The sequence below is a fragment of the Sulfitobacter indolifex genome (assembly GCF_022788655.1).
GTDB classification, from domain to species: domain Bacteria; phylum Pseudomonadota; class Alphaproteobacteria; order Rhodobacterales; family Rhodobacteraceae; genus Sulfitobacter; species Sulfitobacter indolifex.
Genome location: NZ_CP084951.1, coordinates 113685 through 168873, shown reverse-complemented (window position 1 = coordinate 168873; position 55189 = coordinate 113685). Strand labels below are relative to the sequence as shown.

Sequence of the window (55189 nt, the reverse complement as noted above, 5' to 3'; positions counted from 1 at the left end):
GGAATATGGCAAAGCCTAAGTGAATTGACCGGGCCAGCGTGTCGTTGAAAAGCCCAATGGGCGAGGCGATATAAAGCTGAAACAGCGACCATGCCAGCGCCACGAGCAGCAGCAAGGTGCCCATCAGCCCGCTGACAGTGCGGCCACCCGTGTCAGAAGAAGCGACAAGCTCGTCCAGTTCCGACTGGCTTAATCCGCCTCGGTCACCGGTCGCAGCGGTCTCAACGGCTGCGGCCTTTTGCTGGTCCTTCTCAGACATATCGTCCCCCTGTCGGCCCCATCTTAGGATGGGTGCGCATCTTGTTATTTTTCGGGTCTCTGACGGCAGCGTACCGCCGCCAGAGCTATCATGTCACGCGAAGATTACTCGATCCAGCCTTGCTCTTTGTAATACTTCTCTGCACCGGGGTGCAGCGGAGCAGACAGACCGCCCGAGATCATCTCTTCTTGGGTAAGGTTTTCGAACGCCGGGTGCAGGCGCTTGAAACGGTCGAAGTTGTCGAACACGGCCTTAACGACCTGATAGACAACATCGTCATCCACATCGGCGGAAGTTACGAACGTCGCTTTCACGCCGAAAGTTTTGATGTCGCTGTCGGTGCCCTTGTACATGCCGCCCGGCACGGTGGCCTCGGCGTAGTAAGGGTTGTTGTCGATCAGACCTTGGATCGCGTCACCGTCAACGGGGATCAGCTTGGCGTCGATGGTCGACACGGCTTCTTGGATGGAGCCGTTCGGGTGGCCCACGGTGTAGATGATCGCATCCACTTTGTTGTCGCCCAGAGCGGCAGCTTGCTCAGCAGGCTTCAGCTCGGAGGCCAGTGCGAAATCGTCCAGCGTCCAGCCCTTGGCGTCCATCACGACTTCCATGGTGGCGCGCTGACCGGAACCGGGGTTACCGATGTTGACGCGCTTGCCTTTAAGGTCGTCGAACGACTCGATGCCGCTGTCGGCACGGGCGATCACGTTGAACGGCTCACCATGCACGGAGAAGACCGCGCGCAGGTTGTCGAACTTGTCGCCTTCGAACTGCGACGAGCCATTGTAGGCGTGGAACTGCCAGTCAGACTGGGCAACGCCCATGTCCATGTCGCCCGCTTTGATCGCGTTGATGTTGGCGATCGACCCACCGGTCGAAGGCGCCGTGCACTTCAGGTTGTGATCCGCTGTGCCGCGGTTCACCAGACGGCAGATCGACTGACCGACGACGAAGTAAACGCCCGTCTGGCCACCGGTGCCGATGGTGATGAACTTTTCCTGAGCCATGGCCGCAGAGCCGGCCACCATGGCACCGGTCATCGCGAGCATTTTGAACATTTTCATAAGATGTCTCCCATTGTTATATTGGTGGCCCACCCTTTAGGCGGACACCATTGCATGCACAAGTAGAGCGCCGCAGCCTTCAGGCAACTGACCGGGCTTGGAAATTCCGCTTTACAATCAAGGCGTGACGTCAGTTATGCCCTTATTGCGGGAATCCCCCCGGTTAGAGTAGGTCGTATTGCGTTTTTGATCAATCCGGGGCCGCGGCGAGGCTGCAAAGAGCGCAAGATTGGCTAGGATATCTGTGTGCTGAGATCGGGCAGAACTGGCGCAGCAGCGATGAGCGACCGGGTATAAGCGTGCTGCGGCGCGTCAAAAACCTGCGCGGTTTCACCCGCCTCTACGATCTTGCCAGACTGCATCACCAGCACCCGGTCCGTCACGCTGCGCACGACCGACAGATCGTGAGAGATGAAAAGATAGCTTAGGTCATAATGGCTGCACAGTTCTGCCAGCAGATCGAGGATCTGCGCGCGCACCGACACATCTAATGCGCTTACGGCTTCATCGAAAAGGATCAACTCAGGTCGGATGATCAGCGCGCGGGCGATGGCGATACGCTGGCGCTGACCACCAGAGAACTCGTGGATATATTTGCGCGCATCCGCCGGGCGCAGGCCCACAGCGGTCAGCGCCTCGTCAATCGCACGGGTCCGCTCTGCCCCCTGTGGCGGGGTGTCGAGCAGATGAAAAGGCTCTGTCACCAGACGATCTACCCGGTGGCGCGGATTGAAACTACCGAAGGGATCTTGGAACACCACCTGCATTTTGCGGCGTACGGCGAGGTTCGGTTTCGTACCGGTAAAGACGGGCTGGCCATCAACGGTAATGCTGCCCTCCTGAACCGGCTCCAGACCCAAAATCGCCCGTGTCAGGGTCGATTTCCCGCAACCGGATTCGCCTACCAGCCCCAAACGTTCCCCCCGGTGCAGGGTAAAGTTGAGGTCGTCCACCGCGCGGAACGTGCCCGGCGCACCGAACAGGGTTTTGCGCGGCAGATGGTAATCGCGGCACACGCCTTTGACCTCCAGCAGCGGCACGGGCGCAGGCGGTTCAGGCAGATCGACCTTATGGCGGGAGGCTTCGAAAAGCATTTTGGTATAGGGGTGGCGCATGTCGCGCAGCAGGCTCTGGGTCTCTCCCTGCTCGACGATCTGACCCTTGCGCATGACGATGATGCGGTCGGCCATATCGGCCACGACAGCAAGGTCATGGGTGATCATCAACAGACCCATGCCATCTTCGCGCGCCAGACGGGTCAGCAGGGCGAGGATCTGTGCCTGCGTGGTGACATCCAATGCCGTGGTCGGCTCATCCGCGATCAGCAGACGGGGGCGCAGGGCGATGGCGATGGCGATCACCACGCGCTGGCGTTGCCCACCGCTCAGCTCATGCGGGTAGCGCGACAGGGGGAAGCGGTCTTGCGGCAGGCCCACGCGGGTCAAGGTATCGGCGGCGCGTGCCTCAGCCTCAGCGCGCGACACGCGCGGCTCATGCACGCGGATGGTTTCGGCCACTTGGCGGCCAATGGTCTGCACCGGGTTCAGCGCGGTCATCGGCTCTTGGAACACCATGCCGATGTCATTGCCGCGCACCCCGCACAGCGCCGCTTCGCTCATTTGGGTCAGATCATCATCGCCCAGCATCAGATGACCGGTGGTCTTGGCGCCCTTGGGCAACAGTTGCATCGCCGCCAGCGCGGTCATCGACTTGCCCGAACCGCTTTCCCCGGTCACGGCCACGATTTCACCCGGCGCGACCGAGAAGGTCACCCCATCGAGGATGCGCAGCCCGTGGATCGACAGCGAAAGGTTAGAGACATTCAAAAGCGTCATGTACGTGCCACCCTCAGACGCGGATCCAGCATGTCCCGCAGTCCGTCGCCCATCAGGTTCAGCCCCAGCACCGTCAGGATGATCGCAAAGCCGGGCATCAGGGCCATATGCGGCGCGATGCTGACCATGGTTTGTGCATCCGCCAGCATTCGCCCCCAAGACGGCACCGGAGGCTGTGCGCCAAGGCCGACATAACTCAGCCCCGCTTCGGCAAGGATGCCGAGAGAGAATTGGATGGTCCCCTGCACGATCAGCAGATTGGCGACGTTGGGCAGGATATGCTCTGCCGAGATACGGGCGGCGGATTTGCCGGCGACCCGCGCGGCAAGGATAAACTCTCTCTGCCAAAGCGACAGCGCCGCGCCACGGGTGATGCGGGCGAAAACCGGGATGTTGAAGATGCCGATGGCGATGATTGCGTTGATCGCCCCGGCACCAAAGACCGCTGTGATCAGAATGGCGATGACGATGGCCGGGAAGGCAAAGACCAGATCATTGCCGCGCATGATGACCTCATCCACAAGGCTGCCGCGCCGCGCGGCAGCCCAGAGCCCCAACGGGACGCCTGCGCCCATGCCGATGCCCACCGCCACCAGCGCCACCGCGATAGAGGTACGCGCGCCGACCATGATCATGCTCAGAATATCGCGCCCGAAATGATCGGTGCCCATGGGATGCGCCAATGAGGGGCTGTGCAGTTTGTTCGCGATGTCGAGCCCGGCATAGTCATAGGGCGTCCAGACAAAGGAAATCACCGCAGCCAATAGAAAGACCGAAGTCAGCGCAGCACCAAGGATCAAGTTGCGGTTCATGTGCGCGCCCTCAGCCGGGGGTCGACGGCGGCATAGGCCAGATCAACGAGGAAATTCACCAAGATCACCGAGAAGACCAAAAGCATCACCACCGACTCGACCACGATCAGATCCCGCGCGGAGATTGACTGGAACACCAGCCGTCCAAGGCCGGGTAGGTAGAAAACCTGCTCAATGATGATCGACCCGGCCAGCAGGAAGGAGAACTGCAAGCCGATGATCGTCAGTACCGGGATCAACGCATTGCGCAGCCCGTGCCGCCAAAGGGCCTGCCGCGCGGTCAGCCCTTTGGCCCGCGCGGTGCGCATGAAATCTTCGCCCATTACATCCAACAGGGCTGAGCGCATGACCCGCGCGAGGATCGCCGCCTGCGGCAAGGCCAGCGCAATGGCAGGAAGGGTCAGCGCGTGCAGCCCGGCAAAAAGCCCCTTGTCCCAGCCGACGAAGCCGCCCGCCGAGAACCAGCGCAGGTTGATCGAAAAAATCAACACAAGGATCATGGCGAACCAGAAGTTTGGCACCGCCACGCCCAATTGCGTCGCGCCCATTACCCCGATGTCGCCTGCCCGCCCTCGGCGTGACGCGGCATAGATGCCCGCGGGAAAAGCCACGACGACGGAAAGCGTCAGCGCATAAAGCGCCAAAGGCACCGAGACCCACAGCCGGTCGCCGATCATTTCGGTCACTGGGGTGCGATAGGTGTAAGAGGTGCCGAAATCCCCCTGCAGCATCCCGCCGACCCATTCGAGGTAACGCTCGGGCCGCGATTGATCGAGGCCGAGTTCGCTGCGCAGGGCGGCCAATGTCTCAGGCTGGGCATTCAGACCCAGCATAAAGGAGGCCGGATCGCCGGGGGCGACCTCAATAACCACAAAAATCACCAGCGACGCGACGGCGAGGCTGATGAGCAGGGAGAGAAATCTTTTCAACGCATAGCGCACCATAGCGCGGAGGTTAGGCGGCGCGGTCGGGAGGGTCCAGAGCCCGCGCGCAGTTTCGCAATGGCCACGATGAAAAACGCTGAAATTCGAGGGGCTGTACTGATAGAGCCGCGCGTTAAGGGAAAAAACGCATGCCGGACAGCCGGATTGAGACCCAGCACGCTAGGTTATCGCGGTTTCTTGCTATGCGCTGGAACCATATCCGCTATGCGGGGTTGTCTTCGGGAGAACAGAGAAAAACTGGAGATTAAAATGAAAACGACTTTGAAAACACTTGCGATCGCCGGCCTTCTGGGCACCGTTTCTGCACCCGCTTTCGCCGCTGCTCACATGGACATGGCCACCATGACATGCGCGCAATATCAAGAACTCAGCAATGAAGATAAAATGGAAGTCGCTTCCATGGCAATCGCTGAGCTTGAGGACGGCGGCCACGGTGGCTCCATGATCACCGAAACCAAGAGTGACGGTACCGAGCCAAGCGACATCACTGCCGCTGAAGCGACAGACGCTGAAGAGACAGAAGACTCCCTGATCGACGACACAAAAGCTGTCGAAGATTCTGAGTCCGCAGACGAAATGGCTGACACCGAAATGCAGCAGGCTATGGAAGACTTCGTTGTCGTCTGTAACCAGAACCCAGGTGCATTGGTAAGCGAAGCCGCAGCTGGCTTGCGCGGCAAAGACTGATAGGTCTTCGTTTTGAATAGAAAGGGCGCGCTTCACAGCGCGCCCTTTTTCGTCGTGCTTAGGTATCCCCTACATTAGTCGGCCCAGCTTACACCGCTGAGATCGGTGGCTTGGGTTGGTGCGTTCACCCACAGCCCCTGTACTTCCGCCTTGGCAATCGTCGGGAAAGCCAGCTGGAACAGGAACCCATTTACATAGTCTTCCGCGATGATTTGCTGCGCCTTGGCTAGCATCTCGCTACGCGCTGCGGGGTCTGCGGTTTTGTTGAACTCCGCGATCAAAGATTGGAACTCTGCATTGTCATATTGGAAGTAGTAATCCGGGTTGGCGTAGATGTTGATGTCCATCGGCTCGGTGTGGCTTACGATCGACAGACCGAAATCCTTGCCTTTGAAAACAGTCTCCAACCATTGCGCCCATTCGACATTGGTAATCTGCGCCTTGATGCCGACTTCGGCCAGTTGCGCGGCGATGATCTCGCCTCCTCGACGGGCATAGGAAGGGGGCGGCAGGTGCAGGGTCGTCTCAAACCCATCCGGAAAACCAGCTTCGGCGAGCAGCGCTTTGGACTTCTCCGGGTCGTATGCGCTCATCTCGGTCAGATCGGTGTAGTCGGGATTGTGCGGGGCGAAATGTGTGCCAATGGGGGTGCCATATCCAAACATCGCCCCGTCTATAATCGCCTGACGGTCAATCGCATGGGCCACAGCCTCGCGGACTTTGACGTTATCGAACGGCGCCCGTTGGTTGTTGATCGACAGGATCGTTTCGCCCTCTGTCGAACCGACAAGCACCTGAAAGCGCGGGTCTGCCTCAAACTGAGGAATGTTTTCGGGTGCGGGGAAGCCGGCGAAAACATCAACATCTTCGGCCATGACCGAGGCAAAAGCTGCTGTCGGGTCTGAGATGAATTTGAACGTCGCGCTGGCCAACGCAGGCGCGTCGCCCCAATAGTCGTCATAGCGCGACAGGGTGATTTTGTCGCCTTGGCGCCATTCGTCGAACTTGAACGCGCCGGTGCCGACGGGGGTTTGTTTGATTGCCTCGATGGATTCGGGTGCCACGATCACCGCGTCGCCCCATGCCAAGTTGAACAGCAGGTTGCCGTTGGGCTCGCTCAGCTTGACCTCAACGGTCTGTGGGTCGACGACAGTGACCTCAGAAATGGCGGCGTAGAGCGCCTTTTGCGCGTTGGCGCTGTCCTCGGCGTTGATCCGATCAAGGGTGAATTTGACGTCTTCGGCGTCCATCGTGGTGCCGTCGTGGAATGTCACACCCTCACGCAGTTTGAAGGTATAGGTCAGCCCGTCTTCGGAAATCTCCCAAGATTCGGCCAACCCCGGTACGACAGAACCATCACCCATGAACCGGGTCAGCCCTTCGAAAACATTGGTATAAAGCACCGAGTCGATGGCCCCGGCGGCGGCAGAGGTTGGATCAAGGTGTGGCGGCTCTAGCTGTAAGGCGACGGTGATGTCGTCTTTGGCAAGCGCCCCTGTGGCGGCAACAGCCAAAGCCGCAGCGGCCACCCCAGTCATTAAGCGGTTCAAACGGTTCATGAAGTTCTCCCATATTCGCGTATTTTTCTCAGAGGCTAGCTAAAACCCGCGCGGCGCGCCAGCATTCGTTGCCAAGCGCGCGCGGGAAGGGTATCGCGGGTGCTTTGCACAGGTGGCGCGCGTCAGATCATCTGTGAAAAAGGCATTAGGAGAACGCCATGGCTACGTTGGGGATCGATTTTGGAACGTCCAATACTGCCGCGGGCATTGCAGTGGATGGGGTTCCGCAACTGATCGCGCTGGAGGCCGAAGCGCAGACGCTGCCGACGGCGGTATTTTTTGATTTCGAAGCGAAGGAAATGCGCATCGGGGCTGCCGCCTCAGACGCGCTGCTGGCCGGGGCCGAAGGGCGCTATATGCGCGGGCTGAAAAGCCTGCTTGGCACACGTCTTATGCGGGAACGGCGGGTGCTTTTGGGCGAACGGCTGGATTTTATCGACATCGTCGCGCGATTTCTGGCGACGGTAAAATCACGAGCCGAGGCGGCGACGGGTTCGCGCTTTGATGCGGTGCTTTCAGGTCGTCCGGTGCGCTTTCACTCGGCCGACGGTGCGCGGGATGCCCAAGCCCTGACAGACCTGCGCGAAGCCTATGGCCGGGCCGGGTTTGACCATGTGGACTTCATGAACGAGCCAGAAGCCGCAGCGCTTGCCAATCGTGCGGCCCTGCAACCGGGGGATCTGGGTCTGGTGGTCGATATCGGCGGCGGCACCTCGGATTTCACTCTGTTCCGCCAGCGCGGCAATGATGAGATCGACATTCTGGCCAGCCACGGTATCCGCCTTGGCGGAACCGATTTCGACCGCTGGCTGTCAATCGGACGGGTGATGCCTCAGTTGGGCATGGGCAGCGAAATTCGTCATGCTTTTGGCGGCGACACCCACCTTGCGCCCAATGCAATTTTTAACGATCTGGCAACTTGGGCAAAGATCCCGTTTTTGTATGGGCCTGACACCCGCAAGGCCGCAGCAGATTTGTATAAATTCGCCGAACATCCCAAACGTCTGGCCCGGTTGATCAAAGTGCTCGACGAAGAGCTGGGTCATGACCTCGCCTTTGCCGTCGAGGCGGGTAAGATCCGTGCCAATGGCGCAGGTGCAGAGGGGGACGCGGAACCGGTGATCGACGTGTCGATGCTGAAACCCCGCGCCACGCTTCCGCTGCCGCGTGATTGGATGCGCAAACGGCTTTCCAAACAGGCCGAAAAAATCGGTGCGGCGGCAGAGGCGACATTGTACGAAGCAGGTATTGAAGCCGCGGCGGTGGATCGGTTGATCTTCGTTGGCGGGTCGAGCCTGATGGAAGTGGTCGAAGCAGCCCTGCGCGCGCGTTTCCCGCGGGCGGAACTGCACCGGGGGGCGGCGTTGACGGCGATTGTCGAGGGGTTGGCGCTGAGCAGTGCGGGGGACAAACGCGGGTGATCCGCCCGGTTGAGGGTTCGGGATCGGTATTTAAGAAAGGATAAAGATGGAAGGGGCGCCACGGGCCTGACGGCGCCCGATCTCGGTTAGGCTTTGGGAAGTAGGAGCGATTCCAGGGCGGCGGCCATGACTTTGGCGGAATCCACCATGTCGTCGATGCCGATGTATTCGTCAGGTTTATGCGCCAGTTCCAGTAGGCCGGGGCCATAGGCGATACAGTTTTTCAGCTTGCCGATCCGGTCAATGTGCTTTTGGTCATAAGTGCCGGGCGAGGCGACATATTCCGGCGCTTTGCCCATCACATCTTGGATCGCTTGGGACACCGTTTGCACCACTGGCGCTTCGCGGTCGGTCATTGACGGCAGCACCGCGTTTAGCTCGGTCAGCTCATAATCGAAATCCAAGCGGCTGGCGCGCAGCCCTTCGAGTAAGTCGGTCACTTCGCTGCGCACTTGATCCAATGGCTCTTCGGCCAGGAACCGTCGGTCGATCACGATGCGGCAGGAATCCGGTACGCAGTGGGCGGGCAGCCCGTCAAAGTCATCGGCCTGTTCGGCCTGGCCGCCGTGGATCGAGTTGATGTTCATGGTGGAGGACCGGGCCCCTTCGGGGACCACAGGCATGTCCGTACGGCGGGCGGCCATTGCCGGGAAAAGTTTGTTCTCGAACTCGTTTAGGACCGCGCCCATGTGACGCACGGCACAATCCCCAAGGAACGGCATGGAGCCGTGAGCGATTTCGCCCTTGGTTTCGATCTCTGCCCACCAGCCGCCGCGGTGGCCTAGGCAGATGCGGTCTTTGTGCAGGGGTTCGGGGATGATGACGTGCTGGACCTTTTCGGGGTTAAAAAAACCTTGTTCAGCTAGATAAGCGACACCGCCATAGCCGCCGGATTCCTCATCGGCGGTGCCGGAAATTTCAATCGCGCCTTCGAAGTCCGGGTGCGTTTCGATAAAGGCTTCGGCGGCGATGATCGATGCGGCCAGACCACCCTTCATGTCACAGGTGCCACGGCCATAGATTTTACCGTCGGAAATTTCTGCGCCGAAGGGGTCGAAGGTCCAGCCTGCGCCGACTTCAACGACATCGGTATGGCTGTTAAAGTGCACGCAATCACCGCCCCGCACACCTTCGCGGCGCGCAATGATGTTCCAGCGAGGGTATTTTTCGCTGTCGCCCGGCGTACCAAAGGCGCGGATCATCTGTGTCTCGAACCCATGTGCCGACAGGCGGCGATCAAGGTATTCGCAAATGGCGCGGTAATCCTGCCCCGGCGGGTTCAACGTCGGGATGCGGATCAGGTCTTGGGTCAGGGCGATCAGGTCGTCGCGCTTGGCCTCAATGGCGGAGGAAGTCTTGCTATTCATGGTTGCATGTTTGAACGCCCGCACGGGATTGGCAAGTGGCAAGTGACGCTTCGTCAAGAAACGATCGGCAAGCGTATACTGGCGGCAAACCGGGCGCATAGAATAGATAAGGTCGGCTTTTTGCTGTGCGCGGGGCCGCGGAGGTCTATGTTCATCATGTCCATGATTTCTAGGAAACACGCTGATGGCCCCACTGATCCAGAACAAGCCCCCTCATTCCGCCGTACAGGAGGAGGCTGAAGAACGTTCGGTCAGTGAGGCGGCGGCGCTTTCACCTAAGCTGATCTATGAGGTGATCCGGCGCGAAGGGCGTGATGAATTGAACCGCACCAACCGGTCGCTGATCTGGTCGGGAATATCTGCTGGGATGCTGATCAGCCTCTCGGTTTTGGGGGAGGCGATCTTTCGGACGTATTTGCCCGATGCAAACTGGCGGTTTCTGGTGGAGAACCTTGGCTATTCGCTGGGGTTCATCGCAGTGATCATGGGACGGATGCAATTATTTACTGAAAATACGATTACCACTGTCTTGCCGCTGATGCAGGAACGCAGCTGGCATATCTTTGGCAGTCTTTTGCGGCTTTGGGGGGTGGTTTTGGGGGCCAATGTGATCGGCGCTTTTGCGGCGGCGGCACTGTTTGTCTATACGCCCGCCATCCCTGCCGAGATTTTGCCCGCCATCATCAGTCTGTCGGACCATGCCACCGGCATGGCCCCAGCAGAAGGGTTTTGGCGCGGGATTCCTGCGGGCGTGATTGTCGCGCTGATTGTTTGGATGCTGCCCGAGGCAGATGAAGCGGCGTTTTTTCTGATTTTAACATTCACATGGCTTATCGCGGCGGGGGACTTCACACATATCGTCGCAGGCTCCGTTGAGATGGCGACACTGATCTTGCATGGCGGTTTGGGCATCAATCAGGCGATCTTTGGCTTCTTCCTGCCGGTGCTTGTTGGCAACATCATCGGCGGCACGTTGGTCTTTACCCTTGTCGCTTGGGGTCAGGTCCGCGACGATGTGGAGGATACATAACGCAAGTGGGTCCCGGCCAACGCCGGGGTCGGACTAAAAGGAATTGCTTTGGTACTGCGCAGACCTCCGACCCGACCGGCGATCTATTGGGATGCCTTTAAGGCCAGCTTGAAGCAAGCGGCGAGCGATAATCTTGCGCTGATCTCGGCCGGGGTGGCGTTTTTCGCGATGTTGTCACTTTTCCCGGCGTTAGCGGCGCTGATCGCGCTTTTGGGGCTGATCTCAGACCCGGTGGTTGTGATAGCCCAGTTGGAAGACGTACGCGGGCTGCTGCCTGACGATGTCTATGACATCATTAATACTCAGGTAACGGGTTTGGTTACCGCGCGGGCGGATACGCTCGGCTGGGCGGGTATCGTTTCCCTGCTGGTGGCGCTTTGGTCAGCGCGCGCAGGGGTCGGCGCGATGGTGATTGGGCTGAACTCTGTCTACAATGAGCGCAACCGCAATGCGGCCAAACACTACCTTCATGCGCTCCTGTTAACGGTCAGCCTTGTGGCTGTCGGGATCGTGGCGCTGCTGGCGGTGGTGGTCGCACCCATCATCCTTGCTTTTATCCCCCTTGGCCCCTTTGGCAACGCTGTGGCTGATCTGCTGCGTTGGACTGTGGCGACTGTGGTGCTCTTCGCCGGTGTTGGGGTGCTTTACCGCTTTGGGCCGAACCGGCGTGCGGCGCGGCTCCCTTGGCTCAGCAGCGGGGCGATTTTGGCCGTACTGTCTTGGGCAGTAATTTCAATTGGGTTTTCTTATTATGTCGCCAATTTTGGCAACTACAATCAGGTTTATGGTTCAATCGGGGCCGTCATTGCGATGCTGGTTTGGCTTTGGATCAGCAGCTTTTTGATCCTGTTCGGAGCCGCGCTTAACGCGCAGGTTGAACGTCGTACAAAGCCAGACAGTACCATCGGACCGGCCAAACCGCGGGGGCGGCGCGGGGCAGAGGCGGCGGACACTTTTATTGAAGTCGAGAATGAATGAAAGTTACAACAAGGGTCGCTTCTGACGGCCCTCTAGGGAGGTCATACCGACCTTCGCCAAGGCGGCAAGGTTGTTAATCTGCAATACCCTGTCGGACCACGATAGCAACTGCCGTTCCTTCAGTGCGCCGAGCGTTTTGTTGGTATGAACCACTGAAAGCCCAAGGGCATCGGCCAGATCGCGTTGCGAGTAAGGCAACGGCATCTGATTGTGAGTCACCATGCCCAGCGATTGCCCGCGTTCAAAAATCTTGACCATCGCCCAAGCGATGGCCTGTATCGCGGTGCGCTGACCGATGGTGGCAAGGACTTCGCCCATGAAGTGCTCTTCGATGGCGGCAAGCCATGTGATGTCAAAGGCGCGTTCGGGGTGGGATTTGAAGAAATTCCAAAACTCGCTGCGGTTGAAGACGCACAGTCGCATATGGGTGCGGGCCTCAACCGAATGGCCCATTTCACCCATAATGCCCGCCTGCAAACCAATGAAATCACCGGGAAAAACAAAACTAATGACCTGACGATTGCCGTTTTCCAACGTCTTGTCGCGGATGCCCATACCCGTAAGGGCGGTATAAAGCTGGGGTGCGTTCGATCCCTCCAGTAGGATCGGCGTGCCGGGCTCAACGGTCAGTTCGCCGGACTTGAACTTCTCCATGAAGCTCAGCTCTTCTTTCGACATCGGGATGAACGCATCTTTGCGTTGTAGGGGGCAATAGCGGCATTGGGTCGTCATTAGATAAAATTGCCCTCTTATGTCTTAGTTTAATGCGCGCTCAAAACGCCACCCCTACACCGAAGCCTTTGTTCACCGGGGGAAAGACCATGTCGATCGTGATCTACGAACCGGACCTGTTGGTCTGTTCAGATATAAATGAAACGCTTTCTGCTGCCTTTCCGCAATCGGAAATTAGTATTTTGGAAGCATTCGATCTCAGCAAGTTGGTGGGAAACATCAACAACACGCGGCTTGCAGTGCTGTCGTTGCGGCAAGATCAGTTGCATCAGTATTTACCTGAATTGCGTAACCTACAGGTGTGGTTTCCGGTCATTTGTATCTTGAACGATGCGCCCCGGCTGGCGAAGCCTGAACCGGGGCTGCGGTACATCACGCGCCCATTTTCAAGCAACACGCTGCTGCGTGCGGTTAACGCCGCGCTTTCTGACCAGCAGTTATGCCAGCAAGAAATGCCATAACCAGATTTTTTAGCCCGTCATGTTCGGTTGAAACTGGCGCTTCTTGCTGCTGCGGTTGACGCGAGGCGTTGCCGTCTGCGCCGGCGAGTGCAAGCAACAGAAAACCAACGCCAAAATAGGCCGCGCCAAGGATCAGCGCGGCGGTCAGGGTTGTGGTCACGGTGACGAGGTAGAGCCATGCCGCGAGCGTCAGGAACAAAAGCCCGATCAACAAAAAGATCGCAGCGCCCGCGCTTAGCATGGCGGTACGCGCTGCGCGGCGAACGGTCCCGCGCAGATGTTGCATCACCGAAGAAAGCATCTTAGCGGCGTGCCGTCACGATACCGACGAGAAAACCAATACCCGCCGCAATGCCCAATGCTGTGCCCGGCTGAGCCTGCAAAAATTCTTCGGCCTGCTTTTGGGCTTCCATCGCCTTGGCGCGGCCCGTTTCGGCAAAATCATTGGCTGCGGCGCGGGCGTTGTCACGCATCTCATCCGACTTGGCTTTGCCGTAGTCGCCCAAGGTTTCGGTCAGCGAAGCGATGTCTTTTTTGAGCAGGTCAATCTGCGACGACAGATCGTCGATTGTCAGCTCTTTTGCCGCAGCAGTTGTGGTCTTGGCCATGTGGGCCTCCTGAATGTTCATGTGATGTTAGGCAGCGCTGCCGTTAAATGCAAAGAGTTCCCTGCGCATATGTTGGCGCAAGGAACTCTTTCATTCAGACCCAGCTTAAGCGTTGAGCGTTTCTGTGGAGGAAAAGAACATCGCCTGTGACACCGCCGATACAACCTGATCCACCGAGTAGGGCTTTGAGATCAAGAAGGCCGGCTCTGGCTTGTCGCCTGTCAGCAAACGCTCGGGGAAGGCGGTGATAAAGATCACGGGGCGCATCCCAAGTTCGTTCAACAGGTCATTCACCGCATCAATGCCGGATGAATTGTCGGCCAGCTGGATGTCCGCAAGAATAAGGTCAGGTACGTCCGCCTTGCCAAGCTTCACAGCCTCATCACGTGTGCGCGCGATGCCGGTGACGCGGTGGCCCATTTCTGCAACGATTGATTCAATATCCATCGCGATGATCGCTTCGTCTTCGATAATCATCACCGAACCCGAGGTGCTGTCGGCCATCTCGCGGTGGGCAATCTGGATCAACTCGTCAGCTTCGTCTTCATCTACACCGATGATTTTCGCGATCTCGCCGTATGAAAACCCCTCGATCGTGTGCAGCAAAAGCGCTTCACGGCTGTTGTTGGTCAGGCTTGAGAGGTGGCGCTGCGCCTTGGCGCGAGGGCCGCTTTCGCCCTCTTCCACGGGTGCGCCTGCGCTGGCCCAAATTCCGTACAAAACTCTGAAAAGACCCGTCTTTGTGTCCACCCCATCGAGCACCGAGCGATCAACCAAGATGGCTTCCAGCGCCGCCGCGGCGAACGTGTCACCACTGGTCTGGCTGCCCGTCATCGCCCGCGCGAACCGGCGAAGGTAGGGGATGTTGGCACCCAGTTCATCGCTGATGCTGGTCTTTTGTGTCGCATCGTTCATCTAGTCGAATCCTTTTTTACTTTTCTTGGAACCAAACACCCTGACATTGTGTTTGGTTCCAGTATGCGTACATAATTATTCAAATGAGACGACGATGCCAGAGGTGATGCTAGTGAATTCAGGAAACAAGGACGAGCGCGAGCGCGTTATCGACGACAACCTCAAGCGTGTCTTCGATGAGACGCTCGACGAAGGCATCCCTGACCGTTTCAAGGATCTGCTGCAAAAGCTAAAGCAACAGGATTCAGAAAAAGGAACGTCATAATGACCCGTCCCGATCCGCGCGACGAGCTGGTAGAGCATCTGCCGGCCATGCGGGCTTTTGCCATCAGCCTCACCCGCAACGGTGCCACGGCAGACGACATGGTTCAGGACACTCTGGTCAAAGCCTGGACGAACATTGAGAAGTTCCAAGTTGGTACGAACATGCGTGCTTGGTTGTTCACGATCCTGCGTAACACCTATTATTCCTCTCGTCGCAAAGCCAAACGCGAAGTATCTGATGTTGATGGCGTGCTAACCGAAGGTTTGGCTGAAAAGCCCGCCCATGATGGCCACATGCAGATGACCGATTTTCGTAAGGCGCTTGCCCTGTTGAAAGATGAACAACGCGAAGCTTTGTTGCTGGTGGGGGCTTCTGGCTTCTCCTACGAGGAAGCGGCGGATATGTGCGGTGTAGCCGTTGGTACCATAAAAAGTCGTACAAACAGGGCCCGCGCGCGCCTTGCAGAACTGCTTGGCCATCATGACAATGAATCTCTTGAGATGACCGACGACGCGACCATGTCCGTTCTATCTTCCTCTAAAGTTTCTTCCTTCTAAATATGACTTCTGGCTTCTTCAGCGGTGATCTGATGCGTGGGCTGACGATCCGTATTCTGCTGTTTCTGTCACTCGCGCTTTTGCCCATTGGGTTAATTGCGGTTGTGCAGACGCGGCAGATTGCGGATCAAAGCCGTCAGAGCGCGGAATTGTCGTTGATCGCCGTGACTGAACAAGCCTCTGCCGCCGAACGTCGGGTGATCCAAGAAGCCTTTGGTGCTGCAGAGGCATTGACCTCTATCGTTCGCCTTCGCCGCGATGATCCCCAAGAGTGCACGGCGTTCCTTAAAGAATACAAACAGGCCTCTGACATCTATTCGCTCGTCGGTTTCATCGGGCTTGATGGGCGTATGACCTGCTCTTCCACAGGGCAGGACCATGATTTTTCCGAAGACAAAAACTTTCAATCGCTGCTAAAGGCGCCAGTCCGTCGCGCCATGCCGGTGCTGCAGGGGTCGGTCAGCAATCAGGTGGTCACGCTCATCAATGCGCCGGTCTATGAAAAACGCGAGTTGATTGGCTTTATGGCGCTGAGCATTCCAGAAGACGCCATTAACGCAATCCGCGAACCCAAAGGCAAACACAGCAGTGTTGCGATGATGACGATCAATAAAATGGGTCACATCCTCACCACGGAAAACGGGCTAGAGGTGGCGAAAAATGAATATCCCAGCGATGTTGCCCTCTCTTTGTTGACCACCAAGGAACCGAATGTCTTCCTGTCGCACAATCTCAATGACGAAGAGCGCGCCTATGCGATTGTTCCGATCGTGCCTGATACGGTCTTCGCGTTAAGCGTTTGGCCTATCGACACACCGTTTCTCGATACCGGAGTTTCAACGCGGCTAAGTGCACTTTTGCCTATCGTCATGTGGCTGGCCAGCCTCATCGTGGCATTCTGGGCGCTGAACCGACTGGCAATTAATCATATTCGCAAACTTGGGCGCCAGATGCGCAGATTTGCGTTGAACCGCACCCTGCCCCGCGGAACGCTTGGTCCTTCGGTGCCTACCGAACTGGTTGAAATGGAGTCAGCCTTTGTCGGTATGGCGGAATCGATTCTGCGGGATGAGGCGACGTTGGAAGACAGCCTTCGGCAGAAGAACATCCTGCTAAAAGAGGTTCATCACCGCGTCAAAAACAACCTGCAGCTTATCTCATCGATCATGAACATGCAGATCCGTCAGGCCAAAAGCGAAGACGCACGGTTTGTCCTGCGCCGCCTGCAAGACCGGATCCTCAGCCTCGCCACTGTCCACAAGAACCTTTATCAAAACGATGATCTGGTGCGGGTTAACGCGAGCGAATTGCTGCGCGAAATCGTGGCGCAATTGCTTTCCGTGGGGCTCGCCTCCGGCTCTGGTGTAAAGGTTGATCAGTCTTTTGAGACCATTGAGATTGACGCCGACGATGCCGCCCCTTTGACGCTTCTGGTTTCCGAAGCACTTACCAATGCGCTTAAATACGTCTCCACAGTTGAACACGGCAAAGGCTTCATTTCGCTTAAACTCATCCATACCGGGCCGGAACAAGCGATGCTTGAGGTGCGCAACACGATCGGCAACCCTGAAGAAGTTAAATCAGGCACGGGGCTGGGATCGCGGCTGATCCTTGCCTTCACCCGGCAACTTAATGGACAGGTTGAAGTTGAAACCACGGACGGTGTTTACCAAATTCGCGTAAATTTCCCGGTCCCGACAGACAGCAAGATGGTCTACGACTACTGATCCCTTGAAGGGCTGTGCGGAATCTTGCCGGAATCGTGGCAAGCAGGCCACAGACTCGTCATGCGCGAAAATTAGTCGGAACCCTTTGCGCTGCGCGCGGTTGAGCAACTGAAACGCAGTGCGAAAAGGGAATACGGAGATGACCACGGAGCTATTTCTCGGCGGTCTGACCATCCTGACCTTAGCCGCGGTCATCATACTTGCCCTTACCACGGGCAGGCGGGAACTTAACTCGGATGATGAGCGCACCCGGCGCGACGACCAAGTACCGGAGGCACAAAGGTCAAACTATCGGTCAGACTATTGAAACTGACACCTATCGACCGCCCTGAGCAGAATGCTCGGGGCGGTCGATCTTTGTAAGGTGGGTTTTTTCAAAAACTCGGCGGGGTGCAGGCGCTAACGATCTCACACAGCTCGTCCCCGACATTACGAAATCTATGCGGCAGGCGACTGTCGAATAAATACCCATCCCCGGTTTGCAGCACACTTATCGCGCCATCAACTGTCACTTCGATACTGCCCCGCACGACCACCCCGGCTTCTTCACCGTCATGATGCAGAAACTCTGGCCCGGTATCCGCGCCGGGCTCATAGGTCTCATGCAGAACCTGAAGCGCGTGCTGCGCCGCATTGCCCAGCTGGCGCAAAGAAACGCCCCCCTGATGGCTGGGCGAAATCTCAGTCAACTCTTGCGCGCGGTAGAACACCTTGGCGCTGTCGTCCTCCTCTAAAATCGAGAAAAACTCTGCCATACTGATGGGAATCGCGTCCAACAGGCTCTTGAGCGACGCGACCGAGGGGCTGGTGCGGTTTTTCTCGATCAGCGATATCGTGCCATTGGTAAGCCCGGCCTTGGCGGCAAGCTCACGCTGGGACAACCCATGCTTTTTCCGGATCGCTCTAAGTTTATCGCCGACGTTCAATGACTTGTCCTTTATGGGCCCCATCGTGCTGTGCATGGCTTTGGCGATGGGTCAACTGATGGTCATGGGAATTATCTGATAGAGGCTGCGATGGCGATTGACAATTATATTAAACAGAATATGGATTTTTTAAACGACCCATCTCAATGCCCTTCTTACTTTCGCAATAAGGTATCTGCCTCATGTCCAGCACCGTCAAAAAATCGTCTCGGAAGTCCGCCAACAAGGCCAAGACAGCACCGCAAATGAAGGTTGTCGAAGCAAACCCAGCCACGCAGTCAAATGGTCAGACCAACGCTGATCTCGTCGCACGCCGCGATGCTGCCGTGCCGCGCGGGGTGGCCTCTGCCGCGCCGATCTATGCGAAATACGCCGAAAATGCCGAACTGTGGGACGTGGAAGGCAACCGCTACATCGACTTCGTCGGCGGCATTGGGGTGTTGAACACCGGGCACCGTCATCCAAAGGTCATCGAAGCCGCCAAGGCTCAAGAAGACAACTACACCCACACCAGCTTTCAGGTTGTGCCCTACGGCCCCTATGTTGAGCTGGCAGAGAAGCTGAACGCACTGGCCCCCGGTGACGCGCCGAAAAAGACGCTGCTTGTCACCACCGGTGCTGAGGCTGTTGAAAATGCCGTGAAAATTGCCCGCGCCGCGACTGGCCGTTCGGGCATCATCGCCTTCACCGGCGGCTACCATGGCCGTACCCTGCTGACGCTGGGCATGACCGGTAAAATCTCCCCCTACAAAAAAGACGTGGGCCCCTTCCCGGCGGATGTCTTCCGCGCGCCGTTCCCTTCGGTTCGTGATGGGATCACCGTGCAGGACGCGCTGACTGGGTTGAAGAACTTGTTCCTTACCGATGCGCAGCCCGAGCGTGTTGCAGCGATCATCATCGAGCCGGTGCTTGGCGAAGGTGGCTACACCCCCGTGCCGTTCGAAATGATGCAAGAACTGCGCGCGATCTGTGACCAGCACGGCATCCTGCTGATCGCTGACGAAGTGCAGGCGGGCTTTGGCCGCACCGGCACGTGGTTCTCTATCGAGCATTCCGGCGTGGTGCCTGACCTGATCACCGTGGCGAAATCCATGGCCGGCGGTTATCCTTTGGCTGGCGTGATTGGCCGCGCCGATCTGATGGATGCGATGATCCCCGGCGGTCTGGGCGGCACTTATGGCGGCAACCCGGTGGCCTGTGCCGCAGCGCTCGCCGCAATCGAGGCGATCGAAGAAGAAGGCCTGCTCGCCCGCTCCACCGCCATGGGCGAAACGCTCAAGACCCGCTTTGCCGAAATCGGCGCACGTGCCGCGCCCTACCGTTTCTGGGACATCCGCGGTCTTGGGGCCATGGTCGCCGTTGAGTTCGTGACCGACTTCGACAGCGCCAAACCAGACGCCGACTTCACCAAGCGTGTCATCGCCCACGCCCTGAAGCGCGGCCTGCTGCTTTTGAGCTGTGGCATGCACGGCAATGCCGTGCGCGTCATGGTGCCGCTGACCGCGTCGGATGCCATTGTGGACGAAGGTCTGACAATCTTTGAAGAAGCAGTCGCCGCCGCTGTGGCCGAAGAGCAAAAGTAAAATCAGCCTGTCTTGGCTGGTCAGATCGGGCGCGCGGGGCAACCTGCGCGCCTTTTTTTTGCGACGCATGCTGCGCCCCCCGCTCTCTGCCACCAGCGGGCCTTGGCATCGACGTGGGAAGCGCGCAAACTCCGCCTGAAACCAAAGCCGGAGTGACGATGCCCCTAACAAGACCTACGCTTATCAGCATCAGCCCACAGTTGTTTCACGTGAATAGTGCGTCACAGCGCCTGCCCCGTAGATGACCGCCCCGATGAAACCCGGCCCCCGCAACCTGATCACCGACGTGACGGGGATCAAGGTCGGCAATGCACAAGACGCGCGGCTGAAATCCGGCAGCACCGTTTTGATTGGCGACGCGCCCTTCACCGCATCCGTTCACGTCATGGGCGGCGCCCCCGGCACGCGCGAGACTGATCTGCTGGCCCCGGACAAGACCGTCGCGGCGGTGGACGCGCTGGTGCTCTCTGGCGGCTCTGCCTATGGCCTAGATGCTTGCTCGGGCGTGGTGGACGCGCTGCGCGCGCGGGGTCGTGGTTTCCGCGTGGGCGATGCGCTGATCCCGCTGGTGCCCGGCGCGATCTTGTTTGATCTGCTCAACGGCGGCGACAAGGATTGGGATCGGAACCCCTACGCCGATCTGGGCCGCAAGGCGCTAGACGCGGCGGCAGAGGATTTCGCCCTTGGCTCGGTCGGCGCAGGCACGGGCGCGCTTAGCGCGATGGTCAAAGGTGGCCTAGGCTCCGCCAGCTTGCAACTGCCTGATGGCAGCATGGTCGGCGCTTTGGTCGGGGCCAACCCGGTCGGCGCGGTCACCACCCCCGGAGACCGCCATTTCCACGCCGCCCCCTTTGAGATCGACGGAGAGTTTGGCGGGCTGGGACCAGATCCAGCAGCCGGTCTGGGCCTCACATTCGAAAGCCGCAAAATGGCCGCCATGTCGGCCCGTGCCAATACCACCATCGCCATCGTCGCCACCGATGCCACGCTGACCAAGGCCGAATGCCAGCGCGTGGCCGTGGCCGCGCATGACGGCATCGCCCGCGCCGTTGTGCCTGCGCATATGCCCAATGATGGCGATCTGGTCTTTTCGCTCTCGACCGCCGCGCGCCCTGCGGGCGATGTGGCGGTGATCGGCCATGCCGCCGCCCTATGCCTGTCGCGCGCCATTGCCCGCGCAATCTACACCGCCACCCCCGCCGAGGGTGACCTCTTGCCCTGCTGGAGCACCTTGAATGCCTGAACTCGCCCTGCCCGACATCACCCTGCATTATGAGATCGACGGGAGCGGCCCGCCGCTTTTGATGTTGGCTGGAATGCTGAGCGACAGCGCAAGCTGGGGCGCTTTGGCCCCGCTACTGACCGCAAATTTCACCCTCATCCGCCCCGACAACCGCAGCACCGGGCGGACGACGCCTTGGCATGCTGAGACTTCGGTCGGGCAGATGGCCCGCGATGCGTTGGCACTGATGGATCATCTAGGTCACGCGCAGTTTCACGTTGTGGGGCATTCGATGGGTGGACTTATGGCAATGGAACTTTTCGGTTTGGCACCCGACCGCATCCTAGCGCTCAGCATCCTCGCCTCGGCCCCGGTTCGCGCGCCGCGCACGATGGCGGTGTTCGACGCGCTGCTCGCCGTCCGCCGCGCGCCAGAGGGGGAGCAGCTTTGGCTGCGCGCGCTTTACCCTTGGATCTTCGCCCCCGGCTTCTTCACTGATCCCGATAATATTGAGGTCGCGCTCTCTGCCGCGTTGGCCTATCCCCATACGCAAAGCGCCGATGCTATGGCCCATCAAATGGAAGCGCTGCGCGGGTTTCGCCCCACGGTGCGCCCCGCTGATCTGAGTTGCCCTACCCAAGTACTCCACGGTGCCGAAGACCTGCTAATCCCCCGCGCCGCCGCCGAGGACGCCTTTGCGCAGGTTCCCAACGTGGTGCAGACCACCCTGCCCGACGCGGGCCATTCGATCCATTGGGACGCCGCCCCCGCCGTCGCCCAACATCTGCGCCAATTCCACGACACTGCCGGAGACCCGAGATGACACAAGACCTATACGGATTGGAAACAACCGCCAGCCGCCCGGAAACCCAGCAGGCGATCGACGATTTCATCCACGGCTTTCTGTCCTACCAACCCAAAGCCGCAGGCATCATCGCCGCTGCCGATGCCGACCCAGAAGGCCCACTGGTCAACGCCTATGCCGCGCTGTTGTGGATGTTTCTTGAACACCCCGTCGCCCCGGAAAAAGCGCGCCCCTATTTGGCGCGCGCCAAGGCCGCGCCCGATGCAACCCCCCGCGAACAGCAGGTCATCCGCGCCGTGGGCCATTGGATCGACGGAGATGTGCCCGCCCTCGTCGCCGCATGCGACGCCATCACCGACCAATGGCCGCGCGATCTGGCGATGCTGAAACTGGCGCAATACCACCTGTTCAACGCAGGCGATGCCGCCGGAATGCTGCGCATGGCGCTGAAATCCCTGCCCGAAGCCGAAGACATCGCCTATACCCACGGCATGATCGCCTTTGGCTATGAGCAGTGCCACCTGCTGGACCGGGCCGAGGCCGCCGCCCGCCGTGCGATGGAATTACGCCACGATGAACCTTGGGCCCATCACGCGCTGGCCCATGTGATGCTAACGCAAGGCCGCGTCGCCGAAGGGGCGCGCTTCATGGAAAGCGTGGCCGAGACGTGGACCGATCTGAACTCGTTCATGCGCAGCCACAACTGGTGGCATCTGGCGCTGTTCTACCTGTCTCAAGGCCGCCACGATGATGTCCGCGCCGCCTATGACCAGCATATCTGGGGGTTGGAAAAGGATTACTCCCAAGATCAGGTCGGCGCGGTGTCTCTACTCGCCCGAATGGAGTTCGCAGGTGTCGACGTAGGCGACCGCTGGGGTGATGTGGCCAACCATGTCGCCGCGCGAGGGCAGGATACGGTCAGCCCCTTCCTGACGCTGCAATACCTCTATGCGCTTTGCCGTACCGACCGGGCCGAGGCGGCTGAGATGCTCACGGCAATCGACACCCGCGCCGCTGATACATCGGTCTATGACCACGCCGCATGGGCCGAGGTGGCCCTGCCCGCCGCGCGCGGCATCGCCGCCCATGCCAAGGGGGATTGGGCCACAGCGATCCGTGAACTGGGCATGGCCCTACCCCGTATGGCAGAATGCGGCGGCAGCCACGCGCAGCGCGATCTGTTCGAGCAAATCCACCTCGACGCTTTGGTGCGCGATGGCCGTGCCTCTGCCGCGCAGCAGGTGTTGGAGATGCGCCGGACCTATGACCCCGATGGGGTGCCGCTGAACCTGATGCTGAGCGAGGTCTATGAGCAGACCGGCCTGCCCGACCTTGCGGCCCAAGCGCGTGCCCGGGCCGAGCGGACGCTGGCCAGCACCTGAGCGCTAGAACGCATCGGGCTGATTGACAGGCGCGGCGCGCTCTAATGCCGGTATGTCCATGCAATTAGCATATATGCGCTGAATGATCGGGTAAGGGGTCATATCGACCCCAAAACGGGCATTGTTTAGCACCTGCGCATAGAGGCAGAGATCAGCCAGACCGACGCAATCGCCGTGGCAAAAGTCGCCCGTCTCAGGTTCCTGCGCCAACCGCGTCTCAAGCGCCGCCATGCCCGCGCTGGCCCAATGGGCAAACCACGCAGCCTTGCCGAAGACATCAGCGCCAAACTCGGCCTCTAGGTGCTGCAACACCCGCAGATTGTTCACTGGGTGCACGTCCTGCGCCCCGATATAGGCCAGCGAGCGCACTCGCGCCCGGCCCCACGCGTCGGCAGGCAATAGTGGCGGTTCGGGGTGTTCCTCATCAAGCCATTCAAGGATCGCCAAAGATTGCGACAGCGGCCCCTGCCCCGTCACCAATGTCGGCACCGCCCCCGAAGGGTTCAGCGCCAGATGTTCGGCCTGATGCTGTTCCCCGGCCAGCAGGGAAATCCCCACATAATCATAGCGCAACCCCTTAAGGTTCAGCGCCGCCCGCACCCGGACCGAGGTCGAGGAGCGGAAGTAATTATGCAGGGCCAGATCGCTCAAGCGCGCGGGCCGACGGTGACCTCAAACTCAGCAATGCCATCAACACCGCCGGTAAGCACATCACCCGGCACCACGGCGCCAACCCCGGCTGGCGTGCCAGTCATGATGATATCGCCCGGTGCCAATGTGACTGCCCGTGACAGGGTCGCGGTATGCTCGCGTACCGACCAGATCATCTGCGCCAGATCAGCCTCTTGTTTCAACTCACCGTTCACGGCGAGCCAAATGCGCCCTGTCTCAACCGACGCCACATCGGCGATGGGCAAAAGCGGCGCGATGGGGGCGGAATTGTCAAACGCCTTGGCCCAATCCCACGGGCGGCCCATTTTCTTGGCTTGGGCCTGAAGATCACGGCGTGTGAAATCGATCCCTGCCGACGCCCCCCAGATGTGATCCATCACATCCGCTTCTTCGATGTTTGCGCCGCCTTTGCCAATTGCGATGACAAGCTCGATTTCAAAGTGGAAATCCTCTGTCAGCGGCGGATAGGGTACGGTGCAGGGCGTATCGAGCGTGGCATCAGCAGGTTTGGTGAAAAAGAACGGCGGGTCGCGCATGTCGTTGCCCATCTCAAGCACATGTGCCTCGTAGTTACGGCCCACGCAGAAAACACGGCGCACCGGAAAACGGTCTTCGCTACCCTGCACGGCAAGGCTGCTCTGCTTGGGGGGGTCAATCACATACATCACTGGTTTCCTCTTGGCATGTTGCCGCCAAGGAACACCCACGCTTTGTAACAGTCAATGACCCCTGCGCGGTTATAACGCCTTGGGGCGCAAGTCTTTCACACATCGCCCCCGGTGCGGATCACCTCTTGGATCTCTTTGATGTCTTCGGCGCTCAGCCCATAGTCTGCGGCGGCGACCTCGGCAGAGATATAGCCGCGCAGCAGGTCGCGTTTGACCAATTCTTTGGGCCGCTCAGACGCATCGCCGTAGCCCGCACCACCGGGGAAGGCCATCATCACCTTGCGGCCATGCGGCACGAACTGTTTGCCCTTGCCACGCATCGCGGTGCCGTCATCTTGGGCAATGGTTGTAGGCGCGCCGGGCTTGCCCCCTTGCCGTCCGCGCGCCGGGTGATCGACGCGGTCAAACATCGCCTGCATGTCAAACTCATGCCCCTCGCGCGCGCTGACCTCCATATATTGCCCCAGCCCGCCACGCTGGCGCCCTGCGCCACCACTGTCGGGGCGCAATTCCTTGCGCCAGATCACCACCGGGCCGGCATGTTCCGTCGCTTCAACCGGCATGGTCATCACACCCGAAGGGAAGGCCGTGGCATTCAACCCATCGTGCTGAGGCCGCGCGCCAGAACCGCCGGAGTTGAATGTCAGCACCTCTGCTCGGCGTGCGCCTGCTGGCGCTTCGGCATCAGTGCGAGGGCGCAGGCTGACTTGGAAGTTGCACAGGCAGCCCGCGCCTTCGGCGGGCACCATGTTGGGTAGGATTTGATCCAGCGCCGCATAGACCGTATCTGGCACGAAATGTCCGACAATATGGCGCAGCGCGACTGGCGCGGGGTGCAGCGCATGTACAATGCTGTTTTCAGGCGCGGTGATCTGGAAGGGTGCGAGCGAGGCTGCGTTGTTGGGTATCTCCGGCGCGATGGCACATTTCAACGCGTAGCAGGCGTAAGCTTTGGTATAGACCAGCGGGCAGTTAATACCCTTCTTATCAAGACCCGACGTGCCGGCAAAATCCGATAAGATACGATCCTCTTCAATGCTGACGGTGACCTTAAGCGTGATCGGCGTGTCGAACCCGTCAATCGTCATCTCGCCACTGGCCTGCTGACGCGGCAGCGCGTTGATCCGCTCCAAGGTGGCACGGCGAGAGTTGTCGAGGATGAAGCTGGCGATCCCCGTGAGATCATCGAGCGTGAATTCCTCCATCATATCGACCAGTCGGCGATGCCCAATCTCGTTACACGTCGTCAGGGCATAGATGTCGCCAATCAATTGATCCGGTTCGCGCACGTTGCCGCGGATGATGCGCACGAGGGTTTCATCAACCGTTCCCGCGTCTGCAAACTTCATGATCGGCAGGTACAGCCCTTCTTCGTAAACACTCGCCGCATCCGCGCCAAAACCGCGCCCGCCGATGTCGACGATATGCGCAGTGCAGGCAAAGAAGCCGACCAGTTTGCCACGGTGGAACGACGGCGTGACCATGGTGATGTCATGCAGGTGACCGGTGCCCTCCCACGGGTCATTGGTGATATAAACATCGCCCTCAAGTATGTTCTGCCGCCCGATACGGCGGATGAAATGCGCCACGGCATCGGCCATGGCGTTGACATGACCCGGCGTACCGGTAACGGCCTGCGCCAACATCCGACCTTCGGTGTCATAAACCCCAGCGGACAGGTCACCGGCCTCGCGCACCGAGGTCGAAAACGCCGTGCGCACCAGTGCCTGCGCCTGTTCCTCAACGACCGAGATCAGCCGGTTCCACATGACTTGATAGGCGACGTTTGAATGTGTCTGTGCCATGGGGTTACCCTTTCACGGTGATGTCGATGCAGCCGTCCGGCTGACAAATGGCTTGGCGCGAGGCGGGGATGATGATGGTGGTCTCATCCTCGGTGATTGCAGCTGGGCCTTGGGTGGTCTGGCCGGGGGCCATCTGCCCGCGCAGCACAACGGCGGCGTCGCAGTATTCGGCGAGCGCCGGGTCAAACATCCGCCGTGTTAGAGCCACATCCGCCGCATCGCCGGGCGACTGTTGCGGGGTCCGGGCAACCGTTTCGGGTGGGGTAGTGGCATTGACGGCCCAAACCGTGATCTCAATGTCCAACCCCTCTACTGTACGGCCAAAGAGCTTGCCGTAATCCGCTTCAAACAATGCCTCGAACCGGGCGGCATCGGGGCTCATCGCGTCCTCTTCGCTTAGGATGATTGGGATCTCCCAGCCCTGTCCACTGTAGCGCATGTAAACTTTGAACTCCGACAGGATCTCGGCCTTGGCATCGCAGTTGCGGACAAAGCTGGTCGCCTCTTCCTGCAACTCCGACAGAAGCGTCTTGATGCGCGGCGCGTCGAAATCCGACAGTTTCATGTAGACCGAACGGTTGGCCTCGAAGCTAAAGGGCGCACGCAAGAAGCCGATAGCAGAGCCGACCCCAGCCCCCGGCGGCACCAGCAGGCGCTCCACCCCGAGCTTCTCACACAGCCGCCCGGCGTGCAGCGGGGCCGCACCGCCAAAGGCGATCATCGTGTATTCGCTTAAGTCTTCGCCGTTCTCCACCGCGTGAACCCGCGCGGCGTTGGCCATGTTTTCGTCCACCACCTCGGCCAAACCAAAGGCAGCAGTGGTCGCGTCCATGTCCAACTCCTTGCCGATGACATTTTGCAGCGCTGCTTCGGAGCCTGCCGTGTCGAGCCTGATCGACCCGCCCGCGAAATTGTCAGGGTCGAGCTTGCCCAGCACCAGATCAGCGTCGGTCACGGCAGGCTTCTCACCGCCCCGCCCGTAGCAGGCTGGGCCGGGTTCAGACCCCGCACTTTCCGGGCCAACACGGATTTGCCGCATGGCGTCTACATGCGCCAAAGACCCACCGCCTGCGCCAATCTCTACCATGTCGATCACGGGGATCGAAATCGGCATGCCGGAGCCTTTCTTGAACCGATAGGTCCGCGCGACCTCGAACACCCGGCTGGTCTTGGGCATCTGGTTTTTGATCAAGCAAATCTTGGCCGTCGTGCCGCCCATGTCAAAGCTGAGCACCTTATCCAGCCCGTAACGCGCGGCGATGTTCGCGGCGAAAACCGCGCCGCCTGCGGGGCCGGATTCCACCAGCCGTACAGGGAATTCCGCCGCACTCTCAATCGAAATGATCCCGCCACCGGAGTGCATCAGGAAGATGTTGCAGCCCACGCCTTCGTCCTGCAGCCGCCCTTCGAGCCGCCCGAGGTAGGACTTCATCAGCGGCTTGATATAGGCGTTCGCGACAACGGTATTGAACCGCTCATACTCGCGCATTTGCGGTGAAACTTCGGCGGATATCGAGACCATGACCTCGGGCAGCCGTTCGGCCAGTACGTGGCGGATCATCCGCTCATGCGCATCGTTGAGATAGGAATGGATCAGCCCAACGGCGACGCTGGTATAACCGCCCTCGGCGATGCGGTCCGCCAGCGCTTCGACCTCGGCACGGTCCAGCGGGATCAGCACCGCACCGGTGGCATCGACACGCTCGTTCACCGTATAGCGCATCTGGCGCGGCAACAGCGGCTCGGGAAGAGTGAGGTTTAGGTCATATTGCTCAAACCGGCTCTCGGTTCGCATCTCGATCACGTCGCGGAAACCTTTGGTCGTGATCAGCGCTGTCTTGGCCCCGCGCCGTTCGATCAGCGCATTGGTGGCCAGCGTGGTGCCGTGGATGATCTGGGTCAGATCGGCAGGGGTCACGCCCGCCTTGCCGCAGACCTGATGCATCCCGTCGATGATCGCATTCTCAGGTGCGGCATAGGTGGTGAGTACCTTGGTCGAGAAACTCTCGCCGCCCTTTTCTAACACCACGTCGGTAAAGGTGCCGCCGATGTCTACGCCGAGTCGGATGGTCGATGCTGCCATGTCTCTCTCCTGTTTGGCGCAGAATAGGAGCGGGAACAGCATCGGTGCAAATTATTATAATCTATGGGAGTGAAAGGTTTTTATGATCCTGAGCGAAGGACATGGCGCAGTTTCGCGCCAGTTCGGCAGCGCGGGTGACATGGCCGGGGGTGCGCTCGGCGTGGAAGCGCGCTGCGACCTGCAAAGGCTGCGGGTGCCATGCCGCGGAGAGGATTTTTAACGTGCCCTCGGCCAGTGCCCCGGCCACCATCACCCGCGGCATCACCGCAACGCCCATCCCGTCCAGCACCATGTTCATCGCTGCCGACAGGCTGCTTGACGGCACAAGCCGGGCTTTCGGCGCTGTGGTCCCATCGAAGTAGCGGATGAGATCAAGATGCGCTTGCGTGTGGCGGGCGTGACCAAGCACCGGATGGCGCACCAACGCAGCGAGGTCAGGCGACGGACCGATTTGCGCGGCCAGTTCCGGGGCCGCGACCCAGACGTAGTCATAGGTTGCCAAGTCCAATTGCCCGCTGGCAGGGGTAGAGAAGGGTGCGGTTTGCAGGGTCAAATCAAGCGCATTGGCGGCAAGTTCCTGATCCAAATCGCGGGACAGATCGACCGTGAGTTCGACCGTGAGATTGGGATAGGCCTCGGCCAATGCACGCAGAAAAGGGCGCAACCAGGTGCTGGCGACGACCTCGGTCACGCCGAGGCGGATGCTGTCGTCGATCAGGTCGGGCCGTTCTGCGATCATGACCAGCCCTTCGGCTTCCCGCAAGACCTGCCGCGCCTGGGCAAGCAGGGCGGTGCCTTTTTCGGTTAGACGAATTGACCCGGCATCGCGCTGCATCAGGGTGACGCCCAGCGTTGTCTCCAGCCCCGAAATCCGGGCCGAGATATTGGGCTGCGTGGTATTGAGATGCGCGGCGGCGCGGCGAAAACTGCCAAGGTCGGCGACCCAGATCAGCGCTTCAAGCTGTTTCAGCGTGAAGAGATTGCCGATCATTCGCGCCAGTCAAAGAAACCCGGACCGGCCTCGGCCAGCAGCTTGCGGGCCATCTCGCGGCCCGCTTCGGCCCCGTCGGAGATGGTGCAGGTGACATCATCGCCGATGGCGTCTGATCCGTCAGGCCGCAGCACTTGGCCGCGCAGCCGCATGTTGGTGCCGTTGAGTTCGGCCAGCCCGGCGATGGGTGTCTCGCAGGAGCCGTCCAAGGTGGCGAGGAAAGCGCGCTCGGCGGCCAGTTGTTCGCCGGTCGCGCGGTCATGGATGGCGGCTAGCATGTCGGCGGCGCGGGTATCATCCATGCGGCGCTCGATCCCAATCGCGCCCTGTGCAATCGCGGGCAGCATATCGTCCGTATGCACGGCGGCCTTGGGCACCTCGTCCATTTTCAGACGATTCAGCCCAGCCATGGCGAGGAATGTCGCCTCGGCCACACCGTCCTCCAGCTTTTTCAGCCGGGTCTGCAGGTTGCCGCGAAATTCAACGACTTCCAGATCGGGCCGCCGCAGTTTGACCTGCGCACGGCGGCGCAGGCTGGAGGTGCCTACAACCGCGCCCTCGGGCAGGTCAGCGATGGATTTGAGATGCGGTGAGATAAACGCATCCCGCATGTCTTCGCGCGGAAGATAAGTGTCGATCACCAGACCACCGGGTTGCAGCGTTGGCATATCCTTCATCGAATGCACCGCGATGTCGATTGAGCCGTCGAGCAGCGCGGCCTCAATCTCGCGGGTGAACAGCCCCTTGCCGCCGATCTCTTTCAGCGGGCGGTCGATAATCTTGTCGCCCGTGGTCTTGATCACGACAATGGTGAACGCCTCAAACGGCAGGTCAAAGGCGGCGGCGAGCCGGTCGCGCACCTCATTTGCCTGCGCAAGCGCCAGAAGCGATCCACGTGTGCCGATGTTGAGGGGCCGGGCCGGGGTGGGGAGCTGATACGTCATGCCGCATCCCTACCCCCGTCGACATGAACTGACAACTGCTGTACCTCGCTTCACAACGGCTTTGCCATATTTAGGAGCGCCAAAATGACCAAGAATAAGACCATCCTGCGCGCCCTTGCGGGCGAAACCCTGCCGACCCCGCCGATCTGGATGATGCGCCAAGCTGGCCGCTACCTGCCAGAGTACCGCGCGACGCGGGCCAAGGCTGGGGATTTCCTGTCGCTCTGCTACAACCCCGAACTGGCCGCCGAAGTCACATTGCAGCCAATCCGGCGCTATGGGTTTGATGGGTCGATCCTGTTCGCCGACATCCTGCTGGTGCCCCAAGCGCTTGGTGCCGACCTGTGGTTCGTCACTGGCGAAGGGCCGCGGTTGTCGACGATCACCACCAAGGCCGAGATGGAAGCGCTGAAACCAGCCGACGCCATCCACGACCACCTTGCCCCGATCTACGAGACCGTGCGCATTCTGTCGCGCGAACTGCCCGAAGAGACCACGCTCATCGGTTTTGCCGGCGCGCCTTGGACGGTGGCGACCTATATGATCGCGGGCAAAGGCACGCCGGATCAAGGTCCGGCCCATGCGTTGAAGGACGAAAACCCTGAGGTCTTCGACGCGCTGATGGAGCGGATCACGCTGGCAACGATTGAATACCTCGACATGCAAATCCAAGCGGGTGCCGAGGTGGTGAAGCTCTTCGATAGCTGGGCCGGGTCGCTGCAAGGCACCGATTTCGATCGGTACTCGACAGAGCCGCTCCGTCAGATCATCAGCGCGCTGAAAGCCCGCCATCCGCATGTGCCGATCATTGCGTTTCCGCGTGGTGCCGGAGCGCGGTTTGCCAATCTCCATGCGGCGACTGGAGCGGACTGCATCGCAATCGACGATGGCGTCAGCGCCGAATGGGTGGCCGAACATGTGCAACCCAATGGCTGTGTGCAGGGCAACCTGAAGTCGTCGCATATGGTGACGGGTGGGGATGCGCTGGTGCAAGAGACGCGCGCGATTGTCGATGCGCTGTCGAAAGGGCCGCATATCTTCAATCTGGGGCATGGAATCACGCCGGATGCGGATCCGGAGAATGTGCAGTTGATGATTGATACGGTGCGCGGGACGCGCGGGTAACACCCTAAAGCCATGCGATTAGGGCCATCGCCTGCCTGCGGGTGGGCGATGCGACGCTGGTTCATGCCACTTTATCGCTCAAGAATGATGTGCGCCCTCAGTGTCGAACCCAGCCTCACTCAATCGCCTACCCGTCCGGGCGGGCAGGCGATGGCCCGGCGCCTGCGGCTTGATTCCGGGCTAGATGGCACCTTCGCCGTTATTTTGTCGCTCTAACAAAAAAGGGCGGAAGGCTGCCTCTCGATTGTGCAGCGCCTCCTGCCTGCTTCTTGCCCAACCTCAGATCACGCCCATTTCGCCATCGGCGGCAGGCTCATCAGCACCGCATCAGGGTCATGGCCCGTTTCCAACCCGAACTTCGTCCCCCGATCATAAACGAGGTTATACTCGGCATAGAGCCCACGGTGGCGCAGTTGCACGTCCTTGTCGTCCATGTCCCAGTCCATCTCGCGCCGCTTGTCGACCAGTGGTACATAAGCGGGGAGGAAAGCGCGGCCCACGTCTTGGGTCAGCGCGAAATCGGCGGCCCAATCGCCGCTGTTGCGATCGTCATAAAAGATGCCGCCCACACCCCGCGCGCGCTTGCGGTGCGGGATGTAGAAATACTCATCAGCCCAGGCCTTTAACTCGTCATAGAGTGTCGCCCCATGGGGGTCACAGGCACCCTTCATCTCAGCATGGAAATGGGCGGTGTCCTCGTCATACTCAATGCATGGGTTCAAATCCGCCCCACCGCCGAACCACCACGCATGGGGGGTCCAGAACATGCGGGTGTTCATGTGAACGGCAGGCACATGCGGGTTTTGCATATGCGCGACCAGACTGATGCCCGATGCCCAAAAACGCGGATCGTCGGCCATGCCCGGCAGGCCCTTGCGCGCGGCCATCGCGACCTGCGCGCGTTCACCCAAAGTGCCGTAGACGGTGGAGATATTCACGCCCACCTTCTCAAACACCCGACCGCCCCGCATCACGGACATCTCACCGCCGCCTGCGTCCGATCCATCGGGCGCGGTGCGGGTGGTGTTGCTGACCACGAAACGCCCGGCCTCTTCCTCGCCCACATGACGTGCTTCGATGTCGTGGAACGCCTGAACGATGTCATCGCGAAGCTTGCGGAACCAGTCCGCCGCGCATGTCTTTTGGTCTTGCATGTTGTCGGTCATCTCTGGCCCGCCTTTCTATTATTCCATCGCCCCGTCGCCGAGGATCAGACCCTCGTGCTCGGCCATGTAGATCCGCAGCCAAGGCGTAAAGTCTTCGGGGTTTTGGGCAAGGTCCGCGTGCAGATCGCTCAGACTGATCCAACGCGTCGCCATCACCTCATCGCGGTTTTCCGTGATCGACAGGTCTGAAGCCGCATGGGCAAGAAAGACCTCAACCACCTCATGCTCAATCAGCCCGCCACCAACATCGGCGCAGTATTCGACTTGGCCCCGATGCTGAAGGTCCAATCCGGTGATCCCCAATTCTTCGTCCAACCGCCGCGCGGCGCAGGCGTTGGGCGGCTCGTCCCATTGCGGATGCGTGCAGCAGGTGTTCGCCCAAAGGCCCGGCGTGTGATATTTGCCAAGCGCGCGTTGCTGCAGCAGCAGTTTGCCCTCGGCGATGACAAAGACCGAGATCGCCTTATGCCGCAATCCGCGCGCGTGCGCGGCAAGTTTTTCGACCGGTTGAAGGGTGCCATCCACCCAAGCGGGGACCATAATCGCCATCAGATGCGGCTCGCCTTTGTGTTCATCTCACCCTCGATCCAGCAGAAATTCACCGGCAGTTATCGGAGGAATCCCCCATAGTCTCAACCGCTAACCGGGCCGCGGCGCGTTCATGCTACCTTTTGGCGCAGCGCTAGACCTTTACCCCACCGCCCCGAACGCTAGTTTCGGATCGGAAAGCTGGAGGAACTTAAAATGAATATGCGTATCGCGTCGATCTTTGCCATTTGCCTTGGGGCCACGCCCCTTTGGGCGGAAGGTCATGCCACCGGTGATGCCGAAGCCGGGGAAAAGGTCTTTCGTAAATGTAAAAGCTGCCACATGATCCAAGATGATGAGGGCAACGACATCCAAAAAGGCGGCCGCACCGGGCCGAACCTTTATGGGATCTATAACCGCGTGGCCGGGTCGGTCGAAGACTACCGCTATGGCGATTCCATCGTTGAGGCGGGCGAAGCTGGTCTGGCGTGGAATGAAGAGGATTTCACCGGCTACGTCGCCGATCCGAAGAAGTTTTTGGCCAGCTATCTCGACACAAACCGCGCCAAATCCAAGATGTCTTACCGTTTGAAAGACGAGGAAGACGCCAAGAACGTCTGGACCTATCTGGTGTCGGTCGGGCCTGAGGTTACCGAAGCGGATATGGAAAAAGCCGAAGCGACTGAGTAAACTGGCAGTTCACTTAATGCTAAAGAACGGGGGGCCGATAATCCGGCCCCCCGTTTTGCGTTTTAAAGGCAGTCGCGCAGCAGCTGCGTGACATTCTCTTTCGTCAGTTCAATCGGGTTGCCGCCGCAGCTTGGGTCTTGGAGGGCCGAGGCTACCAGCGCATCGATGTTGGGATCGGTCACGCCAAGAGCCGTCAGCGAGCTGGGGATGTTCAACTCTGCGTTCAGCTTGCCCACGAAATCGTAGAAGCCGTCAAAGCCGCCGACGATATCAAGATAGGCCGCCGCCTTGGTCAGACGCTCTTCGATCGCGGGGCGGTTCATGCGCAGGACGGGCTGCATGACGACCGCATTGGTGGTGCCATGGTGCGTGTGATGCACCGCGCCAATCGGGTGGCTGATGGCATGGATCGCGCCCAGACCCTTTTGGAACGCCGTGGCGCCCATGGCGGCGGCGGACATCATATGGCCGCGCGCCTCAAGGTCACTGCCATCGGCATAGGCGCGGGGCAGATATTCTTTGACCAGACGCATCCCTTCCAGCGCCATGCCTTGGCTCATCGGGTGGTAATGCGGCGAGCAGAAGGCCTCCAGACAATGGGCGAACGCGTCCATCCCGGTGCCTGCGGTGATCATCGGCGGCATGCCGACGGTCAGCTCTGGGTCGCAGATCACGACGGCGGGCAGCATTTTCGGGTGGAAGATGATCTTTTTCTCATGGGTCTGGGAATTGGTGATGACGCTGGCGCGACCCACTTCCGATCCCGTACCAGCTGTCGTCGGCACGGCCACGATGGGCGCGATACCGTCCGCATCGGCGCGGGTCCACCAATCGCCGATATCCTCAAAATCCCACAGCGGGCGGGTTTGGCCGGACATGAAGGCGATGACCTTGCCCAGATCAAGGCCCGAGCCGCCGCCGAAAGCGATCACACCGTCATGGCCGCCGTCGCGGTAGACCTTGATGCCTGCTTCGGCGTTTACTTCAGTCGGGTTCGGGTCAACATCTGAGAACATCGCGCGGCCGAGGCCCGCAGCTTCCATCAGGTCCAGCGTGGCTTGGGTGATCGGCAGATAGGCGAGCCCCTTGTCGGTGACCAGAAGCGGTTTTTTGATGCCAGCGGCGGCGCAGGCCTCAGCGATTTCGGCAATGCGGCCCGCGCCGAAACGGATGGCGGTGGGGTAAGACCAATTGGCAGTCAGGGACATGTCTCAGGCTTTCTTGAGGTGGTAGGATTTGGGGCGTGTCAGCGCGTGATAGCCCAGTTCAGACAGTCCCGCACCGCGCCCGGTTTGCTTGCAACCGGTCCAGCACAGTGCCGGGTCGAGGTAGTCGGCGCGGTTCATGAAGACGGTGCCGGTCTCCAACCGCTGACCGATGGCATCGGCGGCCTCGGCATCGGCGGTGAAGATCGCAGCGGTCAGGCCGAATTGGCAGTCGTTCATCAGCGCGATGGCTTCTTCGTCGTCCTTCACCGGCATGATGCCAACCACGGGACCAAAGCTTTCGTCACGCATGACGCGCATCTCGTGAGTCACATTCGTGAGGATCTGCGGCGTTAGGTAAGCACCGCCATCATCGGCGGGCATCTTTTCGATATGGGCCTTGGCGCCATCGGCCAGCGCTTCGTCAATCTGCGCGCGGACCTCATTGGCAAAGCGGACATTGGCCATCGGGCCGAGCGTCGTGGCTTCTTCCAACGGGTTGCCGAGGTTGAGGTTGTTCACCCAAGCCACAGCCTTTTCAACGAAAGCGTCATAGAGGCTTTCGTGTACATAGATCCGCTCGATCCCGCAGCAGCACTGACCCGCGTTGAACATCGCGCCGTCCATCACACCATCGACGGCGGCATCAAGGTTGGCATCCGCGCGGACATAGGCCGGGTCTTTGCCACCCAGCTCGGTCGCGACGCCTGTGAATGTGCCAGCCGCCGCGCGCTCCATCGCCTGACCGCCGCCGACTGAGCCGGTGAAGTTGACGAAATCGAACGCATTGTCGGCGATCAACGCTGATGTGGTGTCATGGCTCAGCACAACGTTCTGGAACACATCTTCTGGCACGCCAGCGGCGCGGTAGGCATCGGCCAGATGTTCACCGACCAAAATGGTCTGCGAGGCGTGTTTTAAGATCACCGAATTGCCTGCAATCAGCGCAGGCGCGATGGTGTTGTTCGCGGTCATATAGGGGTAGTTCCACGGCGCCACGACAAAGACCACGCCATGCGGCTCGCGCATGATTTTGCGGCTAAAGGCGGCGCTGTCTTCGATCACCGTCGGCGCGAGCGCATCGGCAGCGATTTTGGCCATGTGGCTGGTACGTTCCTGCAAGCCACCAAACTCGCCGCCATAGCGCACCGGGCGGCCCATCTGGTGGGCCAGCTCGGTGGTCATCCGGTCGGTCGAATTCTCAATCTCTTTCAACGCGCCCATCACCAGATCAACGCGTTCCTGCAAGGGCCGCGCGGCCCATGCCTTTTGCGCGTTGCGAGCGCGGGCAACAGCCTCAAGCGCAGCATCGTTGCTTAGGGTTTCACGTTCCGCATAGACCGAACCGTCAATCGGAGAGATACATTTTACCGTCGTCATTCTCAGGCCCTTTCAAAGCCGCGGGCGATTTCCCAATCGGTCACCACCCGGTCATATTCTTCCTGCTCCCATTCCGCCGCGCGGGTGTAATGGGTCACTACATCGTCGCCCAACACCTCGCGCAAGAACGTCGAGCCGCGCAGGGTCTCGGTTGCTGCACGCAGGGTCTGGGGGATATCGACGGCTTTGCTTTCACCGTAGGCATCGCCGCGTGTGGGCGGGGCCAGCTCCATCTTGTCTTCGATCCCTTTGATCCCGGCGGCCAGCATGACCGCCTGCGCCAGATAAGGGTTTAGATCCGATCCGCCAATACGGCATTCGACACGCACGCCCTTGGTCCCTGCCCCGCACAGGCGGAAACCCGCGGTGCGGTTGTCGACCGACCAAACAGTCTTGGTCGGTGCAAAGGTGCCTTTGGCGAAACGCTTGTAGCTGTTGATATAGGGCGCGAGGAAATAGGTGTATTCCGGCGCGTAGGCGATCAGACCGGCCATATAGTGGCGCATCAGGTCGGACATGCCCAGTTCATCGTTGGAATCGACGAACATCGGCTTACCGTCTTTCCACAGCGACTGATGCACATGGCTGGAGGAGCCGACCCGGTCCTTGTCCCACTTGGGCAAGAAGCTTGCCGCCTGCCCCTGTTGCCATGCGATTTCCTTGACCGCGTGTTTCGCGATTGTGTGGTAGTCGGCGCAGTCGAGGGCCGGGGAATAGCGGATGTTAAGCTCTTCCTGCCCCGCCTCGGCCTCGCCTTTGGAATTCTCAATCGGCAGACCTGCAGCAAAGAGGTGGTTGCGCACGGGGCGCATCACGTTCTCTTCTTTGGTGGTCTGGAAGATGTTGTAATCCTCGTTGTAGCCGCTGAACGGCACGAGGTTGCGGTAGCCATCTTTGCGCAGCGCGTCAAAGCTCTGCTCAAACAGAAAGAACTCCAATTCGGTGGCCATCATCGCGTCAAAGCCCAGCTCTTTCAGCCGGGCGATCTGCTTTTTCAGCATGGCGCGGGGGGAATGGGGCACCGGGGAATGGGTGTCATGGTCGAGCACGTCGCAAAGCACCATCACGGTCCCTTCGAGCCACGGCACCGGGCGGATGGTCTCAAGGTCAGGCTGCATCACATAGTCGCCGTAACCCGTTTCCCATGAGGTCGAGGCAAAGCCCTCAGGCGTGGACATCACAAGGTCCGTCGCCAGCAGGTAATTGCAGCAATGGGTCTCTTTGTAAGAGGTCTCAACGAAGTTCACGGCGTGGAAACGCTTGCCCATCAGCCGGCCCTGCATGTCCACAAGGCAGGCAAGGACGGTATCCACCGAGCCGTCTTTGACCATTTTCTTCAGCGCATCGAATGTCAGGGTGCCGGGCATGTTCAGTCCACTTCAAGAGGTAAGGCGGGGGCGCAGGCAGCGCGCCCCCGGTTGTCGGTTCAGCCGTTTGTATAGGGCGGACCGGCTTTGTTGATGACGTCGTTATAGTCGCGGAAGATCTGCACGATCTTGGCGTGCACTTCGCCTTCTTCGGCGATCTCTGTCCAGAACTCCTTGGCCGCATCTTCGACCTCGGCCCATTCGTCGGCAGGTACGGTGCTAAGCTTGAGCTTATCACCCTGTGCGCGCAGACGCGCCTCGCCGCCCCAGTACCACTGGTTGCGGTAGGTGTGGCCCGCCTCAATCCCCGCCATGACCAACTGCTTGAGGTGATCCGGAAGATCGGCCCACTGCTGCTGGTTCACGAAGAACGACCCGATCCAAGCGCCCGAGATGTTGTTGGTCAGGAAGTAGTCGGTCACATCGGCCCAGCCGACGGTGTAGTCTTCGGTGATACCGGACCACGCCATGCCGTCCAATTCGCCTGTCTGCACGGCAACTTCGGCGTCCTCGTAAGGAATGTTCACCGGCACCACGCCGAACTTCGACAAGAAGCGGCCCGCAGTGGGGAAGGTATAGAGCTTCAGCCCGTCCAGATCGGCGACCGACTTGATCTCTTTGGTGGTGTTGAAGTTACAGGGGTCTTGGCCCGCAGCCGACAGCCACTCAACGCCAACCTTGGCGTATTCTTCGCGCCAGATATCGGCCAGACCATATTGATTGAACAGCACCGGCACGTCGAGGATGTGCTTGGTGGCAAAGGGGAAGTAGCCGCCGAACTGCTGCAGTGGCGTGGGGGAGGCCATACTGTCATCATCGGAATGCACCATGTCGATGGTGCCGCGCTGCATGGCTTGGAACAGCTCGCCGGTGGGGACGATCTGGTCGGCGTAGAACAGTTCAATCTCCATCTCGCCATTGGCGGCGGCGTTGATGTAGTCGACGGCAGGCTTGGTCACCTGCTCACCCAATGCGGCGCCCGCATATGTCTGCAGGCGCCATTTGATCGGCGCTTGGGCATGGACAATGGACGGCGCGGCGAGGGCCGCTGGGGCGGCAACGGCGGCCCCTTTTAGAAACTTTCTGCGAGTGGTCATACGTCTCTCCTTTGTTGAAATATCAGGCCGTCTTTTCGCGGCTCTCATTGTTATTTGTCGTAGATATAATCGGGCAGCCATGTCGCGATCTGTGGGAAGACCATGACAAGTATCAGCGCCAAGACCATCACCAGCACGAAGGGCGTAATCGATGCATAGATGTCGCGCAGGGTAATCTCTGGCGGAGCCATGGCGCGCATCAAAAACAGGTTATAGCCAAACGGCGGCGTCATATAGGCGATCTGCGTGGTGATCGTATAAAGGATACCATACCAGATCAGATCAAAGCCCAGCGCACCGACCAAAGGCACATAGAGTGGCGCCACGATGACCAGCATCGCGGTGTCATCAAGGAAGGTGCCCATGATGATGAAGCTGAGTTGCATCATGATCAAGATCATCCACGGGCTCAGGTTCATCTTCTCGGTAAAGAGGCTCTCAATCGCCTTGACCGCGCCCAGCCCGTCAAAGACCGCGCCAAAGGCGAGGGCTGCGAGAATGATCCACATGAACATGCAGGTGATGCCCAACGTATTGCGCACCGAGTTCTCGAAAACTTCGCGCGTCATACGGCCCTTGAGCACGGCAGCAAGGAAGGCCGCGCCTGCCCCAATGGCAGAGCTTTCTACGAGACTGGTCCAGCCGCGCACAAACGGCACCATCATCACGGCAAAGATCACCAAAGGCAGGATACCCGCCCGCAGCAGCCGCAACTTCTCGGCGCGGGGAATGTCGCGATCCTCAGCCGATAGCACGGGGCCAAGCTCTGGGTTCATACGACAGCGGATCACGATATAAGCGATGAACATCGCAGCCATCATGAGCCCCGGAATGACGCCCGCCAACCACAACTGGCCCACCGGCTGCCGCGCGATCATCGCGTAAAGCACCAGCACGACCGAGGGCGGCACCAGGATGCCAAGGCTCGACCCCGCTTGGATCACCCCCGTCACCATCCTTTTGTCATATCCGCGTTTCAGCAGTTCCGGCAGCGCGATGGTCGAGCCAATCGCCATACCCGCCACGCTTAGCCCGTTCATGGCCGAGATCAGCACCATCAACCCGATCGTCCCAATCGCCAGCCCGCCGCGTACGCCGCCCATCCAGACGTGGAACATCTTGTAAAGATCATCTGCAATGCGGCTCTCGCTCAGCACATAGCCCATGAAAATGAACATCGGCAGGGTCAGCAGCGGATACCATTTCATCAGCTTCATCGCGGCGGCAAAGCCGATGTCATAGCCGCCCTTGTCGCCCCAGAGCAGCAGCGCCGAGACCACAGCGATAAAGCCAATCGCCCCGAACACACGCTGGCCCGTTAACAGCATCAACATCATCGACGAGAACATCAATGTCGCGATCATTTCATAAGACATCAGATGGCCTCACCCTTGAGCCGCAGCACGTCTTTCAACAGCTCGGACAGACATTGCAGCAGCATCAAAAAGATACCGACGATCATCACAACCTTGATGGGCCATAGATAGGGCCGCCAGGCGGAGCTGGATTTCTCCATATGGCCGATCTCTTCAGCGCCGGTGACCAGACCGCTAAAGAAGCTGAACGGCTCGGTCCCCCAGTATCCCAGTGAATAGGCCGTCGAGCTGATTGCACCATAGAGCAGCACGCAGAGATAGAAGATCAGGAAGAATACGGTAATGAGGTCAAACCAAGCCTTCCGGCGCAGCGACCAATCACCATAGAGCAGGTCCATCCGCACGTTCGATCCCAGTTGGATCGAATAGGGCCCGCCCAAGATGTAATAGCCCACCATCACAAACTGCGCCATTTCCAGCGTCCAAAGAGACGGGACGAAGAACGCCTTGCTGACGGTGGACCACAAAAGCACCCCCATCAGGGCAAAGATGCCATACATCATGATCCGCCCGATCCGCCGGTTCATCGCATCGATGCGCCGGATATAGCCCCGCATGAATCTCATGGTCTGGCGTCCTTCATCGCGTCACTCATTTCGGGCCGCTCAAGCGCGGCGCGCAGCCAGTTGCTGATCACCTCGCCCATCTGCTGCTGCTCGGCCTCGGTTGTGATCAGGTCATTGCGGATTTCCAACATGACATGCGGATGGCCATGCACCAAACCATGTTCTTTCAGCGTATGGGTCACGCCGTCTTGGGGGCCATAGGGTTCGTTGCGCTCGACCTTGAGGTCGGTGTGATCTGCTGCGACGGCGAGCATTGCATCAGCCAAGCGGGTATCGCTGTCATGCAGAATACCAATCTCCACCGCGCGGGGCTTACCGTGATAGATCGGTGTGAAACTGTGCACGGTGACGATCACCGGCGCATCAACCCGCTTGATCGTGGCGGCAAGCGTGGCGCGGAACGGCTCGTAGTAGCGCTTTACCCGTTCGGCGCGGGCTGCCTCGTCGAGTGTCGCATTGCCGGGGATCGCGAAAATCTCGCTTTGCGCAGGCATCGCGCCGGGCGCTTCTGGCGGGCGGTTGCAGTCGTAGACCAACCGCGAGACGCGGCCTGCGACCAGCACGGCATCCAATTCATCCGACATTCGACGCGCAACACTCAACGCGCCGGGGTCCCATGCGACATGGCTTTCCCGAGCTGCGGCATCGAGGCCAAGATCTTCAAACTGCGCAGGAATATCACGGGACGCATGCTCACAGACCAACACCACTGACGCCTTGGCGCCTGCGTTGATCACCTCAACGGCCTCCTGCATTGCGTTGCTTTTCCCCGGCACACGATCCCCCTGTGTTGCATCGAACCTCCTGCGGACGGTCGCGTCTGTCAACAAAATTATGTCGGATTTATTACACCCTCGCGCAGTTTGTGCTATTACTCGTCAAAAGAGAGGCGCCCATGGCTGAACCGGCACTGACGATTTCCGACCGCATCCAGCAAGAACTGGACCGTTTGACCCGCGCCGAACGGCAGTTGGCCCATTCGATTCTCGAAAACTACCCCGCCTCCGGCCTCGGCCCGCTGACCGCACTCGCCAAGGACGCCAATGTCTCGACTCCCACCGTGGCGCGGATGGTGCAAAAGCTGGGTTTCAAGGGCTACCCGGAGTTCCAGAACGAGCTGCGCGAGGAATTGAAGGCCAAGGCCAAGAACCCCATCGCCAAACATGACACATGGGCCGAAGGTGCGCCGTCGGGCCATGTGCTCAACCGGTTCACCGACGCGGTGATCGACAACATCCGCCATACGCTGGGCCAGATTGAACCCGCCACCTTTGACCGCGCCTGCGCGATGATCGCGGACACAAAGCATCCGCTTTATATCGTCGGCGGGCGTATCACGCACACGATGGCGGAATATCTATTCCTGCACGCCCAGATCATCCGCCCAAAAGTGACCCATATCCAGTCTACCTCCAACGCATGGCCGCATTACCTGTTGGACGTAGGCGAAGGCGATGTCTTCGTCATCTTCGACGTGCGTCGCTATGAGAATAACACGCTGAAACTGGCGGAAATGGCCCATGCGCGGGGGGCGAAAATCATTCTGTTCACAGATCAATGGCGCTCACCCGTGCACAGCCTGGCCGATATCTGTTTCTCCAGCCGCATCGTCGCGCCCTCGGCATGGGACAGTGCCGCAGCGACGCTGCTGCTGGTAGAGAGTGTGATCTCCTCCATGCAGGACATCAATTGGGCCGACACCAAAGAACGGGCAGAACGGCTGGAAGAGATGTTCGACCAGACCCGATTGTTCCGCAAGTTCACTTGATCCCCACCGAGTGAAAGCCCTTGCCATAAAGGGTATCGGCTTGCCCACCTGCCCCCAGTCGTCTATGGCCAAACCGCCGGGTGTGGTGTCCAGCGCGGTGCCGTGACACGCGCCAAGGCCGGAGGGGGACCGACCATGCGTGATGAAATCTTTTCGCCCAGCGAGCTTGAGCGCCATTATGACCTCGCGCCATCGCCTGCGTTGGCCGCTGAAATGGCCGATCTCTATGCCAAGATGGACCGCGTCGTTTCACCCCCCGATTGGGCCATTCACGCGCCCTATGTCGCCGCGATCAACAAGCTGAAAAAAGAGCGCAACGCGGTGATCCTCGCGCATAATTACATGACGCCTGATATCTATCACGGCATTGCAGATTTCGTCGGCGACAGCCTGCAACTGGCGATCAAAGCGACCGAGGTCGAGGCCGATGTGATTGTGCAATGCGGCGTGCATTTCATGGCCGAAACATCGAAAATTCTGAACCCGTCGAAGACCGTGTTGATCCCCGATATGGAAGCGGGCTGCTCGCTCGCCGAAAGCATCACCGCCGAAGGGGTGGCGCAGATGCGAGCGCAATATCCCGGCGCGCCAGTGGTGACCTATGTGAACACCACAGCCGAGGTGAAAGCCGCGTCTGACATCTGCTGCACATCGTCGAACGCGGCGCAGATCGTTGCAGCGATGGAGAGCGACACGGTGATCATGACGCCGGACAAATACCTCGCCCAGAACATCGCCAAACTGGTGCCGCAAAAGCGGATCGTCTGGTGGGATGGCGCCTGCATCGTGCACGAACGCTATACCGCGAAAGACATCGCAGACTACCGCGAGTGGAACCCCGACACCCGCATCATCGCGCATCCCGAATGCCCGCCAGATGTGGTGGCCGAAGCGGATTTCTCAGGCTCCACCAGCGGGATCATCGACTATGTTCACCGCGAAAAACCCGCCAAAGCGATGCTGGTCACCGAATGCTCCATGGCGTCGAACATTGCCGATGAGCTCCCCGAGGTCGATTTCGTCGGCCCCTGCAACATGTGCCCCTACATGAAAAAGATCACGTTGGAGAAAGTGCTGTGGTCACTGCACACCATGTCCGGCGCGGTTGAAGTTGAGGCTGAAGTGGCCGCCAAGGCGCGCGTGGCGGTGCAGCGGATGATCGATCTCTCCCGCGAACTCGGCCTGTAAGGGCCGCGCCCCGTGCAAGACATCACAACCGGCAGGATCATCATCGTTGGGGCCGGGCTGGGCGCGCTCTATGCCGCGCTCTGTCTTGCGCCGCGTCCGGTTGTGCTGATCTCGCCTGACACGCTCGGGTCGGGGGCCAGTTCCGCTTGGGCGCAGGGCGGTGTGGCCGCCGCCATGGCGCAGGCCGATAGCCCAGAGGCCCACGCGTTAGACACCATCGCTGCCGGTGCGGGCACGGTCGAGGCTCGCGTCGCCGCGACTGTGACCGAAGAGGCCCGTGCCCATATCTTGGCCCTAACCGACTTTGGCACCGCCTTCGACCGCAGCGCCGACGGCGGCTATGTCATGTCCCGCGAGGCGGCGCATAGCTTTGCCCGTGTCGTGCGGGTGCAGGGCGATCAGGCCGGGGCCGAGATCATGCGCGCCTTGATTGAGCGGGTCCGCGACACGCCGTCGATCCAAGTGCTTGAGGGCGTGCTGGCCCGTGGTTTGGACAGCGATGGCACCAAGGTGACCGGCGTTGAGATCGAATTGGCCCGGCCCGAAGGCTCCGCCCCCGTCATGCTGCGTGGCGCGGGGGTGTTGTTGGCGGGCGGCGGCTCGGGCGGGCTTTATGCGCTGACGACCAACCCGGCCCGCATTCGCGGGCAGGTGATCGGCATGGCCGCCCGCGCTGGCGCGCTCATCGCCGATGCCGAGTTCGTGCAATTCCACCCCACCGCCATCGACTGCGGCGAAGACCCGGCACCGCTGGCTACCGAAGCCCTGCGCGGCGCCGGGGCGCATTTGATCAACCGCGAGGGCGCGCGGTTCATGGCTGACGTGCACCCGCTCGCCGAACTCGCCCCGCGCGACATCGTGGCCCGTGCGATCTTTGCCCAAACGCAAGCGGGGCTGCGCCCCATGCTCGATACCCGCGCAGCCTTGGGGGCTGCGGTGATGACCGACTATCCCGCCGTCGCCGCTGCATGCGCGCGCAATGGCATTGACCCTGTGGCGCAACCGATCCCGGTGGCCGCCGCTGCGCATTACCATATGGGCGGTGTCGCGACCGATGCGCAAGGACGGTCCAGCCTCGCAGGGCTCTGGGTCTGTGGGGAGGCGTCTTCAACCGGGTTGCATGGCGCGAACCGCTTGGCGTCGAACGGGCTGCTCGAAGCGCTGGTGTTTGCCCGCCGCGCGGCGCAGGACATGCTTGAAGAGTGCAGCGCGGGTGATAGCGACGCCGTGACCCTGCCAGACCTCGACGCTGGCGAAACACCCGATGAAGCCCTCGTTACCCAGTTGCGCCAGACCATGACGTCCCATGTCGGCGTTCTGCGCGATGCGGCGGGGCTGCAATGCGCCCTTGCCACCATCGCCCAGATCGAAGCCATGCAGCCCAACTGCGCACAGCTGCAAAACATGACCGCCACGGCCACGCTGATCGCCGCCGCTGCCCTTGCGCGCCGCGAAAGCCGTGGCGCACATTGCCGCATCGATTACCCCGAGACGCTGGACGAGGCCGCGCGCAGTTTCCTGACGCTGGCCGAGGCCGCTGCATTCCGCTCCAACCTTGAGGAACTCCCCGCATGACAACCGCCCTGCCCGACCTGATCCTAGAGCCGCTGGTCCGCGCCGCGCTGATGGAAGACCTCGGCACCTATGGCGATGTCACCACGCGCAGCGTGATCCCCGAGGGGACAACCTATACCGCCAAGCTCCGTGCGCGCGCAGAGGGCGTCGTTTCTGGCATGCAGATCGCGCGGCTGGCGTTTCACCTTGTTGATCCATCGCTTGAGGTTCGCACGCTGAAAGAAGACGGAAGCGAAATCGCCAAAGGCGACACGCTGATGGAGATCGAAGGCTCTGCCGCTGCGATCCTTTCCGCTGAACGTGTGGCGCTGAACTTTGCCGGGCGGCTGTCGGGCATCGCCACGCTTACCGCGGCTTGCGTCGCCGAGACCAAGGGCACCGAGACCCGCATCACCTGCACCCGCAAGACCACGCCGGGGCTGCGGATGGTGGAAAAACAGGCGGTACTGCATGGCGGCGGGTTCAATCACCGCTTTTCCCTCTCGGATGCGATCCTGATCAAGGACAACCACATCGCCGCCGCCGGGGGCATCCGGCCCGTTTTGCAGGCGGTGAAATCCAACGCCTCGCATATGATCCGGGTCGAGATCGAAGTCGACACGCTGGCGCAGCTGGAAGAGGTCTTGGACGAAGGCGGCGCGGATGTGGTGCTTCTGGATAACATGGACACAAAGACGCTGCTTCGGGCCGTGGAAATCGCCAACGGGCGCATCGTGCTTGAAGCGTCGGGCAATATGACGCTACCGCGCATTGCTGAGGTCGCGGCGACTGGGGTCAACTATATCTCCATGGGTGCGCTGACACATTCTGCAACAACGCTCGACCTTGGGCTGGATTTCTGAACCAACTGGGGCAAAGATCGCGCAGCAGCGAAGGGAGCCCGCCATGTCCGACCTTACAATCCGAAACGTGAGAGACCATGACCGCGCAGATTGGGAGCGGCTCTATCAAGGGTATGCCGCGTTTTACAAAGTCGAGCAGACGCCAGAGATGCGGGCGCGGGTCTGGTCTTGGCTGCACGACCCGCTGACCGAGGTCGAAGGGCTGGTCTGCGAAGATGCCGAGGGCCGTGTAATCGGCCTGACCCATTTCCGGCATTTCGCGCGGCCACTGGCGGCGGCGACGGGCTGTTTCCTCGACGATCTCTTTGTAGACCCCCAAGCCCGCGGCAGCGGCGCTGCCGACGCGCTGATCGGGGAGGTGAAAAAGATCGCCCAGAAACGCGGCTGGAGCCTTGTGCGCTGGATCACGGCCGAGGATAATTACCGCGGCCGTGGGGTTTACGACAAGCTGGCCACGCGGACCAACTGGGTCACCTACGACATCAAGCTGTAGGGTCCGGCGCCCTTTTCGAAGCGTCGGAATTGGTGGGCTCGTCTGGGTCCGTCACCAATTCCGCCTCTTCGATATCGTCGGTCCGCGTTGCGAGCGCGCCTTCTGCTGGCGTCGTCTCTGGGGTGCCGACGATCAGAGGCAGCATTTGCACGCCGCTCGGCATGGCAACTTCGGACAACGGCGGGGTCTTCCATTCCAATGTGTCAAAGCTTTTGCAGTTCTCGCAGATCGGCTTCCATTCGGCATGGATGTGATGACAATTTTCACAGATCCACTGCGGCCCGCGTGAGACATTCAGTGCGCGTGTCAGCCAGCCTTTCACGACCGTATCAGACGCGCCTTCGCCCCGCTCAATCGCGGCCATCAGCGTGACGGAACGCGCGGAAGGGTCGGTTTCAACAAGATTGCCAAGCGCACGGCGCGCTTCGGGGAAATCTTCGTTGGCGATGTGCAATTCGGCCAGCAGCATCTTGGTTTCGGGATGATCGGGCTGCGATTTGGTCAGCGCGCGGAACCGTTTGATCCGCTGCTGCGGGGTCTCGTCCGGCTGAACCTCGGCAAAGGCGGCGGCAAGGTCGGGGTGCGGATGCACGCTCCACGCCTTTTGCAGCACTTTCGAGGCATAGCGCGGTTTGTCCTGCGCGATATAGCTGCGCGCGGCCATCACGGCGGCAGGCACCAGATCGGGGGACAAGCGGTTGGCTTCGATCGCGGCTTCGCGCGCCTCGATGCTGTTGCCTTCAGCAATGACTTCGCGGGCTTCAGACAGTGCCAGCACCGCATCGCGGCGTTTGTGCACATCACGCGGCAGATGGCCGTTTTTGTATTTGGCTTGCAGCGTCTGGCGCGCGCCAGTCCAGTCATGTTTGTCGGCCTGCAGCTTGAGCAGCGTGTCGCCGGTTTCTTCATGCTTTGGCTTCAGCGCAAACGCCTTCTCAGCCAGCTTCAACGCTGTCTCTGTATCCCCGTCGGCCAGCTTTTGCTTCATGATGCCGCGCACGCCGACAAAACGAGTCTTCTCATCTTCGACCAGCTTGCGATAGGTCCGTTCGGCCTTCCGGCGATCGCCTGCGAGTTCAGCGGCCTGGGCCGTCAGCAGATTCGTCAGAGCCGGGCGCTTGAGGTAGCGGTCGGCCTTGGCGGCCTTGGCCATCGCGACCTGTCCTTCGCCACTGGCCAGCGCCATCAACCCATCCGACAGCGCTTCATACCCCTTCCGCTCGCGGTTGCGGTCAAAATAACGCGACAAAGCAGTCTCGTCGCCATTTAGGAAATGCCACGTGGCCGACAGCAACGCGACGATCTTGAGCAGCACCCAGACAGCAAACATCAGCAGCAGCACAGCGATGACTGATTGCAGCGGCCCGAGGGTGTATTCGGTGCCTGCGACGGTCAGCTGAATGCCGCCTTGGCTTTCCAGCAAGAAACCCGCGCCCCATGCCAAAGCAGCGACAAGCACGACGAAAAGAACGATTTTAATAAGAGACCAAAGCATTTTTCGTTCCTCAGTTGGCCGTCAGGCGTTGGGAGAGTTCATCAGCGGCGGTTTCTGCCGCTTGACGCGCGCGGGCATCGACAAGCCATTCCGCCATTGCATCCTGCGCCGGTGCGGGCAGCGTGTCGATCTCGGCCAGTGCATCGGTTAAGCGGCCATCGCGCACAGCGGCTTCGGCGCGAGATAGGACAGCATCCGGGTCCGCCCCATCACGTGGGGCGACCGACCGGGCACCAAGCTGGCGTTTTAAGAAACTGCCAAAGCTGCCCTCGCCATCATCCGGCACAGCGGCGCGGGCGGTGGCCAGCGCTTGGCGCGCCGCATCAGGATAGCGCGCTTGAAGGTTGGCGAGGGTCACAACACCACCCGTAGCAGTGTCGGTGAGCGGTTGGGGAATGTCCTCAACCCCGGCGGCCTGCAATTCGGCGAGCGCGGCCTCATAGGGCCGTCCGGCGCTGATCGCGGTGTTGATCTGGGTCATCGCGGTTTGAGCGCGGGCAGACACGGCTGCTGCGGCTGTCGCCTCTTCGGCGTTTTGTGCGTTATCAAGAAGGCTCTCGACTTCGCTCCGCTGTTCAGCGACCGACGCGCGCAGGGCTTCCATCTCGCGTTCAAATGCCGCGATTGCGACTTCGTTTTCACCCCCGCTTACGGGCTGTTTCTCAACCGTGGTGAGGCGACTGTCGAGTTCGGCCAGTTGGCTCTGAAGCGCTGAAAACTCTTCGCGTGCAGCAGTTAACTCTTCGCGTGCTGTGGATAGCTCTTCACTCAGGGCATCCACCTGCGGCAGGTTCTCTGGCAGCGCGGCAGGCTCTTCTGCGCGGGCTTCCAGATCAGCAATGCGGGCCTGCTGTGCTTCCATAGCGCTTTGCAATTCAGCGGCGCTTTGCGCGCGTGTGCCCAGAACATCGTATTCCGAGGCCGCGAAACCCAATCCTGCGGCGATCACGCCACCCAATACCATCGGGAAAAAGACGCTGCGTTTGCGCTCTTTCGGGGCGGGTTCTGGGGCCGGGGTTGGTTTGGGTGTGCTTGTGGCTGTGGTTGATTTCTCAGGCTTGCCGGATGTGGGCTTGGACGTGTTGGCGCTGGTGTTCGTCGCTGCGGCAGACGCACGTGACGGCGCAGGGTCAAAAGACGGTTTATCTTTCGGTGGCGTGACGCCCGAACTGGTCTTTGCGTCATCCTTTGCAACCGCAGGTGCGGTTTTCGTATCTTTGGCGGACGCGGCGTTTGAGAGCGGTTTTACGTCCTTTTCGAGCGCTTTAGTCTCGGAGCTTGTAGACCCAGCTTTGAAGGGCTCAGACTTTGGTGTCGCGCTTGCTGCGGTCGGTTTCGATGGGTCGGTGTCTGCGGGCTTGGGCGTGGTACTGTCAGTCTTGCCCACTTCAGTCTTGCCCACTTCAGGCTTCGCCGCTTCGGGTTTGTCGATACCCGGCTTCACATCATTTCCGCTTTTGCCAGTGGTTGCGCCAGTCTCAGAAGCGCTCGCATTCGCTTCTGATGTCGCCTTATCCGCCACAGATGGCGTCTGATCGGCTGTGGTCTTGTCCGCTTCGCTCTTGCTGACCGTCTTTTTAGGTTTCGCCACGCCGTCCGCCTTTCGATTCTGAACCTGTCATTCGCTCGCAGAGGCGAGCTTACCCGGCATACCTATGCCCCTCAAGGCAAGGTGGTGCGGCGAAAGAGTTTTTCAACGGTCTTTGCCATAGCTTCGCCAGTCGGTTCTGCTGCGACATCATGCGCGTAGAGCGGCAGGCCTTCAAGCGCTCGAGCTGCGGCATGGCTGATCGACACGGCGATAACGCTCTGTGTATGGCCAGCCTCACGCGCAAAGTGCTGCGCGCTGCGGGGTGAAAAGAGCGGCACAAGAACGGGGTCAGAGCCTTTTAGCAGCGTTTGCGCCTCTGCCGTGAGCGGTAACAGGTGCTGCTCATAGACCGTTGCGACTTCGGTGGTCAGACCCGAAGCGTTTAAAATTCCAGCAACATCGCCGCGCCGATGACGCCCCGCAAGGTGCAATAGCGGCCCGATTTCTGTGCGCCCTGAGAGGGTCGCGATCATCGCTTTGGCATCCAGTCCGGCCATTTGCGCCTGCCAACCTGCCTTGCCCGCCGCCTCGGTGGTTTGTGGTCCAACACAATAGGCAGGCATTCCACCTCCTTGAGGCGCATGGGCCACGCCATTGGCAGAAGTGAAGATCACCCCGGCAAATGCCGCAAGATCAACAAGCGCGCCAGTTGGAACAATCTCGATCAGCGGAGAGATCACGGCCCCTGTCCGCAGAGCGGGTGAGAGACGCTCAAGAAACTGCGCGGCACCGGGCTGGGGGCGGGTCAGAAGCAATCTTGGCTGCGGCATCGCAAGGCTCCGGCATTGTTTGCGCGTGACAGCGGTGTTACCTGCGGTACAGGTGCCTTGCAACGGAAAGCCCCCATGCCCTCTACCCAACCTCAGACCCGCTTGATCCTTGGTTTGGAAAGCAGTTGCGACGATACCGCAGCCGCCGTGGTGCGCATAGATGAGCACGGGCGCGGAACGGTTATGGCATCGGTTGTCGCGGGGCAGACAGAATTGCACGCCGATTTCGGCGGTGTCGTGCCTGAAATCGCCGCGCGTGCCCATGCGGAAAAGCTGGATCATTGTGTGGAGGACGCGTTGCACGCGGCGGGGATCACCCTGCCGCAGATTGACGCCATTGCGGTCACTGCTGGGCCGGGCCTGATCGGCGGCGTGGTATCAGGCGTGATGTGCGCCAAGGGGCTTTCAGCGGCGACGGGAAAACCGCTTTATGGGGTGAACCATCTGGCTGGCCACGCACTGACGCCGCGCCTGACTGATGATGTGCCCTATCCCTATCTCATGCTGCTGGTTTCAGGCGGGCATTGCCAGTTTTTGCTGGTGCGCGGGCCAGATAGTTTTGATCGTTTGGGTGGCACGATTGACGATGCCCCGGGCGAAGCGTTCGACAAGGTCGCGCGGCTGTTGGGGCTGCCCCAGCCCGGTGGGCCGTCGATAGAAAAATGCGCGCAAGGGGGCGATCCCAAACGTTTTGCCCTGCCGCGTCCGCTGCTGGATCGTGACGGCTGTGATATGTCTTTTTCAGGTCTGAAAACCGCTGTGCTGCGCGCGCGGGACAAATCCATGGCCGCCAATGGCGGGCTGACGCGGCAGGATCAGGCGGATCTGGCGGCAGGGTTTCAAGCCGCGGTGGTTGATGTGCTCGCCCATAAAACGTGCCGCGCTTTTGCGGAGTATCCGGCAGAAGGCGCGCGGGGCCTATGTGTGGCAGGGGGTGTGGCGGCAAACAAATCCATCCGCGCTGCGTTAGAGACTGTTGCAGCCGAACAAGAGGCACGTTTCGTCGCGCCGCCGCTGGCGCTTTGCACAGATAACGCTGCGATGATCGCCTTTGCTGCTGGAGAGCAGGCCGTTTTACGCGACGCCGATGATCTGACGCTCTCGGCCCGTCCGCGCTGGCCGCTGGATACCGCACGGCCTTCGATGCTGGGCAGCGGCAAGAAGGGGGCCAAAGCATGAGTGTATCTGTTCTGGGCGCGGGTGCATTCGGCACGGCGCTGGCAATCTCGCTGGCGGGAAAGGGGCCGGTGACGCTCTGGGCGCGCGATGCGGGGGACATGGCCGAACGACGCGAGAATGCCAAACGTCTGCCGGGTTGCCCATTTCCCGAAACGCTCAGCGTAACGGATGATCTTGAGGCCGGAACGGAAGCTGAAATTATATTGCTGGCCGTGCCGATGCAAAAATTGCGCAGTGTCTTGGAAGAACACAAGGATGCGCTTCACGGGAAACATTTGGTTGCTTGCTGCAAAGGCATCGAACTGAGCAGTGGCGTCGGGCCGGTGAGCGTGATCACCCAGACCATCCCCGATGCGACGGCAGCGATCCTGACCGGACCAAGCTTTGCCGCCGATATTGCGCGGGGTCTGCCCACCGCGTTGACCTTGGCCTGCGCGGATGCAGAGGCGGGCAGATACCTGCAAGCGGCACTGACCACGGCAAACCTGCGGCTGTACCGCACCACGGATACCATCGGAGCGGAACTGGGCGGGGCGCTGAAAAACGTCGTCGCCATCGCCAGCGGGGCTGCGATTGGGGCGGGTCTGGGCGAGAGCGCACGGGCAGCCTTGATGACACGCGGCTATGCCGAGATGCAGCGCCTTGCCGCGCATCTGAAGTCGGAGCCGACAACGCTAGCCGGGCTCTCGGGCTTTGGCGATCTGACGCTGACCTGCACCTCCGAACAATCGCGCAACTACCGGCTGGGCCAATCGCTTGGCCAAGGGACGCCGTTCGACCCGACCACCACCGTCGAAGGAGCCGCCACCGCCCGCGCCGTTGATGCGCTGGCGCGTGACGCTGGGATCGATATGCCAATCACCCGCGCAGTTGCCGGGTTACTCGACAACCAGTTAGATGTGGCTGGCGCTATGAAATCACTGCTGACACGCCCCCTAAAGGAAGAATGATATGTTTGTTGCCCTGATTGCCCATGACAAAGCCGACGGTTTGCCGATCCGTCAGGAAAACCGGCCTGACCACCTTGCCTATCTCAAGTCCAGCGATGCCGTGGCCCAAGCTGGCCCGCTGCTGAACGGCGAAGGCGGCATGATCGGCTCGCTTATTATTCTGGACGTAGCAGACATGGCAGCAGCCGAGGATTGGGCCGCGAATGACCCCTATGCAAAGGCCGGCTTGTTCCAAAGCGTCACCCTAACCCATTGGAACCGGGTGATCGGCTGATGGCCTATTGGTTGTTCAAATCCGAACCGGCAACATGGAGCTGGGCGGACCAGAAAGCCAAGGGCGACGCAGGCGAAGAATGGGATGGCGTGCGCAACTATCAGGCACGCAACTTCATGCGCGAGATGAAGGTTGGCGATCTGGGGTTCTTTTACCACTCGCAAAAGGACCGGGAGATCGTCGGCATCGTTGAAGTCTGCGCGGAAGCTCATCCCGACAGCAGCACCGATGACCCGCGTTGGGAATGCGTGGACATCAAGGCGCTGCGGTCATTCAGCGTGCCTGTAACGCTAGATACGATCAAAGCAGACCCACGTCTGGAAGATATGGTGTTGGCGAAAAACCCCCGTCTGTCGGTGCAACCCGTGACCGAAGCGGAATGGGAACTTATCTGCGCTTTGGGCAAGACCACGCCCTAAGACTGGCGAAATTAACGATCGTGAAACGAAAAAGGGTTCCGGCACCCCGCCAGAACCCTTCTCACCCCATGTGCTCCCGAAACCACCACACATGTTCTTTAAACTCTAGTCCGCTCACCGAGCCGATATAAGAGTGATAGCATAAGCTGCTGGTTTTCTCAACTTTCTACTGTGTCAAAGCCCGTTCAAAAACGAAACGCGCGCTTAACCAAACGCGCGTCCCAAGTAAGGCTTTGTTAATTCACTCTGACAACGTACTCAGCCGTAAACGGCCTCTTTGCCGAAGTGTTTGACCAGCAAATAATAGACCACGGCGCGGTACTTGTTCCGCTCGGAACGGCCATAGGTCTCAATCGATTTCTGAATGCCGCCCATGAGATGCTCGTCATCCGGCAAGCCAAGTTTCTTGATCAGGAAGTTCTCTTTCACGGTGTTCAATTCAGCCGTATCGCTGGAGGACACTGTCTGCGCGTCAGCGTTATAAATCGACGGACCGCAACCGATCGTCACTTTGGTCAGCAGGTCCATATCCGGATCCATGCCGCATTTATTCTTCAAATCTTCGGCGTATTTGGCGATCCATTCGTCACGCTTGCCCATAAAATCTCTCCCAATAGTAAACTTCGGCCCCTCAGGGGCTCCTGAAACAGGAGCCTAAGGTCATATCCCTGTTTTGCAAAAGATTTATTTCAAGGCGGCATGCTGACCTTGGGGCCGCCAAAAAAAGAGGCGCCTCCAGTGGGGCGCCTCTTGGTTAGGTTATCGGCAGTCGCTTAGGACGCATCGTCAAGAGGCGCGTCATCTTCCAGACCTTCAATGGCGCTCTCGTCAACTTCCGGCTGGGCTTCCAGCTCGGCTTTGGTCCAAGAGCTCAGCTTCAAGTCGTTTTCCGCGGCCATGGAAATCTCCTCAAGCGGAACGGCAACAGTGTGTTCGCCAAAGCCAAGGAAACCACCCACACCAACGACAGCTGCAAAGCCTGTGTCGGTTCGGATCACATAATCGACGTCACCGATGGTATCCCCATCCGCTTCGACGACGGTCAAGCCAATCAGATCACCCGCAACCATACCGGAGAACGCGTTGCTCATACCGGTGTCGGTGCGCGTGACGTCAGTTTCCATGTCGGATTTGGTGTCAGAAGCGACATCTTCGGAAAGCTGGGTGTCGCTATCGCCTTCTACTTCGGCTGTCATCTCGCTGTTTACGTCGACATCTGCATCAGTGTCTGTTTCGGTCATAGCTGTACCGCTCGTGTCGGTGCTCAGCGTCGAATTCGACTCTGAATCAGCGTTCCCGGCCAAGTCTGCTTCGGCGTCGGTGGGGTTCACGCCATCACCTTCCGCAGTCAGCTCAGCTTCGTTGTCCACTTCGGTGTCGCCTTCGATTTCTGCGCTCTGGGTCGGAGACGTCAGAACTTCGTCAGTGGCATCGGCAGCATTGGTGCCTTCGTAGTCATCAGAATTCTCGCGCGACATTTTCGCGGTTTGCTCTGCTTCTTTCGCGACTGTAGCGCCGAGATCGCTGGTGGTTTTGCTTACGCTCTCGCCCGATACGGTTGCTTCGGCGTTGGCGGCGGCACCGGCCTCGGTGTCAGCGGTCTGAGCGAATGCAGTGCCTGCGGTCAAAGCAAGGGCGGCGACGGTCGATTTCAGGAACGTGCGTTTCATCTTCGAACTCCTTTTCAATGGTCTGTAGAAGAAACACTGGCCAAGAGACTATGTTCCGCGCGCCACCTGTCGCGCGCCGCGATGTGCTTGAATCCGCCGACGGTGCAAAATCCTTGTTTCTTTCGAGCTATTTACACGAAAAACGCCGCCCGGCGATCTGCGGGGCGGCGTAA

General features: G+C 60.0%; 56 protein-coding genes (1 of these 56 running past the window's edge). 24 read left to right on the top strand and 32 right to left on the bottom strand.

Features of this window, described 5'->3' with window-relative positions; all coding sequences use genetic code 11:
• The 5 genes from DSM14862_RS00800 to DSM14862_RS00780 all read right to left on the bottom strand — a co-directional run.
• Positions 1–259, bottom strand: partial view of a TRAP transporter permease gene (locus tag DSM14862_RS00800; RefSeq protein WP_007118495.1) — the start only. Its footprint begins 2495 nt before the window's first position; only the first 259 of its 2754 coding nucleotides appear in the window; the start codon lies at positions 257–259; the stop codon falls past the left edge of the window.
• 104 nt (positions 260–363) lie between these two features.
• Positions 364–1323, bottom strand: a complete 960-nt coding sequence (locus DSM14862_RS00795; protein WP_007118494.1) for a TAXI family TRAP transporter solute-binding subunit — start codon at positions 1321–1323, stop codon at positions 364–366.
• Between the two features lie 233 nt (positions 1324–1556).
• On the bottom strand, positions 1557–3158 hold the full coding sequence (locus DSM14862_RS00790; RefSeq protein ID WP_007118493.1) for an ABC transporter ATP-binding protein: 1602 nt from the start codon (positions 3156–3158) through the stop codon (positions 1557–1559).
• Positions 3155–3970: an ABC transporter permease gene (locus DSM14862_RS00785; RefSeq protein ID WP_007118492.1), complete on the bottom strand. Its 816-nt coding sequence runs from the start codon at positions 3968–3970 to the stop codon at positions 3155–3157. The genes DSM14862_RS00790 and DSM14862_RS00785 overlap by 4 nt, the downstream gene beginning before the upstream one ends.
• Entirely contained in the window at positions 3967–4914 is a 948-nt protein-coding gene (locus tag DSM14862_RS00780; protein ID WP_007118491.1) for an ABC transporter permease, read from the bottom strand. The genes DSM14862_RS00785 and DSM14862_RS00780 overlap by 4 nt, the downstream gene beginning before the upstream one ends.
• A gap of 249 nt (positions 4915–5163) precedes the next feature.
• On the opposite strand from DSM14862_RS00780, the gene DSM14862_RS00775 reads away from it, so the two are divergent.
• Positions 5164–5601, top strand: a complete 438-nt coding sequence (locus DSM14862_RS00775) for an HdeA/HdeB family chaperone (RefSeq protein ID WP_007118490.1) — start codon at positions 5164–5166, stop codon at positions 5599–5601.
• A 74-nt stretch (positions 5602–5675) separates the two neighbouring features.
• Here DSM14862_RS00775 and DSM14862_RS00770 read toward each other — a convergent pair whose 3' ends face one another.
• Positions 5676–7160, bottom strand: a complete 1485-nt coding sequence (locus DSM14862_RS00770; RefSeq protein ID WP_007118489.1) for an ABC transporter substrate-binding protein — start codon at positions 7158–7160, stop codon at positions 5676–5678.
• Positions 7161–7318: 158 nt separating this feature from the next.
• Between DSM14862_RS00770 and DSM14862_RS00765 the strand changes: the two genes are divergently transcribed.
• Positions 7319–8581 (top strand): Hsp70 family protein, encoded by a 1263-nt coding sequence (locus tag DSM14862_RS00765; protein ID WP_007118488.1) that lies wholly within the window; start codon positions 7319–7321, stop codon positions 8579–8581.
• Between the two features lie 86 nt (positions 8582–8667).
• On the opposite strand, the gene DSM14862_RS00760 is transcribed toward DSM14862_RS00765, so the two are convergent.
• Positions 8668–9948 (bottom strand): acetylornithine deacetylase/succinyl-diaminopimelate desuccinylase family protein, encoded by a 1281-nt coding sequence (locus DSM14862_RS00760; protein WP_040700770.1) that lies wholly within the window; start codon positions 9946–9948, stop codon positions 8668–8670.
• Between the two features lie 184 nt (positions 9949–10132).
• Here DSM14862_RS00760 and DSM14862_RS00755 point away from each other — a divergent pair, with 184 nt between their 5' ends.
• Positions 10133–10978, top strand: coding sequence for a formate/nitrite transporter family protein (locus DSM14862_RS00755; protein WP_007118486.1), 846 nt, complete (start codon positions 10133–10135; stop codon positions 10976–10978).
• 48 nt (positions 10979–11026) lie between these two features.
• Entirely contained in the window at positions 11027–11956 is a 930-nt protein-coding gene (locus tag DSM14862_RS00750) for a YihY/virulence factor BrkB family protein (RefSeq protein ID WP_007118485.1), read from the top strand.
• A 3-nt stretch (positions 11957–11959) separates the two neighbouring features.
• On the opposite strand, the gene DSM14862_RS00745 is transcribed toward DSM14862_RS00750, so the two are convergent.
• On the bottom strand, positions 11960–12688 hold the full coding sequence (locus DSM14862_RS00745; RefSeq protein ID WP_007118484.1) for a Crp/Fnr family transcriptional regulator: 729 nt from the start codon (positions 12686–12688) through the stop codon (positions 11960–11962).
• An 89-nt stretch (positions 12689–12777) separates the two neighbouring features.
• Between DSM14862_RS00745 and DSM14862_RS00740 the strand changes: the two genes are divergently transcribed.
• Complete coding sequence (locus DSM14862_RS00740) at positions 12778–13149, top strand: hypothetical protein (RefSeq protein WP_007118483.1); 372 nt, start codon at positions 12778–12780, stop codon at positions 13147–13149.
• Here DSM14862_RS00740 and DSM14862_RS00735 read toward each other — a convergent pair.
• The 3 genes from DSM14862_RS00735 to DSM14862_RS00725 all read right to left on the bottom strand — a co-directional run bounded on the left by DSM14862_RS00735 (position 13100) and on the right by DSM14862_RS00725 (position 14672).
• Positions 13100–13435, bottom strand: a complete 336-nt coding sequence (locus tag DSM14862_RS00735; protein ID WP_165481268.1) for a phage holin family protein — start codon at positions 13433–13435, stop codon at positions 13100–13102. The two genes, DSM14862_RS00740 and DSM14862_RS00735, sit on opposite strands and share 50 nt — an antisense overlap.
• A 16-nt stretch (positions 13436–13451) precedes the next feature.
• On the bottom strand, positions 13452–13757 hold the full coding sequence (locus DSM14862_RS00730) for a DUF883 family protein (RefSeq protein ID WP_040700402.1): 306 nt from the start codon (positions 13755–13757) through the stop codon (positions 13452–13454).
• A gap of 105 nt (positions 13758–13862) precedes the next feature.
• A complete protein-coding gene (locus DSM14862_RS00725; protein WP_007118480.1) occupies positions 13863–14672 on the bottom strand; it encodes a response regulator in 810 nt (269 codons plus the stop codon).
• A 94-nt stretch (positions 14673–14766) separates the two neighbouring features.
• Here DSM14862_RS00725 and DSM14862_RS00720 point away from each other — a divergent pair, with 94 nt between their 5' ends.
• The 4 genes from DSM14862_RS00720 to DSM14862_RS00705 all read left to right on the top strand — a co-directional run bounded on the left by DSM14862_RS00720 (position 14767) and on the right by DSM14862_RS00705 (position 17528).
• The gene (locus DSM14862_RS00720; RefSeq protein WP_007118479.1) at positions 14767–14937 is read left to right on the top strand and encodes a NepR family anti-sigma factor; all 171 of its coding nucleotides are present in this window, start codon (positions 14767–14769) and stop codon (positions 14935–14937) included.
• The gene (locus tag DSM14862_RS00715; protein WP_007118478.1) at positions 14937–15494 is read left to right on the top strand and encodes an RNA polymerase sigma factor; all 558 of its coding nucleotides are present in this window, start codon (positions 14937–14939) and stop codon (positions 15492–15494) included. Before DSM14862_RS00720 ends, DSM14862_RS00715 begins: the two co-directional genes overlap by 1 nt.
• Before the next feature lie 32 nt (positions 15495–15526).
• Positions 15527–17221 (top strand): sensor histidine kinase, encoded by a 1695-nt coding sequence (locus DSM14862_RS00710; protein WP_243254294.1) that lies wholly within the window; start codon positions 15527–15529, stop codon positions 17219–17221.
• 139 nt (positions 17222–17360) lie between these two features.
• A complete protein-coding gene (locus DSM14862_RS00705; RefSeq protein WP_007118476.1) occupies positions 17361–17528 on the top strand; it encodes a hypothetical protein in 168 nt (55 codons plus the stop codon).
• Positions 17529–17595: 67 nt separating this feature from the next.
• Here DSM14862_RS00705 and DSM14862_RS00700 read toward each other — a convergent pair whose 3' ends face one another.
• Positions 17596–18147, bottom strand: coding sequence for a cupin domain-containing protein (locus DSM14862_RS00700; protein ID WP_007118475.1), 552 nt, complete (start codon positions 18145–18147; stop codon positions 17596–17598).
• A gap of 182 nt (positions 18148–18329) precedes the next feature.
• On the opposite strand from DSM14862_RS00700, the gene gabT reads away from it, so the two are divergent.
• The 4 genes from gabT to DSM14862_RS00680 all read left to right on the top strand — a co-directional run bounded on the left by gabT (position 18330) and on the right by DSM14862_RS00680 (position 23139).
• The gene (gene gabT / locus DSM14862_RS00695) at positions 18330–19730 is read left to right on the top strand and encodes a 4-aminobutyrate--2-oxoglutarate transaminase (RefSeq protein ID WP_007118473.1); all 1401 of its coding nucleotides are present in this window, start codon (positions 18330–18332) and stop codon (positions 19728–19730) included.
• A gap of 253 nt (positions 19731–19983) precedes the next feature.
• Entirely contained in the window at positions 19984–20973 is a 990-nt protein-coding gene (locus DSM14862_RS00690; RefSeq protein WP_007118472.1) for a P1 family peptidase, read from the top strand.
• Positions 20966–21775 (top strand): alpha/beta fold hydrolase, encoded by an 810-nt coding sequence (locus DSM14862_RS00685; RefSeq protein WP_007118471.1) that lies wholly within the window; start codon positions 20966–20968, stop codon positions 21773–21775. Before DSM14862_RS00690 ends, DSM14862_RS00685 begins: the two co-directional genes overlap by 8 nt.
• Complete coding sequence (locus tag DSM14862_RS00680) at positions 21772–23139, top strand: tetratricopeptide repeat protein (RefSeq protein WP_040700401.1); 1368 nt, start codon at positions 21772–21774, stop codon at positions 23137–23139. Before DSM14862_RS00685 ends, DSM14862_RS00680 begins: the two co-directional genes overlap by 4 nt.
• Before the next feature lie 3 nt (positions 23140–23142).
• Here the strand turns inward: DSM14862_RS00680 and maiA are convergent, their stop codons facing one another.
• The 6 genes from maiA to hemC all read right to left on the bottom strand — a co-directional run bounded on the left by maiA (position 23143) and on the right by hemC (position 30302).
• Entirely contained in the window at positions 23143–23790 is a 648-nt protein-coding gene (gene maiA, locus DSM14862_RS00675; RefSeq protein WP_007118469.1) for a maleylacetoacetate isomerase, read from the bottom strand.
• Entirely contained in the window at positions 23787–24476 is a 690-nt protein-coding gene (locus DSM14862_RS00670; RefSeq protein ID WP_007118468.1) for a fumarylacetoacetate hydrolase family protein, read from the bottom strand. The genes maiA and DSM14862_RS00670 overlap by 4 nt, the downstream gene beginning before the upstream one ends.
• Before the next feature lie 98 nt (positions 24477–24574).
• Positions 24575–26284: a hydantoinase B/oxoprolinase family protein gene (locus tag DSM14862_RS00665; protein WP_007118467.1), complete on the bottom strand. Its 1710-nt coding sequence runs from the start codon at positions 26282–26284 to the stop codon at positions 24575–24577.
• Between the two features lie 4 nt (positions 26285–26288).
• The gene (locus DSM14862_RS00660; protein WP_007118466.1) at positions 26289–28367 is read right to left on the bottom strand and encodes a hydantoinase/oxoprolinase family protein; all 2079 of its coding nucleotides are present in this window, start codon (positions 28365–28367) and stop codon (positions 26289–26291) included.
• Positions 28368–28428: 61 nt separating this feature from the next.
• On the bottom strand, positions 28429–29358 hold the full coding sequence (locus DSM14862_RS00655) for a LysR family transcriptional regulator (protein WP_007118465.1): 930 nt from the start codon (positions 29356–29358) through the stop codon (positions 28429–28431).
• Positions 29355–30302 (bottom strand): hydroxymethylbilane synthase, encoded by a 948-nt coding sequence (gene hemC / locus DSM14862_RS00650; RefSeq protein ID WP_007118464.1) that lies wholly within the window; start codon positions 30300–30302, stop codon positions 29355–29357. Before hemC ends, DSM14862_RS00655 begins: the two co-directional genes overlap by 4 nt.
• A gap of 84 nt (positions 30303–30386) precedes the next feature.
• On the opposite strand from hemC, the gene hemE reads away from it, so the two are divergent.
• Positions 30387–31427 carry a uroporphyrinogen decarboxylase gene (gene hemE / locus DSM14862_RS00645; protein WP_007118463.1) on the top strand — a complete coding sequence of 347 codons (1041 nt, stop codon included), beginning with the start codon at positions 30387–30389 and terminating at the stop codon, positions 31425–31427.
• 284 nt (positions 31428–31711) lie between these two features.
• On the opposite strand, the gene hemF is transcribed toward hemE, so the two are convergent.
• Both hemF and idi read right to left on the bottom strand, forming a co-directional pair.
• The gene (gene hemF, locus DSM14862_RS00640) at positions 31712–32593 is read right to left on the bottom strand and encodes an oxygen-dependent coproporphyrinogen oxidase (RefSeq protein WP_007118462.1); all 882 of its coding nucleotides are present in this window, start codon (positions 32591–32593) and stop codon (positions 31712–31714) included.
• Between the two features lie 18 nt (positions 32594–32611).
• Positions 32612–33142, bottom strand: a complete 531-nt coding sequence (idi, locus tag DSM14862_RS00635; RefSeq protein ID WP_007118461.1) for an isopentenyl-diphosphate Delta-isomerase — start codon at positions 33140–33142, stop codon at positions 32612–32614.
• Positions 33143–33337: 195 nt separating this feature from the next.
• Here idi and DSM14862_RS00630 point away from each other — a divergent pair, with 195 nt between their 5' ends.
• Positions 33338–33811 carry a c-type cytochrome gene (locus DSM14862_RS00630; protein ID WP_007118460.1) on the top strand — a complete coding sequence of 158 codons (474 nt, stop codon included), beginning with the start codon at positions 33338–33340 and terminating at the stop codon, positions 33809–33811.
• 62 nt (positions 33812–33873) lie between these two features.
• Here DSM14862_RS00630 and DSM14862_RS00625 read toward each other — a convergent pair whose 3' ends face one another.
• Genes DSM14862_RS00625 through DSM14862_RS00595 form a run of 7 tightly spaced genes read right to left on the bottom strand, consistent with a single transcriptional unit; the run spans position 33874 to position 41557 of the window.
• The gene (locus DSM14862_RS00625; protein WP_007118459.1) at positions 33874–35019 is read right to left on the bottom strand and encodes an iron-containing alcohol dehydrogenase; all 1146 of its coding nucleotides are present in this window, start codon (positions 35017–35019) and stop codon (positions 33874–33876) included.
• Between the two features lie 3 nt (positions 35020–35022).
• Positions 35023–36396, bottom strand: a complete 1374-nt coding sequence (locus tag DSM14862_RS00620) for an aldehyde dehydrogenase family protein (protein ID WP_007118458.1) — start codon at positions 36394–36396, stop codon at positions 35023–35025.
• A 2-nt stretch (positions 36397–36398) separates the two neighbouring features.
• Positions 36399–37763: a glutamine synthetase family protein gene (locus tag DSM14862_RS00615; RefSeq protein ID WP_007118457.1), complete on the bottom strand. Its 1365-nt coding sequence runs from the start codon at positions 37761–37763 to the stop codon at positions 36399–36401.
• Positions 37764–37822: 59 nt separating this feature from the next.
• Positions 37823–38860, bottom strand: a complete 1038-nt coding sequence (locus DSM14862_RS00610) for a TRAP transporter substrate-binding protein (protein WP_007118456.1) — start codon at positions 38858–38860, stop codon at positions 37823–37825.
• A gap of 50 nt (positions 38861–38910) precedes the next feature.
• Positions 38911–40236, bottom strand: a complete 1326-nt coding sequence (locus tag DSM14862_RS00605) for a TRAP transporter large permease (RefSeq protein WP_007118455.1) — start codon at positions 40234–40236, stop codon at positions 38911–38913.
• Positions 40236–40802 carry a TRAP transporter small permease subunit gene (locus DSM14862_RS00600; protein ID WP_007118454.1) on the bottom strand — a complete coding sequence of 189 codons (567 nt, stop codon included), beginning with the start codon at positions 40800–40802 and terminating at the stop codon, positions 40236–40238. The genes DSM14862_RS00605 and DSM14862_RS00600 overlap by 1 nt, the downstream gene beginning before the upstream one ends.
• Positions 40799–41557: an N-formylglutamate amidohydrolase gene (locus DSM14862_RS00595; RefSeq protein ID WP_007118453.1), complete on the bottom strand. Its 759-nt coding sequence runs from the start codon at positions 41555–41557 to the stop codon at positions 40799–40801. Before DSM14862_RS00595 ends, DSM14862_RS00600 begins: the two co-directional genes overlap by 4 nt.
• Positions 41558–41697: 140 nt before the next feature.
• Between DSM14862_RS00595 and DSM14862_RS00590 the strand changes: the two genes are divergently transcribed.
• The 5 genes from DSM14862_RS00590 (at position 41698) to DSM14862_RS00570 (ending at position 46668) form a co-directional block, all read left to right on the top strand.
• The gene (locus DSM14862_RS00590) at positions 41698–42570 is read left to right on the top strand and encodes a MurR/RpiR family transcriptional regulator (RefSeq protein ID WP_007118452.1); all 873 of its coding nucleotides are present in this window, start codon (positions 41698–41700) and stop codon (positions 42568–42570) included.
• Positions 42571–42705: 135 nt separating this feature from the next.
• Positions 42706–43758 carry a quinolinate synthase NadA gene (gene nadA, locus DSM14862_RS00585; RefSeq protein ID WP_007118451.1) on the top strand — a complete coding sequence of 351 codons (1053 nt, stop codon included), beginning with the start codon at positions 42706–42708 and terminating at the stop codon, positions 43756–43758.
• A gap of 12 nt (positions 43759–43770) precedes the next feature.
• A complete protein-coding gene (locus DSM14862_RS00580) occupies positions 43771–45333 on the top strand; it encodes an L-aspartate oxidase (protein WP_007118450.1) in 1563 nt (520 codons plus the stop codon).
• Entirely contained in the window at positions 45330–46175 is an 846-nt protein-coding gene (nadC, locus tag DSM14862_RS00575) for a carboxylating nicotinate-nucleotide diphosphorylase (protein WP_007118449.1), read from the top strand. Before DSM14862_RS00580 ends, nadC begins: the two co-directional genes overlap by 4 nt.
• Before the next feature lie 43 nt (positions 46176–46218).
• Entirely contained in the window at positions 46219–46668 is a 450-nt protein-coding gene (locus DSM14862_RS00570; protein WP_007118448.1) for a GNAT family N-acetyltransferase, read from the top strand.
• Here DSM14862_RS00570 and DSM14862_RS00565 read toward each other — a convergent pair.
• The 3 genes from DSM14862_RS00565 to DSM14862_RS00555 form a co-directional block, all read right to left on the bottom strand.
• Positions 46658–48163 (bottom strand): heme biosynthesis protein HemY, encoded by a 1506-nt coding sequence (locus DSM14862_RS00565; protein WP_007118447.1) that lies wholly within the window; start codon positions 48161–48163, stop codon positions 46658–46660. The genes DSM14862_RS00570 and DSM14862_RS00565 overlap by 11 nt on opposite strands.
• A 10-nt stretch (positions 48164–48173) precedes the next feature.
• Positions 48174–49754 carry a hypothetical protein gene (locus DSM14862_RS00560; protein WP_007118446.1) on the bottom strand — a complete coding sequence of 527 codons (1581 nt, stop codon included), beginning with the start codon at positions 49752–49754 and terminating at the stop codon, positions 48174–48176.
• Between the two features lie 71 nt (positions 49755–49825).
• Entirely contained in the window at positions 49826–50524 is a 699-nt protein-coding gene (locus tag DSM14862_RS00555) for a uroporphyrinogen-III synthase (protein WP_040700397.1), read from the bottom strand.
• A 75-nt stretch (positions 50525–50599) separates the two neighbouring features.
• Here DSM14862_RS00555 and tsaD point away from each other — a divergent pair, with 75 nt between their 5' ends.
• Genes tsaD through DSM14862_RS00535 form a run of 4 tightly spaced genes read left to right on the top strand, consistent with a single transcriptional unit; the run spans position 50600 to position 53346 of the window.
• Positions 50600–51703: a tRNA (adenosine(37)-N6)-threonylcarbamoyltransferase complex transferase subunit TsaD gene (tsaD, locus tag DSM14862_RS00550; RefSeq protein WP_007118444.1), complete on the top strand. Its 1104-nt coding sequence runs from the start codon at positions 50600–50602 to the stop codon at positions 51701–51703.
• Positions 51700–52653, top strand: coding sequence for an NAD(P)H-dependent glycerol-3-phosphate dehydrogenase (locus tag DSM14862_RS00545; protein WP_007118443.1), 954 nt, complete (start codon positions 51700–51702; stop codon positions 52651–52653). The genes tsaD and DSM14862_RS00545 overlap by 4 nt, the downstream gene beginning before the upstream one ends.
• Before the next feature lies 1 nt (position 52654).
• A complete protein-coding gene (locus DSM14862_RS00540) occupies positions 52655–52927 on the top strand; it encodes a YciI family protein (protein WP_007118442.1) in 273 nt (90 codons plus the stop codon).
• Positions 52927–53346, top strand: a complete 420-nt coding sequence (locus tag DSM14862_RS00535; RefSeq protein WP_007118441.1) for an EVE domain-containing protein — start codon at positions 52927–52929, stop codon at positions 53344–53346. The genes DSM14862_RS00540 and DSM14862_RS00535 overlap by 1 nt, the downstream gene beginning before the upstream one ends.
• Positions 53347–53604: 258 nt before the next feature.
• Here DSM14862_RS00535 and DSM14862_RS00530 read toward each other — a convergent pair whose 3' ends face one another.
• Positions 53605–53946 carry a DUF2853 family protein gene (locus DSM14862_RS00530; protein ID WP_007118440.1) on the bottom strand — a complete coding sequence of 114 codons (342 nt, stop codon included), beginning with the start codon at positions 53944–53946 and terminating at the stop codon, positions 53605–53607.
• A gap of 173 nt (positions 53947–54119) precedes the next feature.
• Positions 54120–55016 carry a PRC-barrel domain-containing protein gene (locus DSM14862_RS00525; RefSeq protein WP_007118439.1) on the bottom strand — a complete coding sequence of 299 codons (897 nt, stop codon included), beginning with the start codon at positions 55014–55016 and terminating at the stop codon, positions 54120–54122.
• Positions 55017–55189 lie beyond the last annotated feature (173 nt).

What these genes read in the sequence shown, in the direction of transcription:
- DSM14862_RS00795 (WP_007118494.1), bottom strand. Translation starts at nt 1,323, where the DNA reads ATGAAAATGTTCAAAATGCTCGCGATGACCGGTGCCATGGTGGCCGGC.
- gabT (WP_007118473.1), top strand. Translation starts at nt 18,330, where the DNA reads ATGTCCAGCACCGTCAAAAAATCGTCTCGGAAGTCCGCCAACAAGGCC.
- DSM14862_RS00555 (WP_040700397.1), bottom strand. Translation starts at nt 50,524, where the DNA reads ATGCCGCAGCCAAGATTGCTTCTGACCCGCCCCCAGCCCGGTGCCGCG.
- DSM14862_RS00760 (WP_040700770.1), bottom strand. Translation starts at nt 9,948, where the DNA reads ATGAATAGCAAGACTTCCTCCGCCATTGAGGCCAAGCGCGACGACCTG.
- DSM14862_RS00690 (WP_007118472.1), top strand. Translation starts at nt 19,984, where the DNA reads ATGAAACCCGGCCCCCGCAACCTGATCACCGACGTGACGGGGATCAAG.
- DSM14862_RS00660 (WP_007118466.1), bottom strand. Translation starts at nt 28,367, where the DNA reads ATGGCAGCATCGACCATCCGACTCGGCGTAGACATCGGCGGCACCTTT.
- tsaD (WP_007118444.1), top strand. Translation starts at nt 50,600, where the DNA reads ATGCCCTCTACCCAACCTCAGACCCGCTTGATCCTTGGTTTGGAAAGC.
- DSM14862_RS00625 (WP_007118459.1), bottom strand. Translation starts at nt 35,019, where the DNA reads ATGTCCCTGACTGCCAATTGGTCTTACCCCACCGCCATCCGTTTCGGC.
- DSM14862_RS00780 (WP_007118491.1), bottom strand. Translation starts at nt 4,914, where the DNA reads ATGGTGCGCTATGCGTTGAAAAGATTTCTCTCCCTGCTCATCAGCCTC.
- DSM14862_RS00775 (WP_007118490.1), top strand. Translation starts at nt 5,164, where the DNA reads ATGAAAACGACTTTGAAAACACTTGCGATCGCCGGCCTTCTGGGCACC.
- hemC (WP_007118464.1), bottom strand. Translation starts at nt 30,302, where the DNA reads ATGACGTATCAGCTCCCCACCCCGGCCCGGCCCCTCAACATCGGCACA.
- DSM14862_RS00710 (WP_243254294.1), top strand. Translation starts at nt 15,527, where the DNA reads ATGCGTGGGCTGACGATCCGTATTCTGCTGTTTCTGTCACTCGCGCTT.
- DSM14862_RS00725 (WP_007118480.1), bottom strand. Translation starts at nt 14,672, where the DNA reads ATGAACGATGCGACACAAAAGACCAGCATCAGCGATGAACTGGGTGCC.
- DSM14862_RS00540 (WP_007118442.1), top strand. Translation starts at nt 52,655, where the DNA reads ATGTTTGTTGCCCTGATTGCCCATGACAAAGCCGACGGTTTGCCGATC.
- DSM14862_RS00680 (WP_040700401.1), top strand. Translation starts at nt 21,772, where the DNA reads ATGACACAAGACCTATACGGATTGGAAACAACCGCCAGCCGCCCGGAA.
- DSM14862_RS00765 (WP_007118488.1), top strand. Translation starts at nt 7,319, where the DNA reads ATGGCTACGTTGGGGATCGATTTTGGAACGTCCAATACTGCCGCGGGC.
- DSM14862_RS00615 (WP_007118457.1), bottom strand. Translation starts at nt 37,763, where the DNA reads ATGCCCGGCACCCTGACATTCGATGCGCTGAAGAAAATGGTCAAAGAC.
- DSM14862_RS00705 (WP_007118476.1), top strand. Translation starts at nt 17,361, where the DNA reads ATGACCACGGAGCTATTTCTCGGCGGTCTGACCATCCTGACCTTAGCC.
- DSM14862_RS00565 (WP_007118447.1), bottom strand. Translation starts at nt 48,163, where the DNA reads ATGCTTTGGTCTCTTATTAAAATCGTTCTTTTCGTCGTGCTTGTCGCT.
- nadA (WP_007118451.1), top strand. Translation starts at nt 42,706, where the DNA reads ATGCGTGATGAAATCTTTTCGCCCAGCGAGCTTGAGCGCCATTATGAC.
- DSM14862_RS00605 (WP_007118455.1), bottom strand. Translation starts at nt 40,236, where the DNA reads ATGTCTTATGAAATGATCGCGACATTGATGTTCTCGTCGATGATGTTG.
- DSM14862_RS00755 (WP_007118486.1), top strand. Translation starts at nt 10,133, where the DNA reads ATGGCCCCACTGATCCAGAACAAGCCCCCTCATTCCGCCGTACAGGAG.
- hemE (WP_007118463.1), top strand. Translation starts at nt 30,387, where the DNA reads ATGACCAAGAATAAGACCATCCTGCGCGCCCTTGCGGGCGAAACCCTG.
- DSM14862_RS00745 (WP_007118484.1), bottom strand. Translation starts at nt 12,688, where the DNA reads ATGACGACCCAATGCCGCTATTGCCCCCTACAACGCAAAGATGCGTTC.
- DSM14862_RS00620 (WP_007118458.1), bottom strand. Translation starts at nt 36,396, where the DNA reads ATGACGACGGTAAAATGTATCTCTCCGATTGACGGTTCGGTCTATGCG.
- DSM14862_RS00790 (WP_007118493.1), bottom strand. Translation starts at nt 3,158, where the DNA reads ATGACGCTTTTGAATGTCTCTAACCTTTCGCTGTCGATCCACGGGCTG.
- DSM14862_RS00535 (WP_007118441.1), top strand. Translation starts at nt 52,927, where the DNA reads ATGGCCTATTGGTTGTTCAAATCCGAACCGGCAACATGGAGCTGGGCG.
- DSM14862_RS00595 (WP_007118453.1), bottom strand. Translation starts at nt 41,557, where the DNA reads ATGCAGGAGGCCGTTGAGGTGATCAACGCAGGCGCCAAGGCGTCAGTG.
- DSM14862_RS00570 (WP_007118448.1), top strand. Translation starts at nt 46,219, where the DNA reads ATGTCCGACCTTACAATCCGAAACGTGAGAGACCATGACCGCGCAGAT.
- DSM14862_RS00590 (WP_007118452.1), top strand. Translation starts at nt 41,698, where the DNA reads ATGGCTGAACCGGCACTGACGATTTCCGACCGCATCCAGCAAGAACTG.
- DSM14862_RS00630 (WP_007118460.1), top strand. Translation starts at nt 33,338, where the DNA reads ATGAATATGCGTATCGCGTCGATCTTTGCCATTTGCCTTGGGGCCACG.
- DSM14862_RS00730 (WP_040700402.1), bottom strand. Translation starts at nt 13,757, where the DNA reads ATGGCCAAGACCACAACTGCTGCGGCAAAAGAGCTGACAATCGACGAT.
- DSM14862_RS00545 (WP_007118443.1), top strand. Translation starts at nt 51,700, where the DNA reads ATGAGTGTATCTGTTCTGGGCGCGGGTGCATTCGGCACGGCGCTGGCA.
- DSM14862_RS00600 (WP_007118454.1), bottom strand. Translation starts at nt 40,802, where the DNA reads ATGAGATTCATGCGGGGCTATATCCGGCGCATCGATGCGATGAACCGG.
- DSM14862_RS00670 (WP_007118468.1), bottom strand. Translation starts at nt 24,476, where the DNA reads ATGTATGTGATTGACCCCCCCAAGCAGAGCAGCCTTGCCGTGCAGGGT.
- DSM14862_RS00525 (WP_007118439.1), bottom strand. Translation starts at nt 55,016, where the DNA reads ATGAAACGCACGTTCCTGAAATCGACCGTCGCCGCCCTTGCTTTGACC.
- DSM14862_RS00530 (WP_007118440.1), bottom strand. Translation starts at nt 53,946, where the DNA reads ATGGGCAAGCGTGACGAATGGATCGCCAAATACGCCGAAGATTTGAAG.
- DSM14862_RS00715 (WP_007118478.1), top strand. Translation starts at nt 14,937, where the DNA reads ATGACCCGTCCCGATCCGCGCGACGAGCTGGTAGAGCATCTGCCGGCC.
- DSM14862_RS00740 (WP_007118483.1), top strand. Translation starts at nt 12,778, where the DNA reads ATGTCGATCGTGATCTACGAACCGGACCTGTTGGTCTGTTCAGATATA.
- idi (WP_007118461.1), bottom strand. Translation starts at nt 33,142, where the DNA reads ATGGCGATTATGGTCCCCGCTTGGGTGGATGGCACCCTTCAACCGGTC.
- DSM14862_RS00610 (WP_007118456.1), bottom strand. Translation starts at nt 38,860, where the DNA reads ATGACCACTCGCAGAAAGTTTCTAAAAGGGGCCGCCGTTGCCGCCCCA.
- DSM14862_RS00735 (WP_165481268.1), bottom strand. Translation starts at nt 13,435, where the DNA reads ATGCAACATCTGCGCGGGACCGTTCGCCGCGCAGCGCGTACCGCCATG.
- DSM14862_RS00720 (WP_007118479.1), top strand. Translation starts at nt 14,767, where the DNA reads ATGCCAGAGGTGATGCTAGTGAATTCAGGAAACAAGGACGAGCGCGAG.
- nadC (WP_007118449.1), top strand. Translation starts at nt 45,330, where the DNA reads ATGACAACCGCCCTGCCCGACCTGATCCTAGAGCCGCTGGTCCGCGCC.
- DSM14862_RS00785 (WP_007118492.1), bottom strand. Translation starts at nt 3,970, where the DNA reads ATGAACCGCAACTTGATCCTTGGTGCTGCGCTGACTTCGGTCTTTCTA.
- hemF (WP_007118462.1), bottom strand. Translation starts at nt 32,593, where the DNA reads ATGACCGACAACATGCAAGACCAAAAGACATGCGCGGCGGACTGGTTC.
- DSM14862_RS00665 (WP_007118467.1), bottom strand. Translation starts at nt 26,284, where the DNA reads ATGGCACAGACACATTCAAACGTCGCCTATCAAGTCATGTGGAACCGG.
- DSM14862_RS00655 (WP_007118465.1), bottom strand. Translation starts at nt 29,358, where the DNA reads ATGATCGGCAATCTCTTCACGCTGAAACAGCTTGAAGCGCTGATCTGG.
- DSM14862_RS00770 (WP_007118489.1), bottom strand. Translation starts at nt 7,160, where the DNA reads ATGAACCGTTTGAACCGCTTAATGACTGGGGTGGCCGCTGCGGCTTTG.
- DSM14862_RS00685 (WP_007118471.1), top strand. Translation starts at nt 20,966, where the DNA reads ATGCCTGAACTCGCCCTGCCCGACATCACCCTGCATTATGAGATCGAC.